69 protein-coding genes, 3 tRNA genes and 1 pseudogene (1 of these 73 running past the window's edge) are annotated in these 55,517 nt (G+C 36.9%); 20 read left to right on the forward strand and 53 right to left on the reverse strand.

Annotated features, from left to right (window positions below):
• A partial coding sequence (locus tag Q8Q95_03100) for a hypothetical protein (GenBank protein MDP3764584.1) occupies nt 1-1,027 on the forward strand: 1,027 nt, incomplete at its 5' end.
• 414 nt (nt 1,028-1,441) lie between these two features.
• Nucleotides 1,442-2,155, forward strand: a complete 714-nt coding sequence (gene uppS, locus Q8Q95_03105; GenBank protein ID MDP3764585.1) for a polyprenyl diphosphate synthase — start codon at nt 1,442-1,444, stop codon at nt 2,153-2,155.
• Here the strand turns inward: uppS and Q8Q95_03110 are convergent.
• Together Q8Q95_03110 and infB are read right to left on the reverse strand one after the other, a co-directional pair.
• Complete coding sequence (locus Q8Q95_03110) at nt 2,152-2,499, reverse strand: ribosome-binding factor A (GenBank protein MDP3764586.1); 348 nt, start codon at nt 2,497-2,499, stop codon at nt 2,152-2,154. The genes uppS and Q8Q95_03110 overlap by 4 nt on opposite strands.
• A 164-nt stretch (nt 2,500-2,663) precedes the next feature.
• Nucleotides 2,664-4,190 carry a translation initiation factor IF-2 gene (gene infB / locus Q8Q95_03115; GenBank protein MDP3764587.1) on the reverse strand — a complete coding sequence of 509 codons (1,527 nt, stop codon included), beginning with the start codon at nt 4,188-4,190 and terminating at the stop codon, nt 2,664-2,666.
• A 101-nt stretch (nt 4,191-4,291) separates the two neighbouring features.
• Between infB and Q8Q95_03120 the strand changes: the two genes are divergently transcribed.
• The gene (locus Q8Q95_03120; protein ID MDP3764588.1) at nt 4,292-4,693 is read left to right on the forward strand and encodes a hypothetical protein; all 402 of its coding nucleotides are present in this window, start codon (nt 4,292-4,294) and stop codon (nt 4,691-4,693) included.
• Nucleotides 4,694-4,790: 97 nt separating this feature from the next.
• On the opposite strand, the gene Q8Q95_03125 is transcribed toward Q8Q95_03120, so the two are convergent.
• Genes Q8Q95_03125 through Q8Q95_03135 form a run of 3 tightly spaced genes read right to left on the reverse strand, consistent with a single transcriptional unit; the run spans nt 4,791 to nt 6,635 of the window.
• Entirely contained in the window at nt 4,791-5,021 is a 231-nt protein-coding gene (locus tag Q8Q95_03125) for a type II toxin-antitoxin system HicA family toxin (protein MDP3764589.1), read from the reverse strand.
• Nucleotides 5,022-5,025: 4 nt separating this feature from the next.
• On the reverse strand, nt 5,026-5,277 hold the full coding sequence (locus Q8Q95_03130; protein ID MDP3764590.1) for a type II toxin-antitoxin system HicB family antitoxin: 252 nt from the start codon (nt 5,275-5,277) through the stop codon (nt 5,026-5,028).
• 23 nt (nt 5,278-5,300) lie between these two features.
• Entirely contained in the window at nt 5,301-6,635 is a 1,335-nt protein-coding gene (locus tag Q8Q95_03135; protein MDP3764591.1) for a Mur ligase domain-containing protein, read from the reverse strand.
• Between the two features lie 91 nt (nt 6,636-6,726).
• On the opposite strand from Q8Q95_03135, the gene pyrB reads away from it, so the two are divergent.
• Nucleotides 6,727-7,677 (forward strand): aspartate carbamoyltransferase, encoded by a 951-nt coding sequence (gene pyrB, locus Q8Q95_03140; protein ID MDP3764592.1) that lies wholly within the window; start codon nt 6,727-6,729, stop codon nt 7,675-7,677.
• A gap of 39 nt (nt 7,678-7,716) precedes the next feature.
• On the opposite strand, the gene Q8Q95_03145 is transcribed toward pyrB, so the two are convergent.
• From Q8Q95_03145 to Q8Q95_03160, 4 genes are all read right to left on the reverse strand, one after another.
• Nucleotides 7,717-7,803, reverse strand: a tRNA-Ser gene (locus Q8Q95_03145).
• 28 nt (nt 7,804-7,831) lie between these two features.
• Nucleotides 7,832-8,107, reverse strand: a complete 276-nt coding sequence (locus Q8Q95_03150) for a hypothetical protein (GenBank protein ID MDP3764593.1) — start codon at nt 8,105-8,107, stop codon at nt 7,832-7,834.
• Between the two features lie 176 nt (nt 8,108-8,283).
• Nucleotides 8,284-8,637, reverse strand: a complete 354-nt coding sequence (locus tag Q8Q95_03155) for a hypothetical protein (protein MDP3764594.1) — start codon at nt 8,635-8,637, stop codon at nt 8,284-8,286.
• Nucleotides 8,638-8,671: 34 nt separating this feature from the next.
• Nucleotides 8,672-9,283: an RNA polymerase sigma factor gene (locus Q8Q95_03160; GenBank protein MDP3764595.1), complete on the reverse strand. Its 612-nt coding sequence runs from the start codon at nt 9,281-9,283 to the stop codon at nt 8,672-8,674.
• A 140-nt stretch (nt 9,284-9,423) separates the two neighbouring features.
• Between Q8Q95_03160 and Q8Q95_03165 the strand changes: the two genes are divergently transcribed.
• From Q8Q95_03165 to Q8Q95_03205, 9 genes and pseudogenes are all read left to right on the forward strand, one after another.
• A tRNA-Arg gene (locus Q8Q95_03165) sits at nt 9,424-9,495 on the forward strand.
• 40 nt (nt 9,496-9,535) lie between these two features.
• Nucleotides 9,536-9,820 (forward strand): DUF5652 family protein, encoded by a 285-nt coding sequence (locus Q8Q95_03170; GenBank protein ID MDP3764596.1) that lies wholly within the window; start codon nt 9,536-9,538, stop codon nt 9,818-9,820.
• 9 nt (nt 9,821-9,829) lie between these two features.
• Entirely contained in the window at nt 9,830-10,084 is a 255-nt protein-coding gene (locus tag Q8Q95_03175; GenBank protein MDP3764597.1) for a DUF4258 domain-containing protein, read from the forward strand.
• Complete coding sequence (locus Q8Q95_03180; GenBank protein MDP3764598.1) at nt 10,071-10,313, forward strand: DUF2283 domain-containing protein; 243 nt, start codon at nt 10,071-10,073, stop codon at nt 10,311-10,313. The genes Q8Q95_03175 and Q8Q95_03180 overlap by 14 nt, the downstream gene beginning before the upstream one ends.
• A 6-nt stretch (nt 10,314-10,319) precedes the next feature.
• Nucleotides 10,320-10,390: transfer RNA gene (locus tag Q8Q95_03185), tRNA-Ala, on the forward strand.
• 148 nt (nt 10,391-10,538) lie between these two features.
• A pseudogene (locus Q8Q95_03190) lies at nt 10,539-11,141 on the forward strand (NYN domain-containing protein).
• A 189-nt stretch (nt 11,142-11,330) separates the two neighbouring features.
• Nucleotides 11,331-11,513, forward strand: a complete 183-nt coding sequence (locus Q8Q95_03195) for a ubiquitin-like protein UBact (protein MDP3764599.1) — start codon at nt 11,331-11,333, stop codon at nt 11,511-11,513.
• An 87-nt stretch (nt 11,514-11,600) separates the two neighbouring features.
• On the forward strand, nt 11,601-13,382 hold the full coding sequence (argS, locus tag Q8Q95_03200; GenBank protein MDP3764600.1) for an arginine--tRNA ligase: 1,782 nt from the start codon (nt 11,601-11,603) through the stop codon (nt 13,380-13,382).
• Nucleotides 13,383-13,566: 184 nt separating this feature from the next.
• Nucleotides 13,567-14,622 carry a trypsin-like peptidase domain-containing protein gene (locus tag Q8Q95_03205; protein ID MDP3764601.1) on the forward strand — a complete coding sequence of 352 codons (1,056 nt, stop codon included), beginning with the start codon at nt 13,567-13,569 and terminating at the stop codon, nt 14,620-14,622.
• An 80-nt stretch (nt 14,623-14,702) separates the two neighbouring features.
• Here Q8Q95_03205 and Q8Q95_03210 read toward each other — a convergent pair whose 3' ends face one another.
• From Q8Q95_03210 to Q8Q95_03290, 17 genes are all read right to left on the reverse strand, one after another.
• Nucleotides 14,703-15,092: a hypothetical protein gene (locus tag Q8Q95_03210; protein MDP3764602.1), complete on the reverse strand. Its 390-nt coding sequence runs from the start codon at nt 15,090-15,092 to the stop codon at nt 14,703-14,705.
• Between the two features lie 80 nt (nt 15,093-15,172).
• Nucleotides 15,173-15,859 (reverse strand): M23 family metallopeptidase, encoded by a 687-nt coding sequence (locus Q8Q95_03215; protein ID MDP3764603.1) that lies wholly within the window; start codon nt 15,857-15,859, stop codon nt 15,173-15,175.
• A complete protein-coding gene (locus Q8Q95_03220; protein MDP3764604.1) occupies nt 15,860-17,509 on the reverse strand; it encodes an FAD-binding oxidoreductase in 1,650 nt (549 codons plus the stop codon).
• 38 nt (nt 17,510-17,547) lie between these two features.
• The gene (locus Q8Q95_03225) at nt 17,548-18,696 is read right to left on the reverse strand and encodes a glycosyltransferase family 4 protein (protein MDP3764605.1); all 1,149 of its coding nucleotides are present in this window, start codon (nt 18,694-18,696) and stop codon (nt 17,548-17,550) included.
• A gap of 139 nt (nt 18,697-18,835) precedes the next feature.
• The gene (locus tag Q8Q95_03230; GenBank protein MDP3764606.1) at nt 18,836-19,336 is read right to left on the reverse strand and encodes an NYN domain-containing protein; all 501 of its coding nucleotides are present in this window, start codon (nt 19,334-19,336) and stop codon (nt 18,836-18,838) included.
• Between the two features lie 4 nt (nt 19,337-19,340).
• Nucleotides 19,341-19,652: a hypothetical protein gene (locus tag Q8Q95_03235; protein MDP3764607.1), complete on the reverse strand. Its 312-nt coding sequence runs from the start codon at nt 19,650-19,652 to the stop codon at nt 19,341-19,343.
• Nucleotides 19,653-19,850: a hypothetical protein gene (locus Q8Q95_03240; GenBank protein MDP3764608.1), complete on the reverse strand. Its 198-nt coding sequence runs from the start codon at nt 19,848-19,850 to the stop codon at nt 19,653-19,655.
• Nucleotides 19,851-19,997: 147 nt separating this feature from the next.
• On the reverse strand, nt 19,998-20,579 hold the full coding sequence (locus tag Q8Q95_03245) for a hypothetical protein (protein ID MDP3764609.1): 582 nt from the start codon (nt 20,577-20,579) through the stop codon (nt 19,998-20,000).
• A 14-nt stretch (nt 20,580-20,593) separates the two neighbouring features.
• Complete coding sequence (locus tag Q8Q95_03250; GenBank protein MDP3764610.1) at nt 20,594-21,964, reverse strand: peptidoglycan-binding domain-containing protein; 1,371 nt, start codon at nt 21,962-21,964, stop codon at nt 20,594-20,596.
• 192 nt (nt 21,965-22,156) lie between these two features.
• Complete coding sequence (locus tag Q8Q95_03255; GenBank protein MDP3764611.1) at nt 22,157-22,567, reverse strand: hypothetical protein; 411 nt, start codon at nt 22,565-22,567, stop codon at nt 22,157-22,159.
• A gap of 1 nt (nt 22,568) precedes the next feature.
• Nucleotides 22,569-22,901 (reverse strand): PBECR2 nuclease fold domain-containing protein, encoded by a 333-nt coding sequence (locus Q8Q95_03260; protein ID MDP3764612.1) that lies wholly within the window; start codon nt 22,899-22,901, stop codon nt 22,569-22,571.
• 196 nt (nt 22,902-23,097) lie between these two features.
• Nucleotides 23,098-23,772, reverse strand: a complete 675-nt coding sequence (locus tag Q8Q95_03265) for a hypothetical protein (GenBank protein ID MDP3764613.1) — start codon at nt 23,770-23,772, stop codon at nt 23,098-23,100.
• Between the two features lie 120 nt (nt 23,773-23,892).
• Nucleotides 23,893-24,546 (reverse strand): peptidylprolyl isomerase, encoded by a 654-nt coding sequence (locus Q8Q95_03270; GenBank protein ID MDP3764614.1) that lies wholly within the window; start codon nt 24,544-24,546, stop codon nt 23,893-23,895.
• Nucleotides 24,547-24,572: 26 nt separating this feature from the next.
• A complete protein-coding gene (locus Q8Q95_03275) occupies nt 24,573-24,953 on the reverse strand; it encodes a hypothetical protein (GenBank protein ID MDP3764615.1) in 381 nt (126 codons plus the stop codon).
• Nucleotides 24,934-25,974, reverse strand: coding sequence for an AI-2E family transporter (locus Q8Q95_03280; protein ID MDP3764616.1), 1,041 nt, complete (start codon nt 25,972-25,974; stop codon nt 24,934-24,936). The genes Q8Q95_03275 and Q8Q95_03280 overlap by 20 nt, the downstream gene beginning before the upstream one ends.
• 95 nt (nt 25,975-26,069) lie before the next feature.
• Nucleotides 26,070-26,327: a type II toxin-antitoxin system mRNA interferase toxin, RelE/StbE family gene (locus Q8Q95_03285; GenBank protein ID MDP3764617.1), complete on the reverse strand. Its 258-nt coding sequence runs from the start codon at nt 26,325-26,327 to the stop codon at nt 26,070-26,072.
• Entirely contained in the window at nt 26,317-26,517 is a 201-nt protein-coding gene (locus tag Q8Q95_03290) for a hypothetical protein (protein ID MDP3764618.1), read from the reverse strand. The genes Q8Q95_03285 and Q8Q95_03290 overlap by 11 nt, the downstream gene beginning before the upstream one ends.
• Before the next feature lie 111 nt (nt 26,518-26,628).
• Between Q8Q95_03290 and typA the strand changes: the two genes are divergently transcribed.
• On the forward strand, nt 26,629-28,452 hold the full coding sequence (gene typA / locus Q8Q95_03295) for a translational GTPase TypA (protein ID MDP3764619.1): 1,824 nt from the start codon (nt 26,629-26,631) through the stop codon (nt 28,450-28,452).
• A 45-nt stretch (nt 28,453-28,497) separates the two neighbouring features.
• Here typA and Q8Q95_03300 read toward each other — a convergent pair whose 3' ends face one another.
• Complete coding sequence (locus Q8Q95_03300; GenBank protein ID MDP3764620.1) at nt 28,498-28,845, reverse strand: RNA-binding protein; 348 nt, start codon at nt 28,843-28,845, stop codon at nt 28,498-28,500.
• Between the two features lie 331 nt (nt 28,846-29,176).
• Between Q8Q95_03300 and Q8Q95_03305 the strand changes: the two genes are divergently transcribed.
• On the forward strand, nt 29,177-29,929 hold the full coding sequence (locus Q8Q95_03305) for a FlgD immunoglobulin-like domain containing protein (protein ID MDP3764621.1): 753 nt from the start codon (nt 29,177-29,179) through the stop codon (nt 29,927-29,929).
• Nucleotides 29,930-30,196: 267 nt separating this feature from the next.
• Here the strand turns inward: Q8Q95_03305 and Q8Q95_03310 are convergent, their stop codons facing one another.
• Nucleotides 30,197-30,985, reverse strand: coding sequence for an ABC transporter permease (locus Q8Q95_03310; protein ID MDP3764622.1), 789 nt, complete (start codon nt 30,983-30,985; stop codon nt 30,197-30,199).
• Between the two features lie 59 nt (nt 30,986-31,044).
• Nucleotides 31,045-31,779, reverse strand: coding sequence for an ABC transporter ATP-binding protein (locus tag Q8Q95_03315; GenBank protein MDP3764623.1), 735 nt, complete (start codon nt 31,777-31,779; stop codon nt 31,045-31,047).
• A gap of 289 nt (nt 31,780-32,068) precedes the next feature.
• Here Q8Q95_03315 and Q8Q95_03320 point away from each other — a divergent pair, with 289 nt between their 5' ends.
• Both Q8Q95_03320 and Q8Q95_03325 read left to right on the forward strand, forming a co-directional pair.
• Nucleotides 32,069-32,290, forward strand: a complete 222-nt coding sequence (locus Q8Q95_03320) for a helix-turn-helix transcriptional regulator (GenBank protein MDP3764624.1) — start codon at nt 32,069-32,071, stop codon at nt 32,288-32,290.
• On the forward strand, nt 32,291-32,989 hold the full coding sequence (locus Q8Q95_03325; GenBank protein ID MDP3764625.1) for a hypothetical protein: 699 nt from the start codon (nt 32,291-32,293) through the stop codon (nt 32,987-32,989).
• On the opposite strand, the gene Q8Q95_03330 is transcribed toward Q8Q95_03325, so the two are convergent.
• The gene (locus Q8Q95_03330) at nt 32,964-34,685 is read right to left on the reverse strand and encodes an N-6 DNA methylase (protein ID MDP3764626.1); all 1,722 of its coding nucleotides are present in this window, start codon (nt 34,683-34,685) and stop codon (nt 32,964-32,966) included. The two genes, Q8Q95_03325 and Q8Q95_03330, sit on opposite strands and share 26 nt — an antisense overlap.
• Nucleotides 34,686-34,756: 71 nt before the next feature.
• On the opposite strand from Q8Q95_03330, the gene Q8Q95_03335 reads away from it, so the two are divergent.
• A complete protein-coding gene (locus tag Q8Q95_03335) occupies nt 34,757-36,517 on the forward strand; it encodes an AAA family ATPase (GenBank protein MDP3764627.1) in 1,761 nt (586 codons plus the stop codon).
• A gap of 18 nt (nt 36,518-36,535) precedes the next feature.
• Here the strand turns inward: Q8Q95_03335 and Q8Q95_03340 are convergent, their stop codons facing one another.
• From Q8Q95_03340 to Q8Q95_03445, 22 genes are all read right to left on the reverse strand, one after another.
• Nucleotides 36,536-37,906, reverse strand: a complete 1,371-nt coding sequence (locus Q8Q95_03340) for a hypothetical protein (protein MDP3764628.1) — start codon at nt 37,904-37,906, stop codon at nt 36,536-36,538.
• Nucleotides 37,899-38,147: a DUF1653 domain-containing protein gene (locus Q8Q95_03345; GenBank protein MDP3764629.1), complete on the reverse strand. Its 249-nt coding sequence runs from the start codon at nt 38,145-38,147 to the stop codon at nt 37,899-37,901. The genes Q8Q95_03340 and Q8Q95_03345 overlap by 8 nt, the downstream gene beginning before the upstream one ends.
• Before the next feature lie 11 nt (nt 38,148-38,158).
• Nucleotides 38,159-38,374, reverse strand: coding sequence for a YwbE family protein (locus Q8Q95_03350; protein ID MDP3764630.1), 216 nt, complete (start codon nt 38,372-38,374; stop codon nt 38,159-38,161).
• Nucleotides 38,375-38,477: 103 nt separating this feature from the next.
• On the reverse strand, nt 38,478-38,717 hold the full coding sequence (locus tag Q8Q95_03355) for a hypothetical protein (protein ID MDP3764631.1): 240 nt from the start codon (nt 38,715-38,717) through the stop codon (nt 38,478-38,480).
• Nucleotides 38,704-38,943 (reverse strand): type II toxin-antitoxin system Phd/YefM family antitoxin, encoded by a 240-nt coding sequence (locus Q8Q95_03360; protein ID MDP3764632.1) that lies wholly within the window; start codon nt 38,941-38,943, stop codon nt 38,704-38,706. The genes Q8Q95_03355 and Q8Q95_03360 overlap by 14 nt, the downstream gene beginning before the upstream one ends.
• Before the next feature lie 57 nt (nt 38,944-39,000).
• Nucleotides 39,001-41,715 (reverse strand): preprotein translocase subunit SecA, encoded by a 2,715-nt coding sequence (gene secA / locus Q8Q95_03365; protein MDP3764633.1) that lies wholly within the window; start codon nt 41,713-41,715, stop codon nt 39,001-39,003.
• A 456-nt stretch (nt 41,716-42,171) separates the two neighbouring features.
• A complete protein-coding gene (locus Q8Q95_03370; GenBank protein MDP3764634.1) occupies nt 42,172-42,327 on the reverse strand; it encodes a nucleotidyltransferase substrate binding protein in 156 nt (51 codons plus the stop codon).
• Entirely contained in the window at nt 42,324-42,638 is a 315-nt protein-coding gene (locus Q8Q95_03375) for a nucleotidyltransferase domain-containing protein (protein MDP3764635.1), read from the reverse strand. The genes Q8Q95_03370 and Q8Q95_03375 overlap by 4 nt, the downstream gene beginning before the upstream one ends.
• Nucleotides 42,639-42,754: 116 nt before the next feature.
• Nucleotides 42,755-43,429 carry a flavodoxin family protein gene (locus tag Q8Q95_03380; protein ID MDP3764636.1) on the reverse strand — a complete coding sequence of 225 codons (675 nt, stop codon included), beginning with the start codon at nt 43,427-43,429 and terminating at the stop codon, nt 42,755-42,757.
• Between the two features lie 103 nt (nt 43,430-43,532).
• Nucleotides 43,533-44,762, reverse strand: a complete 1,230-nt coding sequence (locus tag Q8Q95_03385) for a saccharopine dehydrogenase C-terminal domain-containing protein (protein MDP3764637.1) — start codon at nt 44,760-44,762, stop codon at nt 43,533-43,535.
• Nucleotides 44,763-44,973: 211 nt separating this feature from the next.
• The gene (gene raiA / locus Q8Q95_03390) at nt 44,974-45,369 is read right to left on the reverse strand and encodes a ribosome-associated translation inhibitor RaiA (protein MDP3764638.1); all 396 of its coding nucleotides are present in this window, start codon (nt 45,367-45,369) and stop codon (nt 44,974-44,976) included.
• Between the two features lies 1 nt (nt 45,370).
• Nucleotides 45,371-46,918 (reverse strand): lamin tail domain-containing protein, encoded by a 1,548-nt coding sequence (locus tag Q8Q95_03395; GenBank protein MDP3764639.1) that lies wholly within the window; start codon nt 46,916-46,918, stop codon nt 45,371-45,373.
• The gene (locus Q8Q95_03400) at nt 46,915-47,184 is read right to left on the reverse strand and encodes a hypothetical protein (protein MDP3764640.1); all 270 of its coding nucleotides are present in this window, start codon (nt 47,182-47,184) and stop codon (nt 46,915-46,917) included. Before Q8Q95_03400 ends, Q8Q95_03395 begins: the two co-directional genes overlap by 4 nt.
• Nucleotides 47,181-47,690 carry a hypothetical protein gene (locus Q8Q95_03405; protein MDP3764641.1) on the reverse strand — a complete coding sequence of 170 codons (510 nt, stop codon included), beginning with the start codon at nt 47,688-47,690 and terminating at the stop codon, nt 47,181-47,183. The genes Q8Q95_03400 and Q8Q95_03405 overlap by 4 nt, the downstream gene beginning before the upstream one ends.
• A complete protein-coding gene (locus Q8Q95_03410; GenBank protein ID MDP3764642.1) occupies nt 47,690-48,220 on the reverse strand; it encodes a hypothetical protein in 531 nt (176 codons plus the stop codon). Before Q8Q95_03410 ends, Q8Q95_03405 begins: the two co-directional genes overlap by 1 nt.
• 50 nt (nt 48,221-48,270) lie before the next feature.
• Nucleotides 48,271-49,359: a type IV pilus assembly protein PilM gene (pilM, locus tag Q8Q95_03415; GenBank protein MDP3764643.1), complete on the reverse strand. Its 1,089-nt coding sequence runs from the start codon at nt 49,357-49,359 to the stop codon at nt 48,271-48,273.
• Between the two features lie 48 nt (nt 49,360-49,407).
• Entirely contained in the window at nt 49,408-49,857 is a 450-nt protein-coding gene (locus Q8Q95_03420) for a hypothetical protein (GenBank protein ID MDP3764644.1), read from the reverse strand.
• A gap of 33 nt (nt 49,858-49,890) precedes the next feature.
• Entirely contained in the window at nt 49,891-50,418 is a 528-nt protein-coding gene (locus tag Q8Q95_03425; GenBank protein ID MDP3764645.1) for a prepilin-type N-terminal cleavage/methylation domain-containing protein, read from the reverse strand.
• A gap of 141 nt (nt 50,419-50,559) precedes the next feature.
• A complete protein-coding gene (locus Q8Q95_03430; GenBank protein MDP3764646.1) occupies nt 50,560-51,033 on the reverse strand; it encodes a type II secretion system protein in 474 nt (157 codons plus the stop codon).
• 20 nt (nt 51,034-51,053) lie between these two features.
• A complete protein-coding gene (locus tag Q8Q95_03435) occupies nt 51,054-51,977 on the reverse strand; it encodes a prepilin-type N-terminal cleavage/methylation domain-containing protein (protein MDP3764647.1) in 924 nt (307 codons plus the stop codon).
• Nucleotides 51,978-52,058: 81 nt separating this feature from the next.
• Entirely contained in the window at nt 52,059-53,306 is a 1,248-nt protein-coding gene (locus Q8Q95_03440; GenBank protein MDP3764648.1) for a type II secretion system F family protein, read from the reverse strand.
• 2 nt (nt 53,307-53,308) lie between these two features.
• Nucleotides 53,309-54,187, reverse strand: a complete 879-nt coding sequence (locus tag Q8Q95_03445; protein ID MDP3764649.1) for a reverse transcriptase/maturase family protein — start codon at nt 54,185-54,187, stop codon at nt 53,309-53,311.
• A gap of 152 nt (nt 54,188-54,339) precedes the next feature.
• Between Q8Q95_03445 and Q8Q95_03450 the strand changes: the two genes are divergently transcribed.
• Together Q8Q95_03450 and Q8Q95_03455 are read left to right on the forward strand one after the other, a co-directional pair.
• Nucleotides 54,340-54,675 (forward strand): four helix bundle protein, encoded by a 336-nt coding sequence (locus Q8Q95_03450; protein ID MDP3764650.1) that lies wholly within the window; start codon nt 54,340-54,342, stop codon nt 54,673-54,675.
• Between the two features lie 227 nt (nt 54,676-54,902).
• Complete coding sequence (locus Q8Q95_03455) at nt 54,903-55,076, forward strand: hypothetical protein (GenBank protein MDP3764651.1); 174 nt, start codon at nt 54,903-54,905, stop codon at nt 55,074-55,076.
• A gap of 17 nt (nt 55,077-55,093) precedes the next feature.
• Here Q8Q95_03455 and Q8Q95_03460 read toward each other — a convergent pair whose 3' ends face one another.
• Nucleotides 55,094-55,517, reverse strand: the 3' portion of a protein-coding gene (locus Q8Q95_03460; GenBank protein ID MDP3764652.1) for a hypothetical protein. Its footprint extends 308 nt past the window's final position; only the last 424 of its 732 coding nucleotides appear in the window; the start codon falls outside the window, past its right edge; the stop codon is at nt 55,094-55,096.

A 55,517-nucleotide genomic window follows, 5' to 3' on the forward strand; every position in this document is an offset into this window, starting at 1 on the left:
CGTCTATTTCAATCCTGCGGACACCGAACACCCTGTCGCTATCAATATCCTTGAAGCGAAGGGCGACGAGGAAAAACAGCTCGTCGCGTCTTCCCGCATTTCCGTTTTCAAGCACTTATGGAAAGAGTTTTGGGGTCCGCGTCTTGAACACATTTTATACAACTGCGTCTTGGCTTTGATGGACACGCCCGGGCAAACTTTGCTCGGCGTGTATCGTATGCTCGTTGATGATACTTATAGAAAAAGTATCGTTGCTAACATCAAAGACCCGATTGTAAAAATGTTTTGGGTTGATGATTATGAGAGCTACGACCTCCGTTTTCGTAAGGAAATAATCTCGCCCGTTCAAAACAAAGTGGGACAACTCCTTACCTCTCCGCAAATGCGGAATATTGTCGGCCAACCCAAAAGCTCGGTGGACTTCGGTTTTGTCATGGATCAAAAACGAATCCTATTAGCCAACCTCTCCAAAGGAAAAGTCGGCGAGGATAAATCCAACCTTTTGGGGTCGGCCATCATAACTAAGATGTATCTCTCCGCTTTGGAGCGTCAAAGTATACCCGAAGAATCCCGTCAAGATTTTTATCTCTACATAGACGAGTTTCAGAATTTCTCGACCGACATTTTTCCGTCTATTCTCTCCGAAGCCCGTAAATACCGCCTTAATTTGAACCTTGCCCATCAATACCTCTATCAGCTACCGGAGGCCATAAAGCACGCTGTTTTCGGCAATGTTGGTAGCGTCATTTCCTTCCGCGTCGGGAGCTATGACGCCAAAGAACTGGCGGAAGAAATGAAGCCCGTATTTACGAGCGAAGACTTGGAGCACTTGGACAATCATCATATTGCCCTGCGGCTCCTCATAGACGGGAAAATGTCTCACGCTTTCTCGGCGATCACTATGCCGCCGCTCAAGCTCACCGGATACGAAGCGGAGCGAGATACTGTTTTGAGAATATCTCGGGAACGCTACGCTACTCCACGCGATATTGTGGAAGAAAAACTAAAAAATTGGTTTGAAAAATAATTTTCTCGGCCATACGGCCTTGAGTTTTATTTTTCAATCACGATTTATTCCCCCCCCCACCAACGAGCAAAAAGAAATAGCAGAACAGGAGAGGAAGGCCGAGCCACCAGACGCGACCCCGCGACATTTCACGGAGCGACGGCCAGCAGGACGGAGCGGAGTGAAGTCGGCTTTTGATTTTGCGAGGTGGTGCTGTCTAAAAGGTAATGTTTAATAGGGCTTTTAGCAATTCTCCCTAGTCATTCGGGCAAGGAGTGACTGACTACCCGCGTGACTAGGTAAAGTGCCTCCATTTTTGCTAAAATAAGTGCGAGTCTCCTTTAAGAGACACACCTTGTATAGACTCTTATGATATTAAAATAACCTAAACAAAAAATGGCAAAACAAATGCTGTTTTTTAATTGTTAAATAATAATGATACCCAATCTGCCTAATCACATAGCTGTTATCCCCGATGGCAACCGCCGTTGGGCTAAAATTAAAGGGTTAAAACCTTGGCTGGGCCATGAAGCCGGCGCTAAAACATTAAAACAAATTACTAGAGATATTTTTGCTGTTGGTATAAAGCATTTTACCTTCTGGGCTTCATCCGAAGACAATATTAAAAAAAGAGATCCTCAAGAAGTCTCTTTTTATTTTAAGCTGATTAAAATGGCTTTTAAAGATTTTGAAAAAGATAGCTATGCCCATAGCAATCAAATCAAAGTTGATTTTCTTGGTTCTTGGGAAAAAATGTTCCCAGAAGACATAAAAGAAATTTTGTATCGCATCAAAGAAAAGACGAAAAACTATAGCCAACACTTTTTAACTTTTCTTTTGGCTTACGATGGCAAAAGCGAAATGTTAAATGCTTTAGAAAAAATCCGCCAGCTGGCGGATAAAAATAATTCAGCCACCAAACTTACACCCGAACTAGTTAAAAGCAACCTATACACCAAAGATTTACCGACTATTGATTTAGTTGTTCGCACTGGCGGTGAACCTCACTGGAGCGCCGGTTTTATGATGTGGGACGTAGCCGATAGCCAACTCTATTTTACCGAAACATTGTGGCCCGATTTTAACAAAAAAGAGCTAGAAACAGCCCTAGGTAATTACTCCCAAACCCAACGCCGCTTAGGCGCCTAGTCTTCTTTTTTGATTTCTATTTTATCTAAAACTCTCAAAACCTTATCGCCTTTTTCTTGAGATTCATCTATTTTAAAAGTTATCTTAGGCACAGGACGCATTTTTAAATTTTTATTTATTTCTTGCTGTATTTCGTAAATATTTTTCTGTATTTCTTTTAAAACCTCTTTAGATTTTTCAAAGGGGAAAACTGTTATACCAATAGTGCAATCCTGTATATTGCCCGTAGTAGTAACACTAGAAACTGTTACCAAAGCATCAACATCTAACTCGCGACGTAAATAACCTGCGATGAATCTATGAATTAACTCGTTTATTTTATCTAGTCTTATTTGGGACGACATAAATTTCTAATATCTAATTTCTAATGACAAATCAATTTCAAATGATTAAATGACTAATGATAAAATCTTTTTTTAGACATTGTGATTTAGACATTGGGTCTTGATTAGAAATTGCTTGCCCTGCGAAGCTTCAGCGAAGTAGGGGGATTTAGACATTAGACATTTCACAATTCAGGGTATTTCTTTTCTTCTTCAAAGGCCACTAAAGTATCCCCCACAGCAATTATGGTATCACTTTCTACTTGTAAACCGGCTTCGTTACCTTCTCTAACTTCATCTTGAGGTTCTTTGCCTTTTTGCAACCCAGTTATTTTGCCTAAGCCTAAAATTTTATCATCTCTTTTAACTTCAAATTTAATTCCTTTCTTTAAACGCCCAGAGGATATTTTCCCGCCAATTACCATTCTGGGTTTTTCCGTTCTAAAAATAGCTAAAATACTTATTTGACCAATCTCTTCCCTTATAATTTCTGGCTCCAAAAGATGGCTCATAAAATCTTTAACTCCCTGAATAAAGTCATAAATAATATCGAAAGTTTTTATTTCTACACCGCGCTGTTCGGCGTAATTTAAACTATCTCTGCCCACCTTAACCCTAAAACCCACAATTTTAGCACCGGTAGTTTCGGCTTTTTTTACATCGGCTTGGCCAATATCACCCACATCGCATTTTAAAAGTTTTAAACCAACTCTATCCGAATTTATTTGTTTTAATGTATTTATCAAAGCCTCTAAACAACCTAGAGCCGCGGCTTTAACCACAATAGTTAAAACCTTGGCTTGGCCGGTTGGCTCTATTTTAATTTTTTCTAAAAAGTCCTCGTGCTTTTTTTTGTGTTCGATTACAATACTTTCGGCTTCGCTTGCACTAGAAACCACAATGCATTTTTCGCCTATCATGGGTGTAGTATCGGCGAGCCCAATAACTGACACGGGTTTGGAGGGATAAGCTTCGGCAATAGTTTTTCCAGCGTCATCTTCCATCATTTTTATAGATCCATAAGCTGTACCGCAAACAATTAAATCGCCGGTTTTTAAAACACCATCTGTTATAACAATAGTGGCCACCACGCCGCGCCGAGCATCAAAATTAGATTCTATAACATAGCCTTCGCCAGTTTTTTTGGAATCGTATTTTAATTCCTCCATTTCGGCTACCAACAAAATTAAATCCAAAAGTTCTGCGATGCCTGTTTTGTCGCGCGCCGAAACCAAAGCCACAGGAACTTTGCCGCCCCATTCTTCTATTAAAACTCCATTTTCGGAAAGTTCCTTTTTAACTCTATCTATGGCCGAACCCTGTTTATCTATTTTATTTATAACAACAATAAACGGAACTTGGCTTTCTAAAATATGTTTAATAACTTCTTTGGTTTGAGGTTTTACGCCATCGTCGGCTGCCACCACCACCAAAGCAATGTCGGCTACTTTTACCCCGTGTTCGCGCATCGCAAAAAAGGCTTCATGCCCTGGCGTGTCTATAAACGTAATCTTTTTCCCATTGCGATTGGTTTCGTAAGCTCCTATAGATTGAGTTATTCCGCCAGCTTCTTTTTCGGCCACATTGGTTTCGCGAATGGCATCGAGCAGTGTGGTTTTGCCGTGATCCACGTGGCCCATAACCACAACTACCGGAGGTCTAACTTCGGCTTTAGAAACGCTCATATTTTGAGTTTGAGTATAGGTGGACATACGTGTATAAGCGACAAAAAATGCCCTTTAAATGAGGCAAAATCTAGTAAAACAACATTACCACAGTTTTCTAAAAATATCTATCTTGACACTTTTATAACATGGAGTTAAGCTTTGAGAGTTCTTTCAAACCCCTAAAAACAAGGAGGATTGGTCATGGCCAGGAAAAAGGCGGATTATTAAACCTTTTACGTATAGTGAGACATCACGCCACAACAGGATTATTAAACCACGGTGGAAGAATGCTTTATATTTCTTTAGGTTTAGAAGAAACAGAAAATGAAATTGGAGAAGCTATTAAATACAGATTCGACCTTATGAAGGAAGAACTGCGGACCGCCATAGCTCAAGTTGAAAAAATCAAAAGACTGGCAGAAGAAAAAGGACTAACAGAAGTACTGGCGATCCTGAACGAGGAGGTTGAATTCGGCCACGATTTTTCTAGCCCACAAGAAATGCTCGAAAAATCGGAAGCACCTCCCATGAAAGACCGAAGCAATTAAACTTGAAGTTTTGCAGTATGATTGGAGTTCGACTTCAATCATAGTAAGTCAATCCCGCGTGCGAAACCGCACGCGGGATTTTTATTTGGGAAAATTGCTATTTTTTCAAAAAAACAATAAATTCGTCAACAGAAATATCAAGATCACCAATAATTCCTCTCAACATTTTCTTTTTTACATCTCGGCCGTAATGAATGGGCACAGTGGTCTTACGGCCATCGGAATGTTTAAACTGGGCATGACTGCCGACTTGGTGAAATTTAAAAAATCCGAGTTTGTTTAAAACCCGGATCAATTCTTGAACTTTTATAACTGGCAATTTGGGCACAAAATTATTTTCGACTGACGGCTAATTCTCTTTCCGAAAAAGTTTGAACCAGTTCAAACGTCTCACTCTCTTGAGGAATTTTTTCTCTGTCTTTTAACAACCCTTGAACATGACATATAATTGCCTCCTTGAGATTTTTCTTTATTTCCGTCAACGTATTGCCATGAGTATGCACACCCCGTAAAAGCGGAACAAACCCATGATAACCTCTGGGTTTTTCGGGCTCTATAATGGTTCTGAAAGCATATGACTCCATGACTAAAACATAGCATGTTGGAATCAAGAAATAAAGTTCTGCAAAAAATGCTTTCTGACCTTACCGTCCAAACTCCCGGCGCTCATAAACACAATTACTGAATTAGAGGCTAGATTATTAGACAATAGTTTTAAGATTTTTTTAAAATCGGAAGCATAAAAAACTTCTGGCTTTCGAATAGTTTTAGATAGCTCTTCTGATGTTTTACCGATAGTATCCCTGCCTTTAACTTTGTACAAAGGATACAAAATTGTTTTATCTGCTACGTCAAACGCGGTTATAAAATCTTTAAATAATCTATTTAATCTGTCTTGCTGATGTGGCTGAAAAACACAGATCAATTTCTTTTTTGGATATTTTTCTTTTAGAGCCTGAAGCGTGGCTTTTATCTCGGTCGGGTGATGTGCGTAATCCGAATAAATAATACTTTTTACTTTTTCATTTTTAATTTTTAATTTTTCTAACCTTCTCCACGCGCCCTGATAACTTATAAAAACTTTATCAACAACAGTTTTTTTAACCCCCAACAACTTAACCGCTTGCCACGCCGCTTCGGCATTAAATTGATTATGTATGCCGGGAATTGATAATTTATGATTTCCTTTGCCATACCAAATTATCGGGTAGCTTCTAGCTTTTAGCTTATAGCTTTTTAGAACTTTATTAATGTTCTTATCTTCTCCATTAGCCACAATCCACCCACTACTATCTACATTCTTTAGATACTTTTTAAACCCCACCAAAACTCCGTTTAAATTTTTATAAATATCTAAATGTTCTTTATCTATGTTTGTTAACACCGCAATTTTTGGGAAATAATTATGGAACGAACGGGCATATTCATCGGCTTCCAAAACTAAATATTTACTCTGGCCTAGTCGAAAATTATTCCCACCAGAAAAGGACCGCCCTTCCTGGAAGGGCGGTCCTTCCAACTCGCGGAGTTTAGTGCCAATTATTATAGTCGGATCCAGCCCAGCCTCAACCATAATTAAGCCAATTAAAGCTGTGGTCGTGCTTTTGCCGTGTGAACCAGCTACGGCAACTGTAAAATACTTCTTGGTTAGTTCACCTACCGCTTCGGAATATAATTGAGTTTTGATTCCTAGTTTTTTTGCTTCTAAAAGTTCTGGATGATCGGGTTTAATAGCTGCAGAATGAATAACTAAATCTATATTTTTTAAATTAATATTTTTTGGGTTAATTAAAATTCTTACGCCTCTTTTTTTAAGATCATCCGTTATTTCACTCTTTTCGGCATCCGAACCACCAACTTTCCAACCGGTAGCCAAATAATATTGAGCCAAAGACGAAACACCTATCCCGCCAATTCCAATAAAATGCACATTCTTTCTCATAAAAGAATTATTGCATATTCTGAAATAACTTTGCTAATATTCCTTTGGCTATTAGGCCAATGCTCTTTTCTAACAAACAAGGAGGAACACCATGGAAAATCAGGATTTGCGTCATATACTAGAAGCTCAACAGTTTAACCTAGAATTTATGAAAGAAATATTCGAAGAAGCAGATGGTTTACGTGAAGAAGTCGAAAAAAAGAACCATCTGGGCATTTTTAAAACCGCAAGAAATCTTCAAGGAAGAACCATGCTTTCTGTATTCTACGAACCATCCACGCGCACCAGAACCTCTTTTGTTCTGGCCGGTCAACGACTCGGCATGAATGTTTGCTGGACAGAAAACGCCAAGGAATTTTCTTCAACAGTTAAAGGCGAAACTTTGGAAGACACTATCCGTGTACTTTGCGAATACTACCCAGACGTTATCGTTTTGCGCCATCACGAGACTGGAGCCGCTGCACGCGCAGCTGCTGTAAGTTCAGTACCAATAATTAACGCTGGCGACGGCAAAGGCCAACACCCTACACAAGCATTGCTAGATATTTACACCATAAAACAATGTTTGAGTCGTATCGATGGAATTACTGTAATGATGGTCGGCGATCTTTTAAATGGTAGAACTGTTCGTTCGCTTGCCTATCTTTTGGCAAAGTTTAAAAAGGTAAGAATTATATTTTCTTCGCCCGAGAACTTAGCTATCGGCGGCGATATTCTTGCCTATTTAGAGAAAAAAGAAGTTGAGGTTGAAATAGTAAACTATTTCTGGCCAGATCTTGAAGAAGTTGATGTGATTTATGAAACAAGAATACAGAAAGAACGTGGTTCAGAAATGAGCGGAGAATCAGAAAGGCAGTTTTCTTTAACACCAGAAAAAATGGCAAGCTTAAAATCTTCGGCGATAGTGCTACATCCGTTGCCGAGAAATCATGAAATTTCACCCGAAGTTGATTTAGACCCTAGAGCCAAATATTTTAGACAAGCCGGCAACGGCATGTTTATAAGAATGGCTCTGCTAAAATGGGTTCTTCGCTCCCTATAAAACATCCGCCCCGACAAAAGTCGGGGCGGGTTTCTTATGCGGAAGCGGGAGGATTCGAACCTCCGATGCCCTTGCGGGCATACCGCATTTCGAGTGCGGCCTATTCAACCTCTCTAGCACGCTTCCCTATTTCTCGGCAAAATCCAATCAGGAATTATTTCGAGAAGTTTTTTAATAGACTCCCTATGTCAAAATCATTGGGCAGAGAATCTTGTAAACTACCAACCTGCTGGCTAATGCCCAAGAGCTGTTGGAGATACGGCTGGATAGCCAAGTAGCTCCACACCAAACCGCCAATTATAATAGCCCATTTGAGTAAACTAAAAAATTTGGCCCACAAAGCGGCGCGGTGTATTTTTTCCACCAAATGCAAGGTTCGCTCCGAAGCTTCTAAATTCTTTTTTAATAATTCTTTTATGTCAGATTCCATAAATAGTACTTAGAAAATAGATAGTAGAAAGTAGAAAGTAGAAAAATTTCTCTTGCTACAATCAACCTACTATATTCTACCTTCTAGAATACCAATAAAAAAGCCCCTAACGCAATGTTAGAAGCCTTTTATATTGGACTAATAACCGACCTTTTTAAAACACCTAGGTGACAAGGTTATTTGTCGATTCTGATTGCAGATTTTGCATTCATGCCAGATAAGGCTAAAACATTTCTAGCAATACTGTTTAAGGCGAGTACGGTAAACAAGACTATCGCTACTCCCAAGAAAGCCACCAACGGTTCTGCGTTTTGAAAAGCCGATACAACATAATCTACTGCGCTGGTTGGGCTATTTAAAGAAGTTAAAGCATTGTTGGCCACAGCTCTAAAAGCCACATATTCGTGCTGTATGGTTAAAAATATAGCAGTTAACGGAAACTGTAAAAACAAAAGGGGTTTTGATTTATTCCAAAACCAAGTCGCGTAAACCCTTCTCATTATTTTGTTTTTTAACTGTTGGTTATTCATTGTTTATTATAACTTCTATATTTGATAAAAGTTTCTAATTTAATTCTTTATCGTCTAAAGTTTTTTGCATCAACTTTCTGCCCCTAAACAATCTCATTTTAATAGCTGGAATACTTATTTTTTCTTGTTTAGAAATTGTTTCGTAAGATAAGTCTTTAAGATAATGCATTTCTACGATTCTTTTTAGTTCGTCCGGTAATTCTAATAGAACCTTATTAATAATCTCTTTTGTTTCTAAATCTGCTTTAAGGTTTCCCTTTTCATCCATAATGTCGTATTTATAGGTTTCGAAAAATTCCATCGAAACCGCTTGCTTCTTTTTAATTTTTTGATAAAAAGTGTACGAAGTGTTAACTAAAACCTTGTAAGCCCAGCTTTTAAATTCTATGCCTTCCTGTTTTTTAAACTTCTTGGCATTTTTGTATATCTTGGTAAAAGCCTCTTGAACAATATCTTCGGCATCTTCGCGGGTTTTAACCACTCTTTGAGCCGAACGCATAAAAGCATCTTGATATTTATCTACCAAAACCCCAAACAAGTTGGGGTTTCTTAAGGATGCAGTTAGTATCGCTTCGTCCTTAGCTTCCGCTAAAGGCCTACCGCCCACTAAACGATCTTTTACAGGTTTGTTATCTAAATAAGCCATTTAAGGAGAAAAACAAATGAGTTATTTTTGTTTTTGTTATTGGCCTATTTATACTATAAAACACCTCAAAAATCAATATGGTCACAACTCTGCTGGGTTTATATAAATGGTCTAATTTGTTATGATCTTATTTAGTTTCAGCCCTCGTAGTTCAATGGACAGAACAGCACACTCCTAACGTGCGGATCGAGGTTCGATTCCTCGCGGGGGCACATTGTACAAGGTCGATTATTAAAATAATTTATTAAATTTATGATGAATGGATTTAGCTACGGCTACAACAACATGATGGATCCAACATACTGGAACACCTACTTTGGCAACTGGACTGTTCCTATGGCAATCATCGGTGTAGCTTTGGGAGGATTAATGCTCGCACTGTTTATAGTTTGGAGCATATATTGGAAGGGTCGTGCATTGTGGAGAGCGGCCCATTTAAACAGCAAGCCTTGGTTTATAGCCTTGTTGTTAATCAACACTCTGGGTATACTAGAAATCTTGTATATTTACGTTTTTAGTAAAAAAAAGAAACTATAATATTTGTCTATGGTTATTTTTACCAAACACGCTTTGGATAAATTCACTGTCCTCAAAAAACACGAGATTTTAGTATCAAAAAATATAGTTATAAAAGCTGTGACTAAACCAGACACAATAGACCATTCCCGTTCACCTTTGCTAATTGGACAAGTGAGATTTGACAAGAGCCATGTTTTAAGGGTAGTTTATAAAAAAGAAGGCGGGAATAAAAAAATAATAACTTTCTATCCTGGCAGAAAAACACAATATGAAAAAAAATAAATTAAAATTGCGTTACGAACCTGATGCCGATGTCTTAAGTTGGGAGGTTTCGGCTAAACCTATTGATTTTGCCGAAGAAATCGGCAATATGGTGGTGCATTTTTCCAAAGATAATACACCTGTTTTGTTCGAAATCCTGGATGCCAGCAGTTTTATTAAAAAAGCCGATAATTTGGTCCGCGAAGAATTTACTGCCAATAAAAGAATGACGGTTCCAGTTTCTAGATAATACGACGGGCCTATAGTCTAGTGGTATGACACGTCCATGGCATGGATGAGGTCGGGGTTCGATTCCCCGTAGGTCCACAGACACGTTTAACTCGCTTAGTATTTGGCAAAATGATATAGTTTCAATTATCAACAGCCAAGTTGACTTCCAGATCAGATATCTGCTACACTGCGGGTACTAATCTCACTGCCTTCTTGGCGCAAGCCAGGACGGCAGTTTTAATTTATGGACCAAACAATTAAAAACCGAGCTTTAGTTTTTATAGATGGAAATAACTTCTACTATAAATTAAAAGACTTTGTATCCGAGAAATCAGAGATTTTTAAGTTACTAGATTTTGATTATCGGAAATTCTGCACAAACCTAGTAAAAGAAAACCTGTTGGTTGAAATAAGATATTATGTTGGCGACATCAGAAGAAAAAATGGAATCAACAAAGATAAATCTGAAAAACTTTATGCTAATCAACAAAAACTACTGGCAAAACTACAGCAACAAAATATACCCGTGGTATTAGGTAATTTAATACAGCACCCAGATAAAAGCTTCCACGAAAAAGGTGTAGATGTAAGAATAGCAGTATAGATGATAAGACTTGCCAGAGAAAACAAATACGATATTGCGTATTTGTTAAGTTCTGATACCGATTTAGTACCAGCAGTAGAAGAAGCCAGATCACTTAATAAGCATGTCTGCTATGTTGGAACACCGAAAGGACAATCGTTCGGTTTAACAAAGACATCCAATAATACAATTCTTTTGAGAAGCGAAGATATAATGCCCTACCTACCAGAAACATTACTAGATAATACCAATAGTTCACTCTAGGATTTAGAGAAATAAGATTATGGAATTGAAAAAATAACATTCCGATCTTTTAATACGTAACGGCATCACTCTAAATTCCCCCCGAAGGGTTACCCTTCGGGGGATTTAATTGACTCAAATAAAAAATATTGCTTAGCTTTAGATAACATTTAAGCTAGTTCTTCTAAACCCCAAACAAGGAGTGGCGTTATGACCGAAAGATCGCGTCGCCCAGCGAAGCCAATTGATGAAGAAGATCCTCACGAACCAGAAGACGGTCCTCGTCGACCCAAGATTAATCGACCCGACGTGGGCAGAGTCCTTCGAAGAATGAACCAAGTTCCGCGAGACAAAGCCAGAAGATACGCCAATCCGCAAAACATCGGTCAATAATCCCCACGGGAACAGCTTTACGCTGTTCCCTCTTTTTATATTCAAAACATTGCCCATAAATACCAAAATTGATAAGATTGGCTCATAATGCAATCTCAAATTAAACAGACTATAAGTGAAACTGTATCCAAGAAATTCGGCTTAAAAAATGTGCCGGATTTTTCAGTTGATATACCAGAAAAATCAGAACATGGCGATTATGCTTCCAACATAGCCATGGTGTTAGCTCGAATATTAAAAAAGAATCCGTTGGAAATCGCCCATATAATTGATATGGAATTAGAGAAGTGGAATTTAAAAAATGGCTTAAAAACAGAAATTGCGTCGCCGGGTTTTATAAATTTCTTTATAGACACCAAGGGTTTGGGTTTGGTTTTAAAAGAAATAATTAAAAAGAAAGAAAAATTTGGCAGTGGTTTAAAAAAGAAAGAAACAATAATTATTGAATATTCTTCGCCTAATATTGCTAAACCCATGGGCGTGCATCATTTACGCACAACCATAATCGGGCAATCTTTGGTTAATATGTATAACTTTTTGGGTTATAAAGTTTTAGCTATGAGCTTCCCTGGCGATTGGGGCACACAATTTGGTTCTTTAATAGCCGCTTATAAAAAGTGGGGTAATGCTAAAAAATTTAAAGTCTCGCCCGTTAAAGAAATGCTAAATCTCTATGTAAGATATAGCCATTTAGCTGAAAACGACGAAACATTGCAAGAAGAAGCTCGGCTGGAATTTAGAAAACTAGAACAAGGTAATAAAGAAAACCGAAGAATCTGGCATTTATTTAGAAAAGAATCTTTTAAAGATTTCGATAGAGTTTATAAAAAATTAGGCATTAAAATTCCTTTGGTTTTTGCCGAAAGTTTTTTCGAACCCTATTTAAAACAAGTTATTGCAGACGCTTCTAATAAAAAAATTGCCGAACGTGGCGAAAACAACTCGCTGGTTGTTAAATTTAAAGACAATACTCCACCATTACTATTACAAAAATCCGACGGCGCCACACTTTATGCCACTCGAGACCTTGCCCAAATGAAATATCGGGTTCAAAAATGGCATCCTTCTAAAATAATTATTGTGGTGGCCAGCCAACAAACGCTTTATTTTAACCAAGTTTTTAAAACCGCCGAAATGCTGGGTTATGCCAAAAAAGAAAATATGCAACATGTTAAATTTGGCATGGTTTTAGATTCCACTGGCAAAAAATTCGCCACGCGTGAAGGCAAGCTTATTCCCCTAGCCGATGTTTTAGACGAAGCAGTACGTCGAGCAAGAAAAGTTATAGATAAACTTAATCCTGAATCATTTCAAAAAGCAAAGCCCCGCACTGTCACACGACTTGTCCGCAGTAGCTTTAGCGGAGGCGGGAGCAAGTCTAGTGCTGGGGAAAAAGATAAAATTGCCAAGATTGTTGGCCTAGGCGCAGTTAAATTCTTTGATCTTTCGCAAAATCGCTTAAGCGATATCGTTTTTGATTGGGACAAAATGCTAAACCTCAAAGGCGCTTCGGCCCCATATATTCAATATTCTTATGCTCGGCTCAAAAGTATTTTAAGAAAAAATAAAAGTAAAATTATAAAATTTAATGTTGAGCTATTAAAAGAAAAAGAAGAAGTCTCTTTACTGCGCCACTTAATCCATTTTTCCGAAATCATAACCGACTCCGCCATTAAATACGAACCTAACCACCTAGCCGAGTATTTACTAAGACTAGCCGAGAAAGTAAACCATTTTTATGAAACTACGCCTATTCTTAAATCCGAAAAAGAAGTGCGTGCTTCAAGGTTGGCTTTAATAACAGCTGTGTGTAGTATTATAAAATCGGGTCTAGAACTTCTGGGCATAGAAGTGACGGAGAGGATGTGAGGGCTTTGTTCGTAAACGAAGTGAGCGGTAACAAAACCTTGCCCAGCACCTTTTTTTGTATAGACCCAATGATAAATTCTGTTTCGATAACAAAGTTTGATATAATATAAACATTATAAACATATAAAAAGGTGCTGGGTGCTCAACTTTATAGTTGCTCGCCTTGCTCGCAAATAAAATTGGCATGAACCCAATCGTTGAAGCCATCAAAAAAGTTAAGCCCGCGGTTGTTAGCATTGTTATCACCAAAGAAATTACCGAAGAAATGCTAAGCCAGATGCCTTACTTTGGCGAAGGTGGCGTATTAACTCCGCCAGAAAAAAATTCTGGGGAAATTAAAAAAGAAATTCCTAAAGACCACGAAAAAATAAAAGTGGGCGGCGGTTCGGGTTTTATAGTTTCCCGCGATGGCTTAGTTTTAACCAATAAACACGTAGTCCAAGACCCCGAAGCTACCTATACTGTGGTAACCGAAGACGACTATCACTTCCCGGCCAAGGTTTTAGCCCGTGACCCCATAAACGACATTGCTATTTTAAAAATAGAAAACAATAAAGAATTTCCTTACGTTAAACTAGCCGACGCCAATAAACTGGACCTAGGCGAAACTGTGGTAGCTATTGGTAACACCTTAGGCGAATTTAAAAATACTGTTTCGGCTGGCGTGGTTTCGGGTTTATCCAGATTCATTACCGCTCAAAATGAATTTAACGGCGAACCCTCTTTTTTGCGTGGCTTGGTTCAAACCGACGCCGCTATTAACCCCGGCAATTCGGGCGGGCCTTTAATTAATATGCGGGGTGAAGCCATTGGCATAAACGTAGCCGTAATACTGGGCGCCCAAAATGTTGGCTTTGCCATCCCTATAAATTCTGCGGCCAGAGACTTAGAAGACTTAAAAAAGTTCGGCCGACTACGAAAACCATTCTTAGGCGTAAGATATTTAATTATAAACAAAGACATGAAAGATAAGTTGAAGTTGCCGGTTGAAGCCGGTGCTTATGTTATGAAAGAAAATGCGCCCGGCGATGAAGCCGTGGTAAAAAATAGCCCAGCCGACAAAGCTGGCTTAAAAGAAAAAGATATTATATTAGAATTTAACGGCGCCAAATTAACCAGCGAAAAAAACTTGCAAGATGTTTTAGAAAACTGCAAAATCGGCGAAAGCGTGCCACTTAAAGTTTTGCGAAACGGCGGAGAATTAGAACTAAAATTGATGCTGGAAGAAAGAAAGTTTTAAAATAACCCCCGCACTTTTTTAACCAAAAAAGTGCGGAATAAAAAAGCCCCGATACTACGTCGGGACTTTTATTTTTGTTGTTAAGCAGAGAAATCAGTATTTCTACCTATACCCGCACCCTTTTGGGTCGCTTTTCTGACCTTGCCGATTTTTTCAGTCAACTTATCAGTCAAACTAGTCTTTTGTTTTTCAATAGTAAAATTGGGTATGCCTCCACCTTTTCGAGTAAGCTTTAGAGAGGTTGCTTGAAAATCAACATTATTTACTTTCATACTATTACCCTGCCTTTCTACTTTTATGGGTTTTGGAGTATTTACTCTAGAGCCAAATTCAGGCGTTATAGCCCCTTGAGGGTCATATCTAGTGCCAAGAAACCTTGCTTTTATCAAGGGTGCTGCTATGGGCCGAGCGTTAACCAAAGACACCGCTTCACGTCCTATAGCACCAGGAAATACCGCGTTTTTTATCATATTTGCCTCCTTAACAACAAGTAAAGAACTGCCTTATATTAAGAATATACGACGACAAAACTAAAAAGTAAAGTCATTAATTACTCTCTTTCTTTGGCATTAGCCTGTGTCATAAAAACTCTTGGATTAAGCCAGTTGGATAATTCCGCTAAAGTATCCACATAACCTTTAATATCTAGGTCTGAATTTTTACTAAGCCCAAAGTGCAAATGTTTTCTTTCGGCTGCGGTCTCGCTAGTGTAAGCCGCGCCCAAGTAGCCTATTAAATAACCAGAAGTTATTTTTTGCCCCTCGCTAACTTTAATATCCCTTAAACGCAGGTGTCCATAAACACTGGTTAAATCTTTATTACCTTCAAAATTATGTTTTATAGCTACCACCCCGCCATAACCGCTGGCCTCGCCTACCTTAGTTACCTCGCCCCCATAAATTGAATAAACTGGAATATTTTTATCTAAATCTTCTTCTTCAATTTCTATATCTACACCTGAATGATAACCTACAAATCGGCCCGCACGATAAACTCCAAACGGGTTTACTGTTTGGTTATTATAAAAATTTTTTATGGGCAAATATATTTCTCCGTTAGTTGCTCTAAAAGCAGAACTAGCGCTAGCATACGATGGATAGCCCAAACTTTCTAAAGTTTTTTCTATAAACTCTTCTTCGGAAAAATTAGCTGTTTTTTTAGAATCAGAATAATTTGTCCAGATACTTCCCGCAACCAAAGCAGTAAAAAGTATTAATATTAAAATTTTTAATATCATTTAATTTGTTTCGTTGGTATCAAAATGTTTTAAGGCGTAGGCCAAGCTAGAACCAATTTTTTTGCCAGGGTTAAAAATATTAGCCGGATCAAATATATTCTTTAAATCTTCGAATATTTTATAAACCTCGCTACCAAAAAATTGTTTTAAATATGGCCCCCTTATTAAGCCATCGTTATGTTCGGCAGTAATAGAGCCATTAAACTTAAGTAATAAGTCGTAAACATGGCGGCTTATGCTAAGTATGGAATCTTTGGTCTTGGGATCAGCTAAATCCATTAAAGGTATTATATGAAAATTGCCATCGCCCACATGCCCAGCTATGGTATAAATTATGGGGTAGCCATCTAAAATTTTATAAAGCTGAGGCAAAAATTCTGGCAAATGATCTGGGTTTACAATAATATCGTCTATAAAAGGTGCGGTACGTAGATTTTTTATCTTTTGGCGTAAAAAATTAAAACTCTCTCTTCTAATTACCCAATATTTTTCTGTATCATAGCCCGGCAAAGTTATTTTAGTATCTAACTTAAACCCCACCAAAGCCTTCTCAGCGGCTTTTGTTTTTTTATAGGCCATATCCGCGGTCTCGCTAGAAAACTCTGCCAATATAATCAACTTGGGCATACCCTTGGTAAAAATAAGCCAAAATTCGTGCAAAAAATTAAAACCTAATCTAAATATATTGCCTTTTAACTTTTTAGCCAGATCCGGTAAAAGTTTAATAGCAATCTTAAAAGTATGATCGTCGTAAGATTCTAAACTTTCTGGTTTAAATTCTAAAAGCTTGTGCGTTATTTCAGCCAAACGCTTTAAATCCTTAAGAAATACCACCAATAACCGGCGGTTATTTTTTGGCTTTATTAAGCCAAATTTAATTTCGGTTATAATTCCCAGCGTGCCTTGAGAACCCACCAAAACTTTAGTGAGATCAAAAACTTTTGTGCTTGGATTATAAACATCCCATAAATAATAGCCCGAAGAGTTTTTACTAACCTTAGGCTTAACCTGCTGTAGCGCCTCGTAATTATTCATTACCAGATCCGAAACTTTTCTATATATTTCCCCTTCTAAATTTTCTAGATTTTTCTTGGCTTCTAACTGGTCTGCCGAAATAGGCCCGAAAGTATATTCCTGGCCATCTCGTAAAATAATCTTTAATTCTTTTACATAATCTATGGTTTTCCCGTACGCTAACGTCTTCTCTCCACCAGCGTTATTTGAAACCATTCCGCCCACCGTGCAAATTTCACGCGAAGCTGGATAACTTGGTAAAAGCAAGCCCTTTTTTAAAGTCTCTTTTTCAAAATCTCTATAAAACAAGCCGGGTTCCACCACGGCATAATCGCTTCCGACTTCCTTTAATTTATTCATATGTTTAGAAACATCGGCTATTATGGATTCCGAAATTGCCCCGCCCGTCATATCGGTGCCGCCCGAACGCATAGTTATAGATAAATTTGAGTCTTGCGACTTATTTTTGGACACAAACTTAACCAAATTTTTTAAATCATCAGTATCTTTAGGAAAAATAACAACTTTAGGTTTAATTTTAAACAAACTAGCATCCCGACTATACTTTTCTAAGTCGGTTTCACTAGTTGTTATTTCTCCTTTAAAAAACTCCTTAATTTTTGAACCAATCTCCATTAGTTCAATTATAACATTTAGCTGGCTATGGAATGTAGCTAAGCTTTATAGATCCAATCGGTTTTCTCTATTAAGTTCTCAAAACTAAAATCTTTGACAATTATCTTCTTTAAATTAACAGATATTTTTTGGCTAAATTCTTTGTCGTTATAAATTTTTAAAATAGATTTAGACAAAACCTCAACATTTTTAGGCTCAATTAAGATACCTGTTTCACCATCTTTTATTATCTCGCCCACACCGCCAACATTGGTAGCTACAACAGGCACGCCCGCCATACCCGCCTCCAAAAGAGCGTACGGAAAACCCTCTTTGGTAGAGCTCAAAACCATTGCATCAAACGCTTTTAGATATTGTGAAGCATTTGATTTATCACCAACTAAAAAAATATTGTTTCCTAATTTATAACTATCAACCATTCCTTGGAGCGTTTGACGCTCTGGTCCATCGCCAAAAATAACTAGAATTACCTTCTGTTTTAATTCCTTAATAGATTCTATTAAATAATTTAAACTCTTATTATTATATAACCTACCAAAATTAGTTATTACAAAATCATCTTCTGATAATTCTTTACCTATCATTTTACTGATCTCGGCCCTAGCAATTCCTTTGCTTAAAAAATTTTCTTTATTAACAGCGTTATAAACAATAAAAAGTTTTCTGGCTGGAGCTATTTTATGCTTAAGAGCTTTATTAAAATCATCTTCAGAAACACAAATAATTTTGTCTTGAAATTTAGCCGCTAACCAAGCAAGAAAAACTGTTACAAAACGTTTTTTGCTAGATATATCTTCCTTAAAAATCCAGCCATGGGCCGTAAACACAGTTTTTAGTTTATGGTTATTAGTTTTTAGTTTATAAAAGAACGCGGCCAGTGATCCAATTAAACCAACTTTGGAACTATGCAAATGCACAATATCCGGCTTTTCTTTTTTATATAATTTTAATATTTCAAAAAACACCAAAAAATCATCAAGGATATTTATATCCCTACCTAAAAATTTTAGATGATGAGTTTGTATTTTTTGAGCGCTTAATTTGCTAGCCAAATTCGAATCCTTCTCACCTCCCATAGCCACAAAAACTTCGTAAGAAGTTTTAAAACTATTAGCTAAATCAAATACATTTTTTTGCGCTCCGCCTACTACTCCTTGAGTTATGACAAACAATAGCTTTTTATGCATTTTGATGTGCTTAGATATTAACACGCAAAAATACTCTTTTGTATCAAAAAATGGCCATTTATTAAGCTTATTGACCTACAGTAAGCTACCTGCTAACATGAGGCATACACATGAAGAAGCACTTCTTAGGGTTTTGTCCTTAAGCGGTGCTTTTTCTTTTACCTAACTTTTGGCTAAGGGTATCCATATAAAACATCTTTTCTTTGGCCGATTTCCTTAACAAACTTGAGCATGTTTTTATGTGCGGGCTTAAAACAGCGCTTAGCTTTTTATTATCATATAAATAACGCGCCAAAGAATAAAAATCACCGTCACTTGTTACAAGGATCGCTTTATCATAATTTGGATAATCGATCATCGCTTGTAAAACCAAATCTGCATCTATATTGCCTTTCACACCGCCTTTGCCGTCTGGAAGCACTGGCTTAAACTTGAGCACAAAACCAGCTTTTTGAAGTTCATCATATAAATCATTATGCTCTGGTATAAAACCGATGAATAGATACGCAGTTTTAACCTTATACTTTTCGGCAAGATAAATACGAAAACGTAGCCAATCCAACGCCCAGCCCAAACTTTGAATCCCTTTATAGACATTCTGACTATCTATAAACGCATAATTATTTTCCTTCTTTTTCATTTTTCTATCCCCGAAGGGTTACCCTTCGGGGATTTAGTTCGGCCATTTTATTAGGAATATCATGCCAATGGCTAATAGCTAAAAGGGTGCCGTCAATTCTTTTTAGTTCTGGGTTATCTTGGCGATACTTACCTGCTACAGCATTTTGATTTGACTCGTTAAAAATTATTCGATGAGCATCTCTAATATAGCTAATTTCTAAGGGTAACTTCTTTCGTATCAATCTTTTAATTCTCTTATGTAACGAAGAAGAGGCCTTCCAATAGCCTCTTTCCTCAAGAACATCGAGATCTTTTTTGCTTAGCGGAACTGTCATTTAGTTATTAGATGATATAACTTTCCGCGCTTCATCCTTTGAAAGTTTATTGCCTTCTAGTTTGTTTGAATAGTAAGTAGCCTCAAATCGTTGTTCCGATTCTACAGTCTGTTCCTCCACCGCAGATAATGGCGGCAACTTGTTGATTTTCTGGTCTAAACTGACTAGATTTTTTAGTTTCTTATTCAAATTTCTCATGACCGTACATTCTATAAAATAAACAAAAACATGTCAATACAAAGTTAGCTAGATCTTATATACCCAAATTATAGCAAAGTTTTACTATACCCTTGTCCACACGTACAAAACCTGCAGTTGGCCAACATTCTGCAGAATGTAAGGATGTTATTTCATGTTAAACACCGAAGATTGTACATCAAAAATCCATATCGCATCTGCCCTTAAAAAGGGTTTCTGCCTATGAGTATATTCATAAATTTCTTTTGTGCCTCCCCCCATCCGATACTTTGGGTCAATGATTTTTACAATACTTTCTTGTTGCTTAATTATTTCTTCTAATGATCCGCAATTAAAATAATTCCCATATTCACCTGTCCAATCATCAAGCCACATACTACGACAGGCATAGATGAGATAGTCTTGATTTATATCAACTTTCTCTAAGATATCAAGAAGCATTATACCCTCAATAATTAACGGCTCTGATTGCTTTGCAAAAGTCGATAAATCCTGACATAAAGATCTGTAGTTAATATAATCTATATATTCACCCTTATCTTTTTCTAGGTAATTATCAACACTAACTATAATTCCACCAAATCGATCACGAATACACTGGGCTATTTTAGTGCTTTTTCCAACACCTGTTTCACCATCTACTCCAACAATATGCGGTGACTTATTTTTTAATTCCCATAGTAATTCTTCTTGATTATTGTTTCGAACAATAATTTTTTTCTCAAACATTAGTAATAAAACACTTATTGAATAACTGTTATCGCCACTGTATTAGTTCTCCCTTCTCCGCTACTTGCATTTATACAGGTAAGTGAGTAAGAGAATTCACCCGCAGTTTCAAGAAGTATATTTTGCGAACCGCCAATATATTTACTTCCACTCCATGAATTTGATGCTGTACAATTATTAGCACCACCCGTATTTGAAGTTTCCCATCTCAATTTTACTGTTTCTCCAACCTTCCCAGAAAAAGTTTCCGCAGGAATATCATTAAAATAGAAAATGATGTGTGGTTTTGGATCTCTAACAGAGATTAAAACATTTTTAGCAACACTTTCCCCCGCATTTCCAATGCAAGTAAGTACATAAGTGTAACGCCCTACTTGCGAAAAAGCGACTACTTCTTCTCCTACAATTGGTTTTTCACCAATCCATGCTCCAGACGCAGTGCAGGAAGTAGTATAAGCTGATTTCCAATAAAGCTTCCCAACAGTTCCTAACGATACTCCAGTTACAGACTCAGGATTAAAACTCTGTCTCGGAGCAAAATCGAGCGTTGGGGATTGTGGGGGTGGTATTTTCGTCTTGAAATCGTCTGTGTAGCTGACAAGGCCACTATTACCAATTGCCGTAATTTGGAAAGAATAATCTGTTATAGGCACAAGCTGACTTATATTTGAAAAGTGGTTAGTAGAATATCCTGTTTCCGAAATGAACAGCTTTGATGTTAGCCCACCGCCAGAAAGATATAATTTACTTTCGGTAGGTCGATTTGTTACCCACTCAATCTTTGCAGATGTCATATCTGGCACAACATTAACCGATGAAATTTTTAATGTTTCCATTAAAGTTGTTTGGGATGATATATTGCTTTGGGGTGTTGGTTGGAATATAGTAGTCGGCGTCTGGGTTGGTACAGTAACTGTTTGCGCTGGAGGGATTGGAGTTTTCTTCAGTAATAAATCAAGCTGTTTTTGCAAAGCAGCTACTTGTTCCATTACCGAACTCAATACATTCAATTTGTTGTTTTCGGTTTTTGTTGGTGCAGTTGAGACAGAAACAGGTGCGACACTCTCAGTGTTCGCTTGTTGATCTGAATCTTTAAGTTCTAAAGCAAATAATTGGTTTAGTTTCTCTCTAGTTTTGGCACCTACATAGCCAGAAACTGGTCTTATATTTTCCTGTGTTTGCAATTTCTTTACCGCTTTAAGTGTAAGCGAGAAAAAGTTACCAGTGATTGGACCAGAATATAATCCTCTATCGGCTAAAAATTCTTGAAGTTTTATAACATCAGAATCGCCCTGTAAACCGAAACGAAGATCTCGCTCAAAAGTTTGAGCCAAAGCAAACAATGGCGCTAGTAAAATTAAAGCAAAAATAAGATACCTTTTCATGGTTTTAGGATATACCCGCAAGGTATCAAAGTAAAGCCAGATCATAACACCCCCTTACCCGACCCACCAAGCTTAGGTATATGGTGACCATTAGACGGTTTGTTGACACAAAATCTGTTTCTTAATATACTGTAGTCATTAGGGCTTAGGCCTCCGAGAAACCCCGCCAATAGGCGGGGTTTTGAGTTTCTTTTATAATCTTGATTTTTGAAGATTTGAGTTTAGTATCAGAGAGTTAATTATTATAGATTCTAGTTCAGGTGCGATTTTATTAACCTCACTCTTTTTTAATTCAAGTATTGATTTTCTTTTTTTGGGTTTAAAATTTTTGGTAATAGCTTTAAAATCCCTGTGATGAGTAACAAAATTACTCATAAAATACTCTATAAAAATACCTTCAACTTCGTTCTTTTTATTCAAATAAAAAGCGAACTCATCGTTAAAGTATTTTTTATGAGAATTTTTAGACAAATCAGGAACTCTCATCGCGAAAGAGTCATTTTCTGCATCGTAATTTGAGATCCATTTTTGATCCCTTACAGTATCAGAAAGATTATGGACAAAATTGAGTATATTCTTTTTTTCCTCTAAAGTTGTGGGCATTTTATAATATTTTCTTTAAATCTGAATATCTACTCTCCTTAATATCGCTAATCTCATAAGCGGTTACGACACTACATGGACTGTGTCTGATCCAAACAACAACTTTAGCATAGCTAGAACTTGAATATTTCCTATAATAGCACCTTTTGTTTTTCTTGTCTTGGTAATCCTGCCAAACTTCCTCTGGATCTTCTATGGTCCTTTTTAAACAATTTATGAAAGCTTTTTTGTGTAATTCGGGATGATCGGACTGTTTTTCCTGCCATTTTTTCTTAGTAAAAACAACCGTCTTACCTCTATAATCAACTACGCTAAATATATTCTTTTCTGGCATCAGAATACTATTATATTTTGATAGATTCTACAACATTCTCACATTCTGCAGAATGTGAGAATGTTATTTTATGTTAAACACCGAGGGTTTGACACTTAATTTTATAACGGCTCAACGGCAAAACCCGTTGAGCCGTTACCCATTGCTAGTAAAAACTGCCCATACTAACACTTGCTAGCACACACCAACTTTGGATCTAATGTAAAATTCCAACTTGTTTCTTATTTCGAAGCAAAATAAAGGCAAAACCCAGCCCTACCACGATAAGCATTACCAACAAGCTCCCGTACAAAAATCTGTCCAACGCATACCAAAGAGTTTTTTCGTAGAAGAAATATCTTATCGCAACTTTTAGTCCATGAATGATTAAACTATACAAGACCCCCAGAAAAAACATATTTTTATAACCAAAATTTGAAATCTTACTTAGCTTATAGGCGGAAGCCAAAACCATCGCTTCCCATAGCCACTGGCTTATTCTAAGTTGTAGCGAGTTGCCTTCTAGGGTTACTCCAACTAAATATTGCCAAAGGACCGCGGCGATGGCTATCGCAATAAAATACCAAATTGATTTTATGTATTCCCCCAGGGTTTTGCCAAAAACTTTGATCTTAAATATCGCCAAGATAAAAAAACTCAAAACTATCGCTAAAAAGATTGGAATAAATACAAAATCATTTCGTATGTCCCAGGATGGGTTGGAAGGTAAGATAACTAAATTGCTTGTGCCTGGTTCGTAAACACTGGATTGCATGAAAGGTCTTTCAAAAAGCGATTGGCCTGTTTTGGGACAATCTATTTTTTGTTCTCCAACATAACACCCACCCTTTTTTATCTCGATTTTTCCGGAATAATAAGCAATTGTTTTCATTTATAAAACCCGCTCAAACGGGGCAGGATTTGGGTTTTGACTAAAATAATTCCTAAAACAGTAAGAATGATTATAAAGATAATATCAATAACTAGCTTTTTATTTTTCATTATTTTGGATTTATTGAGATACGATTACCGATTGGATAACATCCCCTTGAGTTATTTTTCTGACAACCGCCATACTGGCGTTATCTACTATTTTACCAAAAACAGTGTGCTTACCGTTTAAGTGAGTTTGAGCTTTGTATGTAACGATAAAAAACTGGCTACCGTTGGTGTTGGGGCCAGAGTTGGCCATAGCGATAGAGCCTACGTCAACTGGTAAAGACTTGAGATTATAATTGTATTTATATCCAGCCGACTCTAGTTGACGAATCGTAGCATCACTAACTCCAATTGATTTGGGGTTAATTTCATCTTCAAATTGATAACCCGGCCCACCAGAACCTACTCGGGGATCATTCGACTTGGAAAGTGGATCCCCGCCTTGAACCATAAAATCAGAAATAACGCGATGAAACTTTGTGCCATTATAAAATTCATCTTTAGATAGCTTAACAAAATTAGCTACAGTTTTTGGCGCAACAGTAGAATCTAATTCTAGTTTTATATTACCTTTTGATGTAACAAAAACAACATTTATTTTTTCTGAATTTTGTTCCATTGGTTTTGTTTCTATGTTTTTAACTTCTTCGCTTTTTTTGGTAAATATTAATTTATATCCCCCAAAAAGCACAGCCATGCCTATTAAAACTATTGTGAATATTTTCATTTTTATTTAATAATAATTTCGCTAGATCACACCAAATTTTTAAGTTCTTCTAAAATATCCTGCGGAATGGGAATTTGATCTCTAATTGGGCTAACTCCTGGATAACGCCAAGCTGTAATAATATGCTTTCTTTTACCCTGTAATTGATACATCGCCCATAGTTCTTCTCCTTTAGATGGCTTGCCCCGTGAGCTCGCAGAGCTTTTACGGGGAATCATACACGCCACTGTATTTTCGGCCACACCATTCTCTACCCTTTTGGGCATCCGAATAATCCGCTTGATAATACTTTCCGACAACCTATAATATTGCATCTTGCCCACTACATGGCGAGTCCAAGAATATTTTTTATCGTCTTGGGGATTTTTCCAACCTCCAAAGCTAGTTTTAGGAAACTTGTTCAACATCGCTCTTAAATTCTTTTTTATATATATCTAAAAGCGAAAACATTAAAGAAAGCAATAATGGGCCTAATAAAAAACCAATAGCGCCAAAAAATTCTAAGCCGCCTAAAACGGAAATCAAAATAAAAAATGGATGAATATTAATGCCTCGCTCAAAAAGCTTGGGCCGTAAAAGATTATCTATGCCACCCACAATAACTAAACCCCACAACAACAAACCGAAAGCCGCGCCAGCCGACCCCATACTAAATAAATAAACTACGGCAGGAATTAAAACCAAAGCCGTACCCACCATAGGAATAAGGGCCGAGATTATGGCGATAGCTCCCCAAATGGCCGGGTTGGGTATTCCAAAAAACAAAAAACCTAAACCAGAAAGAACGCCCTGCAACAAAGCCACCAAGAGCGAACCTTTGACCACCGAGCTTACAGTTTGAGCCAGTTTATTAAAAATTTCATCATCGTATTCATCGTTAAGTGGGCTTAAGCTTGTAATAACTTTTTTAAATTTACCGCCATCTTTAAATAAATAATAAAGAGCCATTAAAGATAAAAACAAAGAAAAAACAGCGCCCGAAATACCAGAAAAAACTCCAGCTAAATTACGTACAAAAAAATCCATTATTTTCTCAAAAGCCAATTTTACGTTAAAAGAAACATCGGGCGAAATAAGCTGGAGCTTAGAATTAATAATTCGATTTAAATTATTAACATAAGCTTCACCACTGCCATCTTTAAAAATTAAATAAACAACGCTAGATTCTTTAACCACTAATGTGCCCAAAAAAGCTATGGGTATAATTATAATTAAAAGCACTAAAAAAACTGTAACCAGAGAAGCCAAAGATTCTCTGTTATTTAAAAGGTTATTTATTTTTCTATAAACAGGGCTAAATATCGTGGCCAATGTTAAAGCAATAACCACCGCACCGACATAAGGAAGGAGTATGGCCAAATTAAGGCCCAGCACCGCTAAAAAAATAGCGACAAAGAAGTAAATTTGAGTTTGTTTATCATTTGACATATGTAATTTGTAATTATATGCCTATTATATAGCAGTAATTGCTAACTTAATAGCCTACTGATTGAACACCGAGTGTTTAATCACTTTATATCACATTACCTATACACATCATGATCGCCTACATCCAAAAAGACCGCTTTATGAGCGGCAACCAGCTTAAAAACAATCCTGTATTTTGCGTCTATTGAAAACGAATAAAATTCTTTTAATCGGCCGTGTAACTTGTGAGTTTTTAACAACGGAAAGAAAGGATTTTGACGAAATAAAACTTCCTTTTGTTCGGCCTTCTTTTGAACACGCCAGACCAACTTGCGATAGGCTCTTTTAAAATTAGAGGAGTATTCAATCTCCATGTCTTAAACCACGCAGAGATTTTAATATTTTTGTTTGACCCTGTTTGTATTCGCGCATACCAGCCCGAAGAATCTTTAAAGCATCGTTCTCGTTAAAAATAGAATATTTAAAATCAGACCTCTCAATAAGCCGACGAGGAATTTTTAGCACCACATAATCTTTTTTTGTTTCCAGAACCGATATATTCATATTTTTATGATAGCTTTATTGTTAGGTAGCGTCAATTCTTTGTTTATCAAAACACAAATGGACAAACAAATAAAAACGTGATAATATTGCTCTTCACATCTTAAAGTCAAAATGCTAGATAACTCCAAAATAAGGAACATCGCCATAATCGCACACATCGACCACGGCAAAACCACCTTGGTTGATTTTTTGCTTAAACAAGCTCATACCTTTAGAGATAATGCCGAAGAAATGAGCCAAGATTTAATAATGGATTCGGGCGAACTGGAACGCGAAAGAGGTATTACCATTATGGCTAAAAACGCCGCCATAATTTATAAAGACTACAAAATAAATATAATAGACACGCCAGGACACGCCGACTTTGGCGGCGAAGTAGAACGCACCTTAAATATGGCCGATGGCTGTCTTTTGTTGGTGGATGCTCAAGAAGGCCCCATGCCTCAAACCCGCGTGGTTTTGCAAAAAGCTTTACAACTAGATTTAAAACCAATAGTGGTTATAAACAAAATAGATAAAGCCAATCGCCGAATTGCCGAAGTATTAGAAGAAATAAATTCTTTATTTTTAGAACTGGCTCACCACGAAAACCAATTAGAATTTCCGGTTATATACGCCGTTGGTCGCAACGGCCAAGCTTTTGAGCATATGCCCGAAAACCCAGATACCGAAAACAACGCAACATTGGAACCTCTTTTCGAAAAAATAATTTCGTATATACCCGCGCCCAAAGGCAAAAAAGAAGAGCCTTTCCAAATGCTAGTAACATCTTTGGATTCCGACAGTTACAAAGGTGCTTACGCTATAGGCCGCGTCACACGCGGCACAATTAAAGCCAAAACATCGGTTGTTATTATTGATTCTAAAAAAGAAAATTCTAGAGGCCGTATAGAAAATATTTTTGCGTGGAAGGGTCTAAAGAAAGAAGAAATTGAAGAAGCAGTTGCTGGCGATATTGTGGCTATAACAGGGCTTGCTGGTATTGGAATCAACTCCACAATTTGCGATCCGGCCAAACCAGAGGCATTGCCTCAAATAGCCATAGAAGAACCTACGCTTAAAATTTTAGTTGGTCCCAATACTTCCCCTTTTGTAGGCCAAGATGGAAACTTATTAACCGGCCGCCAAATCCAAGAAAGATTAGAAAAAGAGTTAGAAACAAACGTAAGTATGAAAATGGAAGTTAGCGGTGGAAAGTTTTTGCTGTCCGGCCGAGGCGAATTACATCTTTCTATTCTTTTAGAAACATTACGCCGAGAAGGTTTTGAAATGGAAGTTTCTAAGCCACAAGTTATTACTAAAACAGAAAATGGTTCTGTTATGGAACCGTGGGAAGAAGTTTTAATAGATACGCCCGAAAAAAACCGTGGTGTTATTTTAGCCGAACTCGCCAAAAGAAAAGCCGAATTAGCCGACACCTTCCCCCATGCCAGCGACGTTAGGTTTGTTTACAATATGCCGACACGAGCCTTGCTTGGTTTGCGTAGCTCGCTGATAACTTTAACTCGAGGATTATTTGTTTTAAATTCTCGTTTTATAGATTTTAAAAAGCAAGGCGAAGCTCCAGCCAAAATAAGGAAGGGAGTTTTAATTGCGCACGAAGCCGGCAAAGCCGTAGCTTTTGGTTTAGAAGTTGCCCAAGGCCGAGGCCTAACTTTTATTGAACCTGGCACGCCTGTTTACGTTGGTATGATTGTGGGTGAAAATAGTAAAGAGCACGATATAGACATTAATGTTTGCAAAGGCAAGCAATTAACCAATATGCGCTCTAAAGGTAGCGATGGCATGATTCAATTGGCTCCCGCCACAATTTTAAACTTAGAACAATCTTTAGACTTTTTAGAAGACGATGAACTTTTAGAAATCACACCCAAAAATCTGCGACTTCGCAAAAAATATTTAAGCAAAAATGAAAGGGAGAAAAATAAACAATAAAAAAACATCCCGATTTATATCGGGATGTTTTTTTGCTAAAACGAATTAGTATTCGTCTCTGCGACCGCCACCGAAACCGCCTCGGCCGCCGCCGCTATTACCGCCGCGGCTAAATCCGCCACCGGTTCTGCGAGGAGGCCTATCACCCATAGGGCGGGCTTCGTTTACAGTCAGTTTACGGCCTTCGAAATCTTTACCGTTCCACATTTCAATGGCTTTCTCGGCGTCTTCGTCGTTAACCATTTCCACGAAACCAAAGCCTCGTGAGCGGCCAGTCATCTTGTCGGTTATTATGGTAGCCGACTCAACTTCGCCAGCCTGTGAAAAAGCATCTTTCAAACCGTCTTGAGTGGTGCTGTAAGGCAAACCACCAATATATAATTTCTTTGACATTGTGCTCTTATGCTAAATATGTGTAAGGCGACCTCTCTTTGTTTCTATTGGGGCTTTTCGCCTTACTATCTATGCTTTGAGCATAAGACTCCGAAACTACGAGATATCTTACAACATCTTATTTATAAACTATTACAAACTTAAAAGCAACCCCGCTCTTGAAAAGTATATTTTCTCTGATTGCCTTCGGCAATACTTTTCAGGGACGGAGTTTGACCCAGCAGAGCAAATTTGACAAACAAGTTTATAAAGTGTAGTATGTATCCAACAGTAACAGACAGTCCTTTCCCACAAAAAGTCGCGTATGACGCGATTAACCAAGGAGGTTAGTATGAAGAAGTGTTTTATGATTCTCTCCGCGATACTGATCGGACTGATCAGCTCGCCACCCGCACAAGCCAAGCTGATCCTGCCAAGCGATCTGGTCATCACCACCACAGAGATGGCCGGCACCGGGTTCTCCATCGACCAGAAGGTTGAGGGCGATATCCTCACACTCACCTTTGATATCGTGGACAAGGCCGACATCAGAAATTTCGGCTTCGGTCTGAAGTTCGACCCCAACGAATACAAGCTGGAACAAGTTGAGTCGGGCTTCATCATCAGTTCAGATAATCCCGACAACGTGTCTATCGGTAGTCTGTTCACGTTAAAGGACGTACCCAAAACCACCGTGATCACCTTGAGAAAAAAGGGAGACAAATGGGGTACCATCACTCCTCAAGAACTCAATGTGTTCACTAGTGGGAAACGAATACTCGCCTTCGAACCGGCGCCGTCCTTCGTACCGAAAGCATCGGCAATGCCGAAAGCGTTGACTCTGGGCAACTACCCCAACCCCTTCAACCCCGAGACCGAGATACGGTATAGTTTGCCCGCCGACGGTCTTGTCGAGTTGAAGATCTACAACATGGTCGGCCAGGTGGTACGCACATTGGTGAGCGGACACATGCCCGCCGGCGAACACGTCATCAAGTGGAACGCTACCGACAATAGTGGCCAACCGATCGCCGGAGGCATCTACTTCTACAAGCTTACCTCGGGCGCCCAAACGGCCGTCCGTAGAATGCTTCTGCTGAAATAGCATTCGCCCCCGAACTCTGAAGAGGGGGCGGCTGGTCCGATCAGATTTCCCCGACACCGTTCTAGCGGCATCAGGTTCGGGGGCATTAACCTCCACAACAAAGCGCTCCGATGCGAAGCATCGCGAGCGCTTTTTTAATATTTATCTAGGTCATTCTTCTATGTCCTTTGTAAAAAAACTTACTAACAACTTATCGTGTATTGAGCATACGATCGTATGCTCAATACACGCAGATTTTAAATCTTAATTTTTAGTTACTATATTCTACTAATCCAACTTCATCAACATCCCCTTCTCTTTTACTCTCGCAAACATTCTAGAGAAAAACCAAAGCACTAAAGCCAAGTAAAAAATATTCGTGCCGAAAGCCCAAAGTAAATTATTAACCGGCAAGGTTCCGGTAGCAATTACGGCGCGCATACCTTCAAAAACGTGTGCCGAAGGTAAAATTTGAGCCACGTATTGCAAACTTGGCGGTAAAACCGAAACTGGGTAAAACACCGCGCTAAAGGGTTGTAATAAAAATACCAAACCAAAAGCCAAAACTTGAGCGGCACTGCCAAAGCGCAAAATTATGCCTGTGGTAAAAAAGCCTAAGGTCCAGCCAAAAATTAAAAGATTTAATATAAATGGAATTAAGTAGAACCCAAAATATAGTAAATTAAACTGATACAACCCCCAAGCTAAGCCAGCCATAACTGCGCCCACAATAACTATTCTTACTACAGCAATTAAAACACTGGAAATTAGAAACTCGCTTAAGCGCAAGGGTGAGACAAAAATATTTAATAGATTTCTCTCCCAAACTTCTTCTAAAAACGTAGTAGAAATAGCACGCTGTGACTGGCTCATTAAATCCCAGAAAATTATAGCGCCTAAAAGTATAGTTACCACATTGAGCCCACCAAAGCTCATTTTTTCTAAATATAAGCTCAAAAAACCCCACAGTAAAAGTTCTATAATCGGCCAAAAGAAAATATCCATCAGCCTTGGCACACTGCGCTGGTATAAATACAAGTGACGGATTAATAAAGCGTTGATTCGGTGAAGTTTCATAATTTAGAAATTTAGTAGATAGAATGTAGAATGTAGTTTTCTTAACAACTTTCCACTTTCTACTTACTATCATCTAGATTTTCCCTCGCTATCGCAATAAAAAGATCATTTAAATCCTTGTGTCCATATTTTTTAACCAATTCATCCGGCGTGCCATCGTCTTTTAATTTCCCTTTTTGAATAAATATTACACGGTCGCAAATTTCTTCTACCTCCATCATATTATGCGAAGTGTATAAAATAGTAAGCCCTTTCTCTTTTTTAATTTTACACAGAAGCTGGCGAGTTCTATCGGCAATATCAGGATCAAGCGAAGCGGTAGGCTCATCTAAAAGCAAAAGTTTAGGATCGTTGAGCAAGGCTTTGGTTAAATTAAGCCGAGTTAGTTGACCAGTTGATAATTGCGAAGTCATTTTGCCTAAAAACTCCCGAATACCAAAAAAATCAGCTAATTCGTCTATTTTAGCTTTGATATTTTTAACTCCATACAAGCGTGCAAATGTAGCCAAGTTCTCCCAAACTTTTAAATTGCCCGGTAAATTAACATAGGGCGAAGAAAAATTTATTTGGTTTAATATTTTCTCGCGGCTATGTTTCATATCTAAACCAAATATTTCTATAGCGCCGCTCGTCGGTGTAACTAAATCCAAAATCATTTGTATGGTGGTGGTTTTACCCGCACCATTTGGCCCCAGTAAACCAGTTATAGTTCCCTCTGCCACACCAAAAGATAAATTATCAACGGCTGTTACCCCGTTGAATTTTTTAACTAAGTTTTTTATTTCTAATATCATTGGTGTTCTATTCTACTATTTATCAAACTAAAAAGACAAGTTTTTGTTTTCGCGAGCGAAAATTGTTTGAATTTTCAACCCACCACTATTAGAGAATATTCCTACCTAATCTTTAACCACTAGTCAATTTTATATACAAATTGTAATTTTTTATCTTTGTTCCACTACTTCAGGACTAGTAAAAGTGACCCTCCTCATTTTTAAAATAAGAATACATATGCTAACTATAGTATGTAGAACTAAAACCAGCAAAAACATATACTATAGTTAGCTAATATAGGGAAAAGCTATGCACAATAAAATTGAACTACTAGAAAAATTTGGCAAAAAGATTAGGGAAGAAAGATTTAAAAGAGGTTTTTCACAGGAAGAACTTGCTATTAGAACAGGTGTTCACCGCACTTATATTGGTATGATAGAAAGAGGGGAGAAAAATATCACCCTAATCAATATAAAAAAAATTGCAAAAGCTTTTGATTTGACAATTGATAAACTTTTAACTAATTTATAAATGGATATAAAAAAGTTAGAAAATCTTATTAATGACGAGATGGACAAGGTGATCTTGAAAATAGTAAATGATTTTCAAGAACTTAATATATCAGCCAAATCAAGGGCTGGAGCAGAAATAAGTGATTTTCTTGAAGATAGGTTTGTTGAATATACGAAAAGCAATAAATTCTTTACGAAATCTGAAAAATCACCAAAGGGTGCTACAAAAAATCCATGGGACGCTAAAACAGTTTTCTGCTTAAATAATCTTCAAGAAACAATCTGGATTGATTTTAAGGCATTAAAAACTTCTAGCAAAGACAGTAATCCTGATATTGGAACTCCAAATAAAATAGTTAGCTTTATCAAAGAAGGTAATTTTTATCTCCTTTATGTTTATGTTTTTTATGAAGAAACAAAAAAGGGATTAAAGTTCGTAAAGATAAATGGTGATTATATAAAATCTTATTTTTTGAAAGATATTAGCCATACCTTTCGAAGAAACCCCAAAAATCAATTGCAGGTAAATATATCAGAATTACCAGAATATCGCACAAGAAAAGATTTTATCAAGCTATTAGTAAAGAAAATTAAAGAATCACATGAACGACAAATAAAAAATTCTGGCAAGGCTCTAAAAAATTTACCAGAGGAAGAAAAAATATTATTAAAAAAGAATAAAGAATCAGAAGCTAAGATTTTAAAAAATCTGAAATAGAATTTTTTACAAAAACAACTTCTTCTGTGTTCAAATCATAAAACTCATAAATTAACAGGTTAAGTTTATTTTCTAGCTCCTCTTTATCTGTATAGTCTCTGTAGACTCTTTCAACAATGTTGCAAATTTTTTCTTGCAATTTGATATCGTCAGGAATTGGCATAGAATATAAATCAGAAATTTTTATCTGAGGCTGTTTACCCTTTCTATAGCGAATAATTTCCATTTTTTGTGCATAAAAAGTAGCAATCATAGAATTCAAATAACCACACAAAAAATTAAGATAATCTTTTGTTTTTTTATCTCCTTTTTTCAAAGAAAACACATATAAGCTGTTATTGGCGGAACTCGGGTTTTTATCATAAGTGCAAATAATTTCCTTAGCTGATTGTCTTATAAATATCTTGGGATTATCATATACCAAAAAATCACCCAATCCAATTCTTTTTTTATTTTTTATTCCTTTTTTAATAAGTTCTTCTTTCAAATCGTCATTAATTTTATCTTGTAATTTTTTATCGTAGTAAAAATATTTATCAGAAAAAAGAATACAATATTTATCATAAAGTGCTTTCGATCCTTGATAATATTTATAGTTTTTATAACCTCTTTCATTGTTTTGCTCTACGCTAACAAATTTATTTTCCATATCCAGCAACATTGTGCATGTTCTAAGTTCTTTCTTAGGAAATTGATCTTTGAGAGTTCTAGATGATTTTTTGTTAATTTTATCTAGAATATTTTGGGCAATATTCGAAAAATTAAGTCTAAATTTATATTCATCATTTTCATTCAGCCAAGCGGTTTGATTAATTTCTTGTAGTTCTTCGGTAAAAAAGTTTCTTACCTTCACAACATTTTTTTTATCAAATTTATTTTCTATTTTAATTATTAGCTGCCCACTTGCAACACCATCAAAACTTGAAATATTGTTTTCTATTGTATTGATTTTGGTATTTTCTAATAGATATTTCCGTGTGTATTTGTAGGCTGTTTCAAAAAAAGATATATCAATAATAAAAGCAAGTTTCCCATTTCTTTTAAGATAATCTAAGCTATGTTCGAGAAAAAGCATTACATAATTAATTTTTCCGTTTTTTAAACTTTTTGGAAATTGTCTATACTGACTTAAATAATTTACTCTTTGCATCTCATCCCTCTTTTGATCTCTTCTTCCGTATAACGTTACGTAAGGAGGATTGCCAATAACATAATCCATACTTTCTAAAATAAGCTCAAGATCTTTATTTTTTGTTTTGTTAAATTCAAATAAAGTAAGATCATTTTTTACTTTTTCAGTAAAATCATATATAAAGGCATTGAACTTACCTTTGTATTTCTCACCAAAAAAACTATCATATAAATCTGATATATTTTCTTTTGTCCTTTTTATCATTTCTGGGTCGATATCAATGAAATATAAACCATTCTCAATAAAATACCGAATTTTTTCTTTATCTGGGCAACATTGATATATTCTTTCAAGCATTCTTAATAAAAAAATTCCACTACCAACTGCTGGCTCTAATATTTTTTTGTTTATAATTCCATCTTTAAATTCAATAATATCAAGAATAGAATCAATAATATTTATTTCATTAGTAAAAAAGACCCCATTATTCTTTTTAAATTTGTAAGATAACTGATCTTGATAATTTATTTGTTTTTTTATTGTTTTTAAAATTATTTGATTCATGTGTTTAGGAATATTTAAATATTTGCTAATCTTAGTATACAGGGCTATAATAAAAAATACAAACACTATAATTGGCAAAAAATATGAGGATTACTAAGCTTATCATAAAAAATTATCGGAGTTTTGACTCCGTGGGGCAGAAAATTTTGTTCCCTGCTTTCCACTCTGCCCTTGTAGGCAAGAATAACTCAGGAAAAACAAACATCTTTAATGCGCTAAATTTAGTTTTGGGTAACAAAAATCCAGCTTATTTAAGATTTGAAAAAGATGATTATTTTGATTCTAATAAGCCAATAGAAATACAAGCCATGATTTCAGATATTACTGCAACAGACAAGAGTCATATCTTTTCCATTCCAAACCTTACCAAACAACAGCAAGGTGCTTTAAATAGCAAAGTCAGTGACGGTACAGCGGATATTACTTTTCTACTCAGAAAGAACTATGAATATCTTCCTCTGGATGATTCGGATGAAGAATCAGAAAGTAGTCAGGATACTTTTGAAATAAAACTTTGGGGATTTAATGTTTTTAGAAAGAAAGAAGATGTTAGAAAATCAGTAATAAAAATGTTAATGGTTCCCGCAATAAGAGATTATCAAGATGAGCTTTCAGCTTCCAAGTGGACGGCATATGGTCAATTAATGAAGGAGGTTTTGGAAAACTCACCCCATTACTCCAATATAAAAACTGATCTTTCAAATCTAAATATAAAAATTCAGCAGGTTTTTGAAACAGAAAAAACAAAATTACTCGAAGGAGCACAAATAGTATCATACGTTGACGATATAAATTTTCAATTAACAAAAGATGATAGTCCGTCGGAACTATTGAGAAATCTGGAAATATTTATAACAGAAGGGTCAAAAAAGTTTAATATCGAATATGTTGGAACAGGCACGCAGAATGCAATAATTATTGGAATTTTAGAGTTAGCATTAAAAAATAAGAGTTCAAAGATTAAACTTTTCTGCATTGAAGAACCAGAAGCTTTCATACATCCTCACGGAATCAGATATTTGGGTTCGCTGATAAAAAATATATCAAAAGACCAAAATACTCAGATTTTAGTATCCACACATTCCTTGTCCCTGACGGCTAATTTTGCTCCAAATGAAATTATTAGGGTAGATAAAACATATGGAAAAACTGTCATCAAGCAAGATGTATCAATAGGCAACACTCATTTTAGAAGATTTATTCATCAGGATAATGCTGAAATATTTTTTAGCGACAGAGTTCTCTTTATTGAAGGACCAACAGAAAAACACTTGTTTGGAAATCTTGATAAGCTGACAAAGTTAAATCCAGCCGACCCAAATGGTATAAATTGCAATTTTGATCGAATTAATCTTGGTGTAATCAGGCTTGATTCTATCAATTCCATTGTGAATTACATAAAAATTGCGGAGGCTTTTAGCATTCCTTATTCAGCCATAGTAGATAGAGATTTTATTGATGATCCGAGCAAACAAAATAAATGTAAGGAATTATGCTCAGAGGTGGGGGCAAGCTATCAGACGTCAGATAAAGTAAAATTAATCAGTGATTTGAAAGCAAAAAATATTGTCGTAAATAGCAAAGGAGAAATTGAGGATATATTTTCTGATCAAGAAATTACAAGTATCACAGGCAAACAAATTGCAGATATTCAAGCAATAAAATCTAGACACACCAAAACTAGTAAAGCTTTCAAGGAAATTTTTGGGGTTGGAAAAGCTGAATATGCAATTGTTATAGCTGATTTTTATTCTCAAAATACTCAAACACACCCGCTTGATGATATTATTAGAAAAATTTACAATAATAATATACTAAATATAAATATTTAAAAAAACTTGTCGCAATATTTAATGTCCATTCCCCCAGCCGAATAATTTACCCACCATTTCGGGAGTTTCGCGTTTGCGAGCAATTTTTATTATACCGTCTTGAGCAATAAGTTTAGCCGGCGAAGACAGCAAACAATGATGCGAAGCCAAAGCATCTTGATATGCGCCCGAATCAAAAAACGCCACATACTGGTTTTCATCTTCTTTTAATTTTGGCAGAAGCACATAAGCTCCGCCTTCAGTATATTTATCGTCCGAATCACACGAACTCCCGGCGAGCCACACTCTTTTAAAATCGCCCCTGTTAGCATTGTTAACCGGCGTCACGTGCCATTTTTGTTTTATAGCCCAAGTGTCTAAAAGATCATTCATAAAACTGCCGTCTATTATATACCACGCATTGGCATTACCTTTGGGGATTGGTTTTTCGGCAATAATTTTATAAATAGTAACTTGGGCCGGTGCCACAATATATCTGCCCCATTCCACAATTATGTTGGGATGTTTGATGCCAGCTTTATCCGCCATCTTTTTTATTAAACTTACAACATTTTTAGTAACAGCTTTGGCCGTATAGAATTTTTTCTTTTCGTAATTAATGCCAAAGCCCCCGCCCATATCTATGGTATCCAGCGCTGGATTTTTTCGGGCCAGTTCAATGTAAACCTCCATCGCCCGCTTGAGAGTTGAAAGAATACTTTTTTGCGAATTCATCTGCGAACCAATGTGGTAATGTAAAATTTTAAAATTCTTTACCGGCGGCAAACTTAAAATTTGATCCTCGCTTAAACCAAACCTATCTATTTTTTTATTCCAGTGCGTATCGGCTTTAACATTAAGATTCACTCGTATGCCAATATCCCCCTTAAATTTATGGAGTGTCTTTAGTTCGACCTCATCTTCCACTATGGGAAAAATGGCCAGTCCCTTAGAGTGAAGATCGTTGATAAGTTTTAGATAATCATCGGCTTTGGGGCCGTTGCACAACACCCGCAATTTAGCGTGAAATTTCTCGCCTTCCCATAGTTTTTTTATTAACCAAAGCTCATTGACCGAACCTACTTCCATATGCGCCCCCTCCGAAATCAAAGGCAAAACAAATTCCTTGTTCTGGTTCACCTTCATCGGGTAATGATAAAAAAACTTGCCTTTATAATTTTGAATTTTTATAAAGGCATTAAAATAGTCGCGCAAATCGGACAATCTTTTTTCTAAAACAAATGGAAAAACCACTTCTAAGGGTGAGCCGTATTTTTTTACCAAAGAATGCAAATTAAAAACATAATTGCCCTCGTTAACCAAAAGCTCCCCGTTTTTTGTAACATCAAAAAATTCGGTATTAAATTCTTCCACGCCCAACTTCCAATACTTTCTCCAGTTTTTACTCATTTACATATTTAAACCTCGGCATTATCTTTCCGTTTATTTTAACCTTTTCTAAAAACATATTAAACGGCCGAACCCAAATACCACGCTCGCCATATAACGCTTGATATACTACCAACTCTTCTAAGGTTTCACTATGTCTAGCAATGTTTATAACCCTATACCTATTCCCTTTGTAATGTTCGTACTCCCCCAACTTTAAAGTCTTGGCTTTTTTAGAAAAGGGTTTTAATTTTTTATTCATACTTTAAATTATTATTCCATTATCCACTGAACCCTGCCAACGAAACCATCCATTAAGCGAACTTTTATGCCCCGCGGATGGTTTTCGCGCGGGCTTAAGATATCTTTGACAATGCCCTGTTTATATTTATTGGTGCCATAATTTTCTTTTTCAATAATCCAAACGGCTGTACCCTCTTTTATTTTAGACCGCTCTGGCGGATTAGAATTATCGTGATTATTGTCCATGACAATTTTTATCCTTCGACTTCGCTCAAGACTGCGAAATATCACTGACCGTGACATTTCTTGTGTTTCTTTCCACTGCCACGCCAGCCAAGGTCGCTTAGAATTAAACTTTGTAAGTATTTTCATTGCGGCGCTCAATAGTAAGAATGGAAATATCTTTTCCTTCTTTAATAAAAAGAATCCTTATTTTGCCCTTGCGAATTCTAAAAATATTTTGATGCCCGCTTAATTTTTTAATATCTAAATTGCGCCAATCTAAAGAGATAACTCTTTTAATCAGAATTTCTATAATCCTTCTTTCTTCTTTGTTAAATTTAGAAAGAAGTTTTTTAAGTCTGGGCATTCAATTTGCGAAGTTCTGCTAGAATTTCTCTGGCAGCTAAGCCATTTTTGTTTATTTTTGTAAAGTCAACAATGGTTTCCCATTGTTCTTCTGCTTCAGGAGGTACAATCTTAAAAACCGGTTTTGATTTCCTAACAACAGTAAAAGATTTACCCTTATCAATTTGAGAAATATAAATATCTAAGTTTTCCCTTAATTCTTTTAAGCCAACGATGGTGTTTTTCATATATCTAAAGTTTATCTAAAGATAAACTTATCGTCAATAGCCTTACAGTGGGGCGCCTCATTTGCCATGACAATTTTTATACTTAATTGATCTTCCGTCTGACTTGGTCGCTCCGCATGAGCAAGGATCGTTTCTGCCAATTTTTTCGGCAGAGACAGCTTGCCTGAAACTAGGCAAGCTGTTTTCAGACTTATTATATTGAATCTGCCTAGTTTCTTGCCTTTGCATAACTCCAACTTTAAATATAAGCCCAGCTACTTGGCTTTCCATATTAGAAATAAGCCCTTTAAACATTCGGTGGCCTTCGGTTTTGTATTCCACCAAAGGATCGCGCTGGCCATAGGCGCGTAAACCCACTGAATCGCGCAAATGTTCCATTTCGTCTAAGTGATCCATCCAAAGTTCGTCTAGCGTTCGTAAAAAAATCAACTTTTCTATGCTACGCATTTGCTCTTCACCAATTTCTTTTTCTTTTTCGCTATAAAACTTTTTAACAAAATCTTTTAATGTTTTCGATATTTTTTGGGCATCACCCGCCAAACTTTCTACTTCTGTTTTTACAGAATCAGTCGGCATGATTCTGGCCATACTTTCTAGAACACCAGCCACATCTATATTATTTGTTTCAATGGAAGTGTTGGCAGAAATTGCTAATTCTATTTCGGCCTCTAAAACTTCTAAAACTTTTTCTTTGCTTTCATTTTTAAATTCTGGGCTTATAAATTCTTTTCTTGTTTTATAAACAACATCACGGTGCTTGGTCATTACTTCGTCGTATTCTAAAACGTGTTTACGCATATCAAAGTGATATCCTTCTATTTTTGTTTGGGCCGATTCTATGGCGCGAGACACGAGCGAGCTTTGTATGGCTTCATCTTCGGGAATATTAAAACGAGTCATCATGTTTTTGATTCGCTCGCCCCCAAAAACACGCATCAAATCGTCCTCCAAAGAAACAAAAAATTGAGATTCTCCCGAGTCACCCTGCCGGCCGGCACGACCGCGTAATTGATTATCTATTCTACGAGCCTCGTGTCTTTCTGTGCCTAATACAAATAAACCACCCGCCTCGCGAACTTTTTTAGCGTCCTCCGTATCTACTGGGTTTCCACCAAGAATAATATCTACACCTCGGCCGGCAATATTTGTAGCCAAAGTTACAGAACCAGTTTTTCCGGCTTGCGCAATTATTTGAGCTTCGGCTTCGTGATTCTTAGCGTTTAAAACTTTATGCGGTATGCCTATTTGGTTTAACAGCGCGCTTAAATGTTCGTTTTTTTCTATGGAACCCGTGCCCAAAAGAACGGGCTGGCCTTTTTCGTGTAATTCTTTTACTTTACGTAATACTGCTTGAAATTTTCCTTTTTCCGAACGATATATTAAATCGGCTTCGTCCTTACGCACCATGGGCTTATGGGTTGGAATAGTAGCTACATCCAAACCATAAACTTTATGAAATTCTTCTTGAGAGGTTGTGGCCGTACCCGACATACCCGCTATTTTTTTATACAGCCGAAAATAGTTTTGGAAGGTTATAGTAGCCACGGTACGCGATTCCCTTTTTACCGCCACGCCTTCTTTAGCTTCTATGGCTTGGTGCAAACCTTCCGAATACCTGCGACCCGGCATTAAACGGCCAGTAAATTCATCTACAATAATCACTTCGCCCTCTTTTACTATGTAATCTTTGTCGCGTTTAAAAAGAACTTGGGCGCGCAAAGCTTGTTCTAAATGATGCACTAATCTGATACCACCCCCCGGAACGTTTGACGTTTCTTCTTCGTATAAGTTTTTAACACCTAAAAATTCCTCTACTTTGGTAATGCCTTCTTGAGTTAAAGTGGCTGACCTACGTTTTTCGTCTAAAATATAATCTTCAACATTGTTTAATTTTGGCACAATGCGCGCAAATTTTTGATAGAGCGCGCCTGATTCTTCGTCGGGTTGAGAAATTATTAATGGAGTTCTAGCTTCATCTATTAAAATACTATCAACTTCGTCCACGATAGCAAACCTCCACGAGCCCTCCTCGTTACTTCTTTGAGATAAATCTTTTGTTTCATAAACTAAATTATCACGCAAATAATCAAAACCATATTCATTGTTGGTGCCATAAGTAATATCGGTTCTGTAAGCTTCTTTTTTCTGGCACGGCCTTAAAAATTCATATACAACTTTAAAACTGCCTAGAATATCCCGCTTTTTATCTTCTTCATCAGTTTTTAAATTTGAATTGTCATTTTGATTTTTTATTTTTGATTTTTGATTTTCGTGATCTTGATCATAAATATAGCTATTATCATGATTCACACACCCAACCGTAAGCCCAAGCGCATCATATATCTGCCCCATCCACACCGCATCGCGCCGTGCTAAATAATCATTAACTGTAACCAAATGAACACCTTTGCCTTCTAAAGCATTAAGATATACAGCTAAAGTGGCGGTTAAAGTTTTGCCTTCACCTGTTCGCATCTCGGCAATTTTACCTTCGTGTAAAGCTATGCCGCCAATCAACTGCACATCAAAATGACGTTGTCCAAGTGTTCGAACAGAGGCTTCGCGACAAGTCGCAAAAGCATCTGGTAAAATCTGATTTAAAGTTTCTCCTTTTTCTAAGCGCTGTTTGAATTCTTGAGTTTTGTTTTTTAATTCTTCGTTAGATAGTTTTTTGTATTCCGGCTCTAAAGCGTTTATTTTATGAACAGCAACAGAAGCTCGTTTTAAAAAACGAGAATTATCATCACCAAAAATTTTACTAAATATTGCCATAAGCTATCTTTTAAATCTTTTAAGCCCACGTTTGACGTGGTCATTTTCACTGCCAAAAATGTTAGAAAATACTGACATATGAATCAATTCCAGACTATATAATTACCACAATTTACGCAAATTTGACATACCTAAACCACACCTGCTACACTGTAACCATCATCATGAAGAAGACCCTTGTAGGGTTTCGTCCCTACTGGGGGCTTTTTCTTTTTATGGTCTTTTCTCTAATTTTTTACGTTGAGTATCTAAATATAAAATATGTAGGCAAAATTATTATGTTCATTAATCATAATCAACCCTATTAAGATAGCGGATTTCAGACAAAATTAAAACCCCGACGTGTATTTGAAGTGTGGGGTTTGAGTACTTTGCACAAATTATTCCAAGGACTTTATACTATTCTTTCTGCTCTGTTTTTTCTTTATTTTCTAATTCAACATCGTTGTTATCAAATTATTTTTTTATTGCTTTCCACGATAAATCAAAAACAATCTCAAATCTTTTTATGGCCGAATCTCTGACTATATCGTCCTTGGGTTTTTCCATAACTTCTTCCAACCGAGCCAAAGCAGATTCAAATTGGTTTAATATGGCAATATATTTTGTCACTTTATTTTTAGTTCTTCTATTTTTTCTAAAGCCACCTGCCGAAACTGATCGGATATATCTTTAAAATCCACCACATCTATTTTATAAAGCACGGGCAGATTATCTAGTTCGTCCTTAATATCCAACAGCGCGCCCAACGGCACAGGATTTAGGCCATCAATACCCACATCTATGTCCGACCTGTCATCGCCGCCACCCGAAACCCGCGAACCAAAAAAGAAAACTTTATATTGGGATAAATCCAGATGTTTACCTACGATTTTTATTATCTGATCCTTTAATTTCTCTGAAGGATAGTTCTCTAATCTCATATTACGACCATACCACAAAACATAAATCTAGGCAAAATTAAAACCCTGCTCCGACATAAAAATTGAAACGGGGAAATAAAAGAGCGCTCCGATTTATTCGGAGCGCCATATATTACTTAACACCTTGCTTCTTCGATGAGACCATCGTCGAATTCGTGATCAACCAGTTTTTCTGACAACATCACCAGATTGCGTGCAGCTAAGCGAATCGTATTCTCTATCCACTCAAACTTCCGTTCGCCTATCAAACGCAGGCCCACACGAGCTATTGGACGTTTGAGTATAGATGGTTCAAATATCATTCCCCATGGGACACAAAATAGTCCCATGTGATTCAACGCCCAGTTTACTTGCGATAGAGCCATAGCCGCCCCATCGCCATCTTGCGAGGCAATGAGTGCAAACGGCTTGCCAGCCAATGGTTCTTTACCGTACTTCTTCCAGATTTCATCTTGGTTATTTTCTATAGCTGTCATTTTACCAAGAAGAGTAGAAAGAAGAGAGGATGATCCACCCCAGTGAACCGGTGTAGCAATCGCCAATGCGTCAACCTGAATGATTTTTTCCAAAACCAACTGGGTATCATCTATATCTTTGTGGATACATGGAAAAGTGCAAAGCCATGGCTTCTTGGAATAACAACCTTCACAAGGAAGGATTTTTTTCTCCTGAAGCCTCAAAAGTTCTACTTCTGCTCCGAATCCCTTAGCGTGATTCAACAACTGAACTAAAAGCTGTTCACTGCGGCTACCCGACTCGCGTGGACTTGCGCTGATACCTAGAAGTTTCATTCTTTATAAACCTCCTAATATATGGGAAAGAACATTATTTTCTGATGTTCTTATTATATCAAGAAACTCTAGATATTGTCAATAGACGTTAAACTAGGCTTATTTACTCAATTTTATCCTTACCATTTTTGTCATCACTGCTATGACCATTCCCGTTTCCATTACTAGCTACTTCCCCATTTGGCCCGTTTATCTTTTTACCATCTTCGTAAATCCAGATTTTATTTTTACCCAGTTCGGCAAAAAATGGTTCGGGTGGCACTACAAATTCTGGCGAGTATACACCTTTTTCCGTTATTTCGTTGTTTAAAATCATTCTAGCCAATATCGCCGCAGGAAAACCAGTGTCTATATTGCAAGTCGCCTTTTCCCAACCCGGCAAAGTTCCCGCAGTAGCGTCCATTTCCACTGTTTTTGGTTTACCGTCTTTTGTGCCAATAACTTTAAGAAATAAATTTTCTTTTTCGGTGTAGCCTTCCGGCACGGGAATTCGGCGTAAAACTTCTATAGTAAAATCTAACGGCCTAATATTAACGCTATCTATGGTTATCGCCTCTTTGCTCATAAACCCTAAACCAATTAAAGCCTTTAGGGCGGTATAGGAATGCGTAGGAAAACTAGAAAGCACAATTATATTTTTTATGCCCACATCTTTTAAATATTCATAAAAACTATGATGTTCAATGTGTTTGGTATATTGAGTCTTTTGCTTGCCGATAGTTTTATAGTAATAACTTATGTCGCATTCGTTGGGTTGCTTTAAAACATATTCGCCGTTTTCAAAAATTTTGGCTTGTTCGCTAAATTCATAAGCAATAGCATCTATAGAAAAAGGCGTCACAAAAACCGGCTGGTTGGAATCCCAGGCAAAACCCACATGCACAGTTTCTATGCTATCGAACTGCGGTTTTAAATAGCGAAGCATTATATTGGTAATGCCGGGAGTTGAACCTATGCCAGTTATGGCTATGGTGTTTTTTTCTTTAAATTCTTTATCTAGTTTTAGCTGTTCATAAAACATGGGCTCTTCGGAGCCTAAATCTAAATAGTTCATACCTAAATCCAGAGCCATCTTGGTAACAGCCATATTAAAATCATCAACGGCACAGTTTATTAAAACAGTGGATCCGCTTTTTTTAACCACTCTTTTAACCCGATCCATTTTGCGCAAATCAACCAAAGCAAAATCAGCTTTAGGGTGCTCTATTATTTCTTCTATGCCATAATCGTCGTTCGCGCACAACAAAACACTATGATCATTCTCTAATAAAAACTTAGAAACAATTCTCCCCTGCATGCCGTTGGCGCCGATGACCACAAAATCATACTTCATTTTTTATTTTTGTTTAACAAAAAATTAATTTACTTTAATAATATATAAATAAATTTATAATTACAATAGAAAAAACCCAAAAAATATTTTGAGGGTTATAGGTTACAAAACAAAACATTGTTCCGAGCAGCATTATGGAGAAGACTATTTGATATAAATAAAGAGGCTCCATATCGTCTGTGAGGAATAATGTTTTGTTTTTACATAAACCTTATTTTTTTCTGAATTTAAATTCCCTAAACCTTGCAAGCGGCGAAAGTCTTAAAAATTTAGAAATTGACCTTGCGCCTCGGCGAAAAACAGTTTCTTTTTTACCTTTAAATTTTAACACTCCACTTCTTAATTCATCTCTAACTTCATCTAGCGCCGCCTGAACGCTAAAAGATTCGGCTCGCGCCCGCAATAAATTTTTTCCAATATTTACGTTGGCCTCTGCAAAAAAAACTTCGCCTTTATTATGATGGAAAGTGCTTCGGCCAACTTCTACTCTCATTTCTACTTCGCCTAAACCCTGAAACAACCTATCTAGAGGCGTTAAAGCAGAATTTACATATTCATTTATAGATGGTGTTAAAGAAAAATTTGTAGATTTTAATATAATTTTCATTTTATTGAGTTTTTCTAGCTAATTTTATATAAGCCAACCCCATAACCAAGCCTAAACTCAATACTCCAATCATCCAGAATAATAACCCGCCAGTCAATTTACTCCAAAACGTGATCCTCTCTTCCTGTTTTTTGTCCAGTTCAACAAATCCCAAGTCCGAGGCTTCAACTTGGCTATAGAAACTAGCCAAATAATTTTTAGCCGGTAAATTTTCGGGCTTTTGTCTTACTAAATTTGGAACTGCCTTTGTATTTTCTAACAAAGCTGCGCCCGAAGAAGTAACAATGTTAGCCCCACCCGGGGTTAGTTCTTTTGTCCAAAAAAATCCGCTTGATGTCCGGCTGGCTGACGCGCCATAAGTAATTTTTTCAAAAACAACTTCATCTATAACTAAGCTATTGGGATATTTTAGTTTGACTGACCCGAGCGAAGTATCCAAATCAGAAATCATTTGAGAAATAACTAAATAGCCTCCTGCAGTAATGATAGAAAACGATGGCAAAATAAAACTCCTTTTTCCACTTTCCAAAATCCACCCACTAATATCTAGAGTTGATTTAGTTGGATTAAATATTTCTATCCAAGAAGGAGTTGAAGAAGCCCCGCTCACAAAAACTTCGTTAATGATTGCCTTGCCGCCAAAAACAAAAGCTCTAATTTGATCTAAGGCTATTTCAGTTCCATTAGAAATTTCTAAAGTAACCAGATAAGTCCCAGAAAATTGATAGCTATATTCTATTTCTATGCCCTCTTTTACAGAGCCGTCACCTAAATACCATTTATAAGAACTAGCGCCTTCCGATTTTGAAGCATCAAATTTTATTTTTTGATTAGTTTCAGCTATCACATCTTGCCCTGCCACAGCTTTTAGCAAAATTGCTGGAGTTGACGTGCCGGTAGAAACGCCTGAACCGCCACCGCCCGATAAAATCGGAATTGTAGTTGATTCTGTGGTTGAGGCTGGCACACTAGGACTCGAAGCAACTCCGCTATTTTGTGCTTTGGGTGTACCAATTATATTTCCGCCATTCGCATCTTTGCCGTTTTTAGTTACGCTATCATTGGTTTGCCAAGTGCCGTCGGATTTTCTTTCCAGACTGGCTTTAGAAACATTGTCCCCCGCCGGCCAGCCGGCCGAAGCGTCCAGCGAATCAACTACTGCGCTTGTGGAGTCTTTCAAAACTAAATTTTCACCACTATTATTTAAACCGCTACCCGCGAACGGCCCAAAAATATCGGCCACAATATCGCTGATACTGTTATCATCAGTGCGTTCAATTAGGTAGTAGCCGAGAGGCGCGATCGTTCCAGAAAGATTAAGAATCAAAGTGGAACCGCCAGCTTCGTACAAACCCCAGCCGGTAAGATCAATCGCGCTAGACGATGAATTATAAAGTTCAATCCACTCATCGGCGCTATTAGCTGTAGAGCCCATCCAAGCCACCTCGTTTATTAAAACAGAACCGGCCGCGTTTAACGAGGCCGGTAAAGAAAACAAAAATATGGCGATTAACATCCCAAACATAGACATCAAACGTGGAAATTTCATCTAAAAATATTTCTGATGTTTAATTGATTTCTATTTAGTCCGTCTAATTTTTCTGCGCGAATATCTAAATCTTTTACCACAGTCTCCAAAAGAGCTTGCCTAAGGCCGGTTGCGGCAGATGTCGCATCAGAAGCTATGGTCATGGTTTGCCAAGCATAAAAATAAAAAACTAATCCCACTAAAAGAGCTATTAAACTAGTTAAAATAAAAACTATTTTTAATCCATTTTTTTCTATAAATCTAGCTAAAATTATATTTTTATTCATGGTAACTGAATTTGAATATCTAAATTTGTTTTAACCTGACCCCCCACACCAGCATCACTCATACTGATACTGATTAATCGCACTAAATAAGGAGAGTTCTCTAACCGAGCAATAAAATTAACCGCCGCAGAATATGATCCGCCCAAAACTATTTTAAAATTCTGGATATTATCCCCTTCTGAAATATTAGATAAATTTATGGAATTTTCGGTATTTCTGGCCATAGCTTCTATAAACTCAATAAACTCAACAAATTTATCTTTGTCCACAAAAGAATTATCCAGTCTTTGGCCCAACACTTCTAAAACCTCCCGATCTCTACTTATTTGAAACGTGCCCGCTCTTTTAGCGGCCAAAACATTGTATTCATCATTTTTTTGTAAAAAATCTGTTTTAGCTCTTACAATCATGAACCAAAATATAAATATTAAGCCCAGCGCCACAAAAATTAGAGTGGTAACAGCCCAAAAAGATTTAGCAAAATATAATAAAGTATTTTTATCCATTATTTAAAATAAAAAGAGAAATTAAAAGACGGATTATTTTTTTGCAAATAATTAGTTAAGGGCGAATCAAGCTTTTCAAAATATTCCGACTTTTTTATCTTATCTTCCATATAAACAATATCTTCTCTCTGGCCAGCCTGACCCGCCAGTATTATTTTTTTTGAACCCGTCTCAATATTTAACGATGTTAAAGCTATAGTATGCGGCATAAGGTCTGAAACCCTAGACAAAACTGCACCTAGGTTCGTACCACTCTCTCTAAAAGATTGATACTTAGCTAATTGTAAATTTAATTTCTTTACATCGCCTTCTAAACTCCTAGCTCGATCAGCCTCGACTGTGGTAGTTTCCAAATTAATACTTTGATTTAATTCTCCTGACTGAATCTTAAGAAAAACCAAAGTGTTTAACATAAAAATCGCGCCACCAAAAAAAACAATGGCAATTATAAATACAAAAGCATGCAACTGTCTTCTTAAAAGCAGGTTATGTATATTTTCTTTTTCTTGGGGTGGTAATAAGTTTATCAATTTAGCTTTTAGCTTTTAGCTTTCTAGTAATTTCCTAGGAAGCTAAGAAGCTAGTTTTCTATCTCATTAAAATTTCTTAAAGCGAGCCCAATGGCCGACGTATAAGGCAAAGATTCTTCTAAGGATAACTTTACTTTAGAATGCGGCTTAATATTTATTCTAGAAATTGGATTAGCCAAAACAACATTAAGCCCAACCTCTTGGTTCAACCAATCGGTTATGCCCCACAAGCAAGCGCCGCCTCCGGTTAAAATTATTTTAGAAATTTTTTTGGCGCCTTCGGACAGGTAATGACTGGCGGGGTGTGTTTCAAAAAAAGTAAGGTAATTTTGTATTTGGTCTTTTAAAGATTCTAAACTGGGCCGTAAAGCTTCCAAAAGTTCCCTACCCTTCTCTTGATTCTTATCTAAACCAACCATTCTTTTCATAAATTCTGCCTCTTTTAAGTTTAGAGGAAAATGTTCGGACAAGGTTTTGCTAAACTGATTTCCGGCCACGGTATTGGAAGAAGTAAATCTTAGAATACCTTCAGAAACTATCATAAACCTGGTTTGGGTTGAACCTATATCTAACACTAAGACAGAGTCCTTGCTTTCCTCCTTAGGAAACAAAGATCTTAAAGCGGCCGCTGATTCGAGTTCTAGGGCTAAGGCCACATAGCCATTTTTCTTAAAAAATTCGGTGTATGAATCGGCAATTTTTTTGGGCACAGCTTGGACCATTATATCGTAATGCCCCGCTTCTACATTTGTATTTAAAATTTCATAACCATAATATATTTCGTCTAAAGCCACCGGCAAGTTAGATTCAACTTCAAACTTAAGAGCGTTCTCGAGCTCTTTATCTTTTAGAACTAGGGGCAATTCCACTACCCTTAAAAAAGCTTTTTCTTCGGGCAAAGACACAACTAAATATTTTGTTTTGGGAAAATTACTTTTCTCGCTGGCCACTAATGTATTTAAAACTTCCAAAAAAGACGTTTCATTTTTAATTTCGCCCTCGGCAAAAACACCTGCTGGTAAATAACCCTTCCCAAAAGCAGTTAAATCAAAAAATTCTCCGTTGCCCTTTTTTAAGCTAACAGCTTTTATAGAATTTTCAGAAATATCTAAACCGATAGATGTTGGGAAAAAATTCATAATTCGTCTACTAATTATAAGTAAATTATATCATAAATGTTGATTTTATTACTGTGTATCCTGCCATCTTTTTATTTTGGCCGAGGGGCCAGCGCCATCTATGCGCAAGGCTCCGTGGCTAAAGTATTTGTTATTGATCTGGGCGGAAAAAAGATAGTCTTTAACAGAACTTTCGGTTGTTAAAGACACCGTTACAACCGCATCATCTATATTTAAACTTTCTCCATTACCTGTATCAGCCCAAGCCGCATCACGAACCCGTTTTAAAGTATCCTCAATAGCGCCTTCCGTGGCATAAATATTCTTAAACTCTATTACGCTGGTTCTCGCTAAAAAAACACCTTTTAAAACCAAAATAGAAAAAACTGAAACCAAAGTGCCTAAAACAACCATCATAACCAAAAAAGAAAACATAGCGGCGTAACCGGAACTAGCTTTTAGTTTATAGCTTTTAGCTTTTAGAAATTCAGAATTTTTTTGTAATTTGAAAATTGTCATTTATTTAGAAATTAGATATTAGATATTAGAAATTTACTGCGTGTATCCTCCTCTAAGCATCGTAAAAGTAGTTAAAGAAAACGTTTCTGCTGGTTTGATTTTACTTTTAAAATCAAGGTAAAAGCGTACACCCTCTAGGCCAGCTCGGGGAGTTACGCGCACAAACTTAAATTTGGTTATTTCAATATTGTCCGAAGTTAACACTAGAGGCGTCTCTCCTTCGCGCTTAAACATAATTCGCCCGCCCGAAAGATACAATTCGGCTTTGCCCACCGAACCACTGCCCAGCTGAAAAGGTGAAGCTAGACTTAAAACGCCTAGATCATTAGACAAAAGAGAATCTGAAATATTAATGCTGTTAGCATTCTTAATTTCTCTAAAAAAGAATCCAAAAACTTGATAGCCAGAAGAAGCTAATTCATCTTTAATGCTAGAAGTTTTATAGTTAGCCATTGTGCCCAGCATTAAATTAGAAATAGCCACAAGCAAAACACCTAGTACGCCCACATACAAAACAACTTCTACCAAGGTGAAACCTTTTTTTTCATATTTAATATTCATAAATTTCTCCTTCGACCCCGAGTTCAGGATCGAGGGGTAAATCCTAATACCTAAATTCTAAACAATATTTAATTTTACAAACTTGGAATTTTAAAAATTGGAATTTGTTTCGGATTTCGGATTTAGTGTTTCGTGCTTGAATTAATAATTTGCCAAGTACGTTGTTAATTTTATATTTTTATCTCGGCCCCGATCATTCCAATTAACCACAGCTTCAATTTTTAAAGTATTACTATCTACCGAACCTCCAGAACTTATAATTTTGCCCGTAGTTATGTCGCGAGAAACAGAATATACGTAAAAACTTCTGGAAAATACTCCTTGAATTTTGCCGGTATCCGAGCTTTCAATAGTCCAATCTTTTTGCGATTCGGAAAAAGATAAATAATATGGCGTATTGGGAGTTAAATTGCTTAAATTATTCCAATTTTTATCTCTTAATATCCGCACCGCTTCTAAAGTTTCAACTGCAATAGCATTGGCCCGAACACTTAAACCTTCGGAGGAAACACTATTAGAAAAAGCTAAATTAAGTTGAACCAACGATGTAACGACTATGCCAATTAAACCCAGCACCACAATCGCTTCAATTAAAGTTACGCCTTTATTATTCATATTTAATTTATACCTATATTCTACTGCACTATCATTGTGCCACCGCTAGAACCCGCCGAAACCGTGCCATCAGAAAAATAAGTGACGAGAAGCCTATCATCTATATAAATTTCTAACGTTGGCCCAGAACTAGCGGGACTACGCACTATAGACATAATGGTATTAGTTGGATCTAGGTGATTAGAATACATAGTTATTCTCTGCTCTAGCCCGCCCGCATCAAAATCTCCCACGTAATGAAAAACAGTTCTACTGCCATTAAAGTGCGGTCCCATAATAAAAACTTCGGTTTGCGACGGCTCGGTTAAAAACTTAAATTTAAGCTCTGAAGTGTTTTGAATACTCCAACCTAAATTAAATTCTTGATGACCTGTATCAGCCACTTGCCCTTGGCCACCAGAGCCACCCCCGCCCGCGCTCCCGCCCGAAGTATAGGCATGATAAACTCTGCCAGAACCACTTACATAAATTGTTCTAGTGTAAGCAGGATCTTTAACGGACGATAATACAATAGTGCCCGGCGTAGTTGTACCGTTAAGATGGCTAAAAGAAATAACATCACCGCCATTATTAAGATTTATACTCGTTATTTTTGTACCCGAGGGTAAATTAATAATCTTATTGCTTGAATTATTCGCATTGTAAATTAAACCCTTAAACAAAACTAAATTTGTATCATTTAGTTTAACGCTATAGCCAGTTTCATCTTCTTTAACCAAAGAAGACAGGCGAGATTTTTCTAAAGTTAATTTTATTGTATCTGCTCCAGCAGACAATCCGCCCGAAACTCTTAGCCCGCCCAAAGAAACAGCACCGCCAGCTAGTAGGATGCTGGTAATAGCTATAACCACAAGAAGTTCTACAAGAGTAAACCCCGCACAGAAAGACAGTGAAAGTTTCTTATCCTGTTGCGTTGAAATATTGTAGAGTTTTGACCATTTCATAAATAGCTTCTAGCTTCCTAGGAAATTAGCTTTCTAGGATTTCCCCTCTAAGAGCTAATAAGCTAAAAGCTAACATTCTAATTATAGTCCTGTGCCTATCGAATAAATTGGCTGAATTATAGATAAAGCAAAAATACCCACAGCTACGCCCATAAAAATCATAATTACGGGCTCAATAACCGAAGACATACTTTTAGTGGCTATAGCCACTTCGGATTCAAAAAAACGAGCTAGTTCCTTTAAAATATCGGCGAGCGAACCTGTTTCCTCGCCTACGGCAATCATTTCAGTTACTACCGGAGGAAAAAGATCGGGATATTTACCCAATAAAAAAGATAAGTTTTTACCTTTTTCTATTTCGGCTATTGTTTCGGCTACAGCTTTTTTATAAAAATAATTTGTTAAAGAATCGCTGGTAATACGAATAGCTTCCACCAAAGGAATTCCGCCTAAAAGCAGAGAGCTTAGCGTTCTGGAAAATCTAGCGGAATTTATTTTTTTAGTTATATCGGAAAAGATGGGCGTTTTTAGTAAAAATAAATTTACCGTCTTTTTGCCAAATTTAGTTTTCCTAAAAATAAAGTAAGATGCATAACTAACAAAAGCCAAAGAAAAAATAAATAAATACCAGTAGTTACTCATAAAATTAGATAGGCTAAATATTATTTGAGTGCTTAGAGGCAACGGCACGTTAAGTTCGGTAAAAGTATTAGCTAGTTGGGGCAAAACAAATGTCATCATTACCACTCCCACGCCCAGCATGGCCAGCACTATTATAATTGGATAAACCAAAGCCCCCTGTATCTTCTTTTTTATCATATGTTCGCGGCGCAAATGTCTCATAACCAGTTTTAAGGTGCTTTCCAGCTTGCCCGAAGCCTCGCCCACTTTGGCCATACTCACAAAAAGATCGGGAAAAACGTTGGGATGACGAGAAATAGCTTGGCTAAAAGATTCACCCGAAGCTACGCGGGCGCTTATATTTTTAAGCACCTCTGAAAAATATTTATTCTTTGTTTGCCGAGACAAAGTATCTAAGGCCTTATTAAGAGAAAAGCCAGCTCGTATCATTAAGCCCAAATGGCGAGCAAAAATAACTTTTTCTTGCAAACTAACATATTTAAACAGAGATTCTAGGGAATTAAAAACGTCTTTTTTTAAAATTGAAACAGGCTCGGGCGCCGAACCCATAGCACCTTTTTCTTTGGCAAAAACTAAAAACAAACCCTCGTCTCTTAAAGCGCGAGCTAAAGCTATTTGGCTATCGGCCATTTTAACGCCTTCAATTTTTTTGCCGTCTTTAGAAATGGCTTTATACTCATACTCCATTTTTATATTATATCACGAGCGTTATTTATTGATATTACCAATTTCTTAACTTTTTCCTCAAGCAAAGAACCTGAACAATGTTTGAGCATACCAAGATAAGAAGCTAGGTTTTTTGCATCAACTTTTCTAAACATTCTCCTTTTTGTTTTAGTCCTTAAAACTCTATGATTCGGCAAAACTACATAACCCAGAAAATCTATGCCTTGAGCATACTTTCTGATAATAACCTTATTCGGATGCAAACATAAGACTAATTTGCTAACCAGAAAGTTATTTATCTTTTTGGACAATTCAATTAAATAATCCGCTTGTTCACTTAAAATGACAAAATCATCACAATAACGAATATAATACTTTTCTTTTAATTTGTGCTTAATAAACTGGTCTAATTCGTTAAGGTAAATATTGGCAAATAACTGGCTGGTTACATTGCCTAAGGGCAAGGCTTTATCTTTATCTTTTTCAAAGCTTTTGATGATTCTCTCGACTAACCACATAGCATTTTCGTCTTTGATTTTTATTTGAATCAATTTAGTTAAGATATTTTGGTCTATGGAATCAAAGAATTTTTTAATGTCGCATTTTAAAGCGAATACATTTCGGCTATTGTTTTTACTTAATTGTTTATAGAAAGTTTCTAACCTTGTTACAGCTATATGAGTTCCTTTACCAACTCTACACGAATAAGAATCATATATAAAATGTTTATCAAATATTGGATACAAAATTCTAAAGATAGCTTGATGTAAAACCCTGTCCAGAACACAGGCTTTGTGTATATGTCTTAGTTTGGGATCGGTAACATAAAAAGGAATATACTCGCTATGTTTGTATGTTTTGTTTTTTAATTCAAAATTAAGTTGAAACAAGTTGTCTTCCAAGTTAAACTCAAATTCCTGAACATCCAGCCGTTTTCTTTTGCCTTTTTTAAATTCGCGCCAAGCTAAAAATAGATTTTCTAAGGAAATAACTTTATCAAAAACATTATGGAAAACTTTCCCACTAAAGCCCCCCCGACAGCGTCAATGCGAATTTGGTTCATAGGATTACTGAATTTTATAAGCAAATCTATCTTTTATCCAGCAAGATAAGCAAAAGAGACAAATTCGGTATTTGGTTAAAGATAGAAAATTCCTGTTTAGAAACATTGTATCTAATAATCAAAGCCTCTTTTGCCCACAAATCAACCAAACTGCCTCCGCTAAATTCAGCCAGAATAGAAATAGAAGTTTTAAAAAGACTTTTAAGAATTACCCATGAACTTTTAATAATTCAAGATAAAACATACTTAAAACTAGAATCCGATTTACAGGAAATATCCAAAATGACTAATGGCTGGATCAAATATGAAACACAAAAGGAGCAGTGATGCTCCCTTTTTAGTGCGGAAACTTCTCACGAGAACGGAGACTGCTATTGGAGTTGTCGGGATTGTAGTTACTAACGTTGACCTTGCTATTGTGCCTGTTCCAGTTGACGTTCGGCACATTACCATCGGCATTACGCGAACCCGTTTTTTGCCTAATCTCATCCATTATCACCAATAACCTTTTACAAAGTTATCTGCGTCAGCCGCGAACACACGCGGATTTTTTTATGAAGCATCCGCCAAAAATAGCGAAACCTTCTCTAAAACTAGGCAAGCAGTTTCCTTTTTGTTGGCAAACCGCTATCTCACCATGGGCGAGACCGATTGTATTAGCCAAAATAATTTTATCACAAAAAGAAAACCCGCCAGCTTTGCTGGCGGGGGAAAAGGGTACAAGATAAAAATTACAAGGGAAAAATCAGGAAACTACCTCACGAGAACGGAGACTGCTATAGGAGTAGCCGGGATAATAGTAACTAACGCAGACCTTGCTATAGTGCCTGCTCCAGAAGACGAACGGCACACCCCCACCGGCAACACGCGAACCCGTACAGGACGTGGTGTTGTTCCTATCCATATGCTCTTTGGTTTCGCTCCAGTATTTGAAGCCATGTAGCTTGCGCTCCCGAAGGGTTTCGGTTTTGAGACCCTTCTCCTTGATCTGGTTAGCCGAAAGGTTTTTGAGTTCCTCATCGGCTTCCACCCGGTCGCGCACCCAGATGGCGTAATGGCCATTGTTGGAATTCCGTTCTTCCTTGTCCCAATCAATAGCCACATCCAGATTGTCGTAGTAGCGCCAGCACTTGAAGTGCTTATCGCAGACTTCGTAGATTTGGTTGAGG

The organism is bacterium, from assembly GCA_030697795.1.
Taxonomy (GTDB): domain Bacteria; phylum Patescibacteriota; class Minisyncoccia; order JACQLN01; family JACQLN01; genus JACQLN01.

Coding starts and splice junctions, on each gene's coding strand:
- Q8Q95_03350 (MDP3764630.1), bottom strand. CDS start 38,374: ATGGACAATAATCACGATAATTCTAATCCGCCAGAGCGGTCTAAAATA.
- Q8Q95_03230 (MDP3764606.1), bottom strand. CDS start 19,336: ATGAAAAAGAAGGAAAATAATTATGCGTTTATAGATAGTCAGAATGTC.
- Q8Q95_03250 (MDP3764610.1), bottom strand. CDS start 21,964: ATGAAAAGGTATCTTATTTTTGCTTTAATTTTACTAGCGCCATTGTTT.
- secA (MDP3764633.1), bottom strand. CDS start 41,715: ATGGCAATATTTAGTAAAATTTTTGGTGATGATAATTCTCGTTTTTTA.
- Q8Q95_03455 (MDP3764651.1), top strand. CDS start 54,903: ATGAAGCATCCGCCAAAAATAGCGAAACCTTCTCTAAAACTAGGCAAG.
- Q8Q95_03120 (MDP3764588.1), top strand. CDS start 4,292: ATGGAGTTAAGCTTTGAGAGTTCTTTCAAACCCCTAAAAACAAGGAGG.
- Q8Q95_03300 (MDP3764620.1), bottom strand. CDS start 28,845: ATGTCAAAGAAATTATATATTGGTGGTTTGCCTTACAGCACCACTCAA.
- Q8Q95_03160 (MDP3764595.1), bottom strand. CDS start 9,283: ATGGCTTATTTAGATAACAAACCTGTAAAAGATCGTTTAGTGGGCGGT.
- Q8Q95_03280 (MDP3764616.1), bottom strand. CDS start 25,974: ATGTCAAATGATAAACAAACTCAAATTTACTTCTTTGTCGCTATTTTT.
- Q8Q95_03385 (MDP3764637.1), bottom strand. CDS start 44,762: ATGAAGTATGATTTTGTGGTCATCGGCGCCAACGGCATGCAGGGGAGA.
- Q8Q95_03155 (MDP3764594.1), bottom strand. CDS start 8,637: ATGAATAACCAACAGTTAAAAAACAAAATAATGAGAAGGGTTTACGCG.
- Q8Q95_03180 (MDP3764598.1), top strand. CDS start 10,071: ATGAAAAAAAATAAATTAAAATTGCGTTACGAACCTGATGCCGATGTC.
- Q8Q95_03170 (MDP3764596.1), top strand. CDS start 9,536: ATGATGAATGGATTTAGCTACGGCTACAACAACATGATGGATCCAACA.
- Q8Q95_03285 (MDP3764617.1), bottom strand. CDS start 26,327: ATGGAGATTGAATACTCCTCTAATTTTAAAAGAGCCTATCGCAAGTTG.
- Q8Q95_03400 (MDP3764640.1), bottom strand. CDS start 47,184: ATGAATAAAAATATAATTTTAGCTAGATTTATAGAAAAAAATGGATTA.
- Q8Q95_03150 (MDP3764593.1), bottom strand. CDS start 8,107: ATGGAATCTGACATAAAAGAATTATTAAAAAAGAATTTAGAAGCTTCG.
- Q8Q95_03325 (MDP3764625.1), top strand. CDS start 32,291: ATGGATATAAAAAAGTTAGAAAATCTTATTAATGACGAGATGGACAAG.
- Q8Q95_03425 (MDP3764645.1), bottom strand. CDS start 50,418: ATGAATATTAAATATGAAAAAAAAGGTTTCACCTTGGTAGAAGTTGTT.
- Q8Q95_03175 (MDP3764597.1), top strand. CDS start 9,830: ATGGTTATTTTTACCAAACACGCTTTGGATAAATTCACTGTCCTCAAA.
- Q8Q95_03395 (MDP3764639.1), bottom strand. CDS start 46,918: ATGAAATTTCCACGTTTGATGTCTATGTTTGGGATGTTAATCGCCATA.
- Q8Q95_03435 (MDP3764647.1), bottom strand. CDS start 51,977: ATGAAATGGTCAAAACTCTACAATATTTCAACGCAACAGGATAAGAAA.
- typA (MDP3764619.1), top strand. CDS start 26,629: ATGCTAGATAACTCCAAAATAAGGAACATCGCCATAATCGCACACATC.
- Q8Q95_03345 (MDP3764629.1), bottom strand. CDS start 38,147: ATGAATAAAAAATTAAAACCCTTTTCTAAAAAAGCCAAGACTTTAAAG.
- Q8Q95_03255 (MDP3764611.1), bottom strand. CDS start 22,567: ATGCCCACAACTTTAGAGGAAAAAAAGAATATACTCAATTTTGTCCAT.
- Q8Q95_03240 (MDP3764608.1), bottom strand. CDS start 19,850: ATGAGAAATTTGAATAAGAAACTAAAAAATCTAGTCAGTTTAGACCAG.
- Q8Q95_03355 (MDP3764631.1), bottom strand. CDS start 38,717: ATGCCCAGACTTAAAAAACTTCTTTCTAAATTTAACAAAGAAGAAAGA.
- Q8Q95_03290 (MDP3764618.1), bottom strand. CDS start 26,517: ATGAATATATCGGTTCTGGAAACAAAAAAAGATTATGTGGTGCTAAAA.
- Q8Q95_03205 (MDP3764601.1), top strand. CDS start 13,567: ATGAACCCAATCGTTGAAGCCATCAAAAAAGTTAAGCCCGCGGTTGTT.
- infB (MDP3764587.1), bottom strand. CDS start 4,190: ATGTCCACCTATACTCAAACTCAAAATATGAGCGTTTCTAAAGCCGAA.
- uppS (MDP3764585.1), top strand. CDS start 1,442: ATGATACCCAATCTGCCTAATCACATAGCTGTTATCCCCGATGGCAAC.
- Q8Q95_03380 (MDP3764636.1), bottom strand. CDS start 43,429: ATGAAACTTCTAGGTATCAGCGCAAGTCCACGCGAGTCGGGTAGCCGC.
- Q8Q95_03245 (MDP3764609.1), bottom strand. CDS start 20,579: ATGTTTGAGAAAAAAATTATTGTTCGAAACAATAATCAAGAAGAATTA.
- Q8Q95_03430 (MDP3764646.1), bottom strand. CDS start 51,033: ATGAATAATAAAGGCGTAACTTTAATTGAAGCGATTGTGGTGCTGGGT.
- Q8Q95_03235 (MDP3764607.1), bottom strand. CDS start 19,652: ATGACAGTTCCGCTAAGCAAAAAAGATCTCGATGTTCTTGAGGAAAGA.
- argS (MDP3764600.1), top strand. CDS start 11,601: ATGCAATCTCAAATTAAACAGACTATAAGTGAAACTGTATCCAAGAAA.
- Q8Q95_03315 (MDP3764623.1), bottom strand. CDS start 31,779: ATGATATTAGAAATAAAAAACTTAGTTAAAAAATTCAACGGGGTAACA.
- pyrB (MDP3764592.1), top strand. CDS start 6,727: ATGGAAAATCAGGATTTGCGTCATATACTAGAAGCTCAACAGTTTAAC.
- Q8Q95_03225 (MDP3764605.1), bottom strand. CDS start 18,696: ATGCATAAAAAGCTATTGTTTGTCATAACTCAAGGAGTAGTAGGCGGA.
- Q8Q95_03330 (MDP3764626.1), bottom strand. CDS start 34,685: ATGAATCAAATAATTTTAAAAACAATAAAAAAACAAATAAATTATCAA.
- raiA (MDP3764638.1), bottom strand. CDS start 45,369: ATGAAAATTATATTAAAATCTACAAATTTTTCTTTAACACCATCTATA.
- Q8Q95_03130 (MDP3764590.1), bottom strand. CDS start 5,277: ATGGAGTCATATGCTTTCAGAACCATTATAGAGCCCGAAAAACCCAGA.
- Q8Q95_03195 (MDP3764599.1), top strand. CDS start 11,331: ATGACCGAAAGATCGCGTCGCCCAGCGAAGCCAATTGATGAAGAAGAT.
- Q8Q95_03310 (MDP3764622.1), bottom strand. CDS start 30,985: ATGAAACTTCACCGAATCAACGCTTTATTAATCCGTCACTTGTATTTA.
- pilM (MDP3764643.1), bottom strand. CDS start 49,359: ATGAATTTTTTCCCAACATCTATCGGTTTAGATATTTCTGAAAATTCT.
- Q8Q95_03110 (MDP3764586.1), bottom strand. CDS start 2,499: ATGTCGTCCCAAATAAGACTAGATAAAATAAACGAGTTAATTCATAGA.
- Q8Q95_03305 (MDP3764621.1), top strand. CDS start 29,177: ATGAAGAAGTGTTTTATGATTCTCTCCGCGATACTGATCGGACTGATC.
- Q8Q95_03135 (MDP3764591.1), bottom strand. CDS start 6,635: ATGAGAAAGAATGTGCATTTTATTGGAATTGGCGGGATAGGTGTTTCG.
- Q8Q95_03270 (MDP3764614.1), bottom strand. CDS start 24,546: ATGAAAATATTCACAATAGTTTTAATAGGCATGGCTGTGCTTTTTGGG.
- Q8Q95_03265 (MDP3764613.1), bottom strand. CDS start 23,772: ATGAAAACAATTGCTTATTATTCCGGAAAAATCGAGATAAAAAAGGGT.
- Q8Q95_03405 (MDP3764641.1), bottom strand. CDS start 47,690: ATGGATAAAAATACTTTATTATATTTTGCTAAATCTTTTTGGGCTGTT.
- Q8Q95_03375 (MDP3764635.1), bottom strand. CDS start 42,638: ATGAGATTAGAGAACTATCCTTCAGAGAAATTAAAGGATCAGATAATA.
- Q8Q95_03360 (MDP3764632.1), bottom strand. CDS start 38,943: ATGAAAAACACCATCGTTGGCTTAAAAGAATTAAGGGAAAACTTAGAT.
- Q8Q95_03275 (MDP3764615.1), bottom strand. CDS start 24,953: ATGTTGAACAAGTTTCCTAAAACTAGCTTTGGAGGTTGGAAAAATCCC.
- Q8Q95_03210 (MDP3764602.1), bottom strand. CDS start 15,092: ATGATAAAAAACGCGGTATTTCCTGGTGCTATAGGACGTGAAGCGGTG.
- Q8Q95_03220 (MDP3764604.1), bottom strand. CDS start 17,509: ATGGAGATTGGTTCAAAAATTAAGGAGTTTTTTAAAGGAGAAATAACA.
- Q8Q95_03420 (MDP3764644.1), bottom strand. CDS start 49,857: ATGACAATTTTCAAATTACAAAAAAATTCTGAATTTCTAAAAGCTAAA.
- Q8Q95_03260 (MDP3764612.1), bottom strand. CDS start 22,901: ATGCCAGAAAAGAATATATTTAGCGTAGTTGATTATAGAGGTAAGACG.
- Q8Q95_03340 (MDP3764628.1), bottom strand. CDS start 37,906: ATGAGTAAAAACTGGAGAAAGTATTGGAAGTTGGGCGTGGAAGAATTT.
- Q8Q95_03215 (MDP3764603.1), bottom strand. CDS start 15,859: ATGATATTAAAAATTTTAATATTAATACTTTTTACTGCTTTGGTTGCG.
- Q8Q95_03320 (MDP3764624.1), top strand. CDS start 32,069: ATGCACAATAAAATTGAACTACTAGAAAAATTTGGCAAAAAGATTAGG.
- Q8Q95_03440 (MDP3764648.1), bottom strand. CDS start 53,306: ATGGAGTATGAGTATAAAGCCATTTCTAAAGACGGCAAAAAAATTGAA.